The following is a 51,956-nucleotide window of genomic DNA, read 5'->3' as shown; positions in this document are numbered from 1 at the left end:
CTAAGCCGTAAGGTGCGGATTGCGCACCCTACTGATACCATTTTTCTTTCTCCGCTGCATGGAATAGATCCTTTACCGGAAAGGATTTGAGGCGAACCATTGAAGAGGGCGAAGCATGACCGCATATAAGTTATTAGTTATCATCCCATATTGACTGCGGTCTTGCTTCGCCCCTACGGATATATTTGCCAAAGATGCACCCGCTGCGGATCCATCAAATTGTCGATGGGATGTGAGGTATTTTCAATGGATCCGCACCCTACGACCAGGGCAAACGCATCTAAATTATGTAAGCCTTACGTAGCGGGAGTTTCAGATTTTAGTTACAAAACCAAATAATGGCTAGAACCTTTGCCCCGTAGGCATTGTAAAAATAAAGGACTAAGGACTAAGGACTAAGGACTAAGGACTAAGGACTAAGGACTAAGGACTAAGGACTAAGGACTAAGGACTAAGGACTAAGGACTAAGGACTAATGACTAATGACTAAGGACTAAGGACTAATGACTAATGACTAATGACTAATGACTAATGACTAATGACTAATGACTAATGACTAATGACTAATGACTAATGACTAATGACTAAACCCCAGCAGCCGTAAAAGCTGCCCAGTGATAGGGATTGGCAAAAGGACAGGGTTTGCGGTTGCGAATTTGCTGCAAAGATGCTTCAGCAATTAGGCGAGAACTTTGTGAAAGCCGATCGAACGTTTGCGAAATTTGAGGCTGAAAATCAGCCAGCAATACCTCCAATTCCTCGCCTGTCAAATCCCGCAGCCACCTTTGAGCCTCCGCAAGCGATCGCGCCACATCTCCCACTTGCAATCGAGGAAACCGCCCGAGATTTTCATAAAACTTGCTCGTCAGCAGCAGCGTGGAAACATCATTCACCTTCCAGAGACTGCTGACAACACTAGATGTGCCAGCATACAACAAACCCGCGGACAAACCGACAAAATCTTCAGTACCGCTGACTGAGCCTGCTGCAATTTCGCAAGCGGATAAAGTAACTAAAAAGTATTGCCGACAATCGAAATTAAAAATTTCCTCCAAAGTCATAGTATCATTTCTCACAAATACGCCTGATTTGAGCGGGAAAGCGAAATCAAGCACGCTCAAACAAGCAAAGTGAGCGCATTTTTTCTGCTGCACCTGCCCTATTTTCGCGGATGAATTCCCGTCATTTACAGACATCGATCGAGAAAAAGCCTCTTTAATTGCTGGCTTCTGCCGCAAAATTTCTGTACTGGAAAAACACTGGGAAATATTGCCGATTTCCAGGTTGCTGTAAAGCGCATCTCTGCTGAAAGTGGGAACGGCCAACAGGTGCTGCAAATTCGGTCTGTAGCGGCCGATAGCTGCGCTGCGCGCGATTTGTCTCAACCGCAATAGCTGGCAGCTAGGAGCATAGCGAATTCCTCCGGCAAATCGATCGATCAAATAAGCAGCAGGAGGTGAAATCTCCCCAAAGGACGAACTGTGAGAAAAATCAGAACCGTTGTGCGTATCCAACAGATCGAAACCGCTGCGATCGCCCCAATGAGGTCTGAAAATTGCCCCGGTGTCCTCCAACCCCTCTCTCACCCCCAAAGGCAAAGCATGGAGCGGCAAAGCGTGCAAAAATCGGTGCGGCACCACAATTAGCCGATCGCAATTTTCCGGAATCAGCGCCACCACTCGATCGATTTCCAGCAGTTCGGCCAAGCGTTTGAGGCGAGCCGGGAGATGATTGATCCAGCGACCTTTTTGCTCGGAATAAGCGCTAAGGTACTCTCCGGCCCAAGTTTCGGCAGCCAAAGCATTTCCCGGCGCACAGAGGTGAACGGCGGGATATTCCGCACTCTTCACCACCACAAAAGCCACTAGCAAATCCTCCAAACTCGCCCACACCAAAGCAGCACAATTGGCATCAGGTAACAATTGACGAATTTGCTCGAAAGTAATGGGTTCAACTTTGCGAGCTAAGCTGAAGAAAGGGTCGTTCGCCTGCACCTCGCGCGCAATCAACCCATCAAACTGCCGCCACAATTGATTTAAGTGCATAAAATCGGAGTTCGGCATCAGAGAACCGCTGTTCAAACCTTGGGTATCGCCCTCAGAAATCAAGGTAGTGCTGGGTTCGGGTTGTCGCTGTTGTTGCTGTCGCTGTTCCCTGGCTATTTCCAGTTGCAATGACTCCAACTCGCTGCGTACCGCTGCCGGAATGTCGCCTTTGGGAGTCAGGGGGGATTTAACCAGCAGTTCTACCAAATTGCGATTTTTGTGGCGTTCGGCGTATTCGAGAGCTCTAGCGTAATATTCCGGATGGCCCGGGCCCAATTCTAGGCAAACTTGTACGAGGGATTTATAGAGTCCTCTCCAGGTGCTGGCTAATTTGGCTTTTGAGTTACTCCCCCGATCGCCCAAATCGGCCGCATCAACCCCAACTTCGCAGCGCAAGAATTCCACAGTATCGACAGCAGCAGTAAAAACCCCGCAGGCGCGCAGCAACTCGCCTCGAACTCGGTAAGCTTCACCCAAATAAAATAAAATTTGCGCCCAACGGTGGGGATAGGTTTCGCGAGTGTAGATTTGGCCGGCACTGTGATAGCAGACGATCGCGCTTTCGATGCGAGACGAGTTTTCCGTCTGCGTCAGTTCCGAAAAAGCTCGGCCCAGATAAATTTGCAGCATTGCCCAGCGGTGGGGAGCAGCCTGCTTGCTGTAGACTTGGACTGCATTTTGATAACAGGCGATCGCGCTTTTGAGATTGCGGTTTTTTTCGCCTTTCACGTGTTGGCTGAAAGCGCGTCCGAGGTAGGCCCAGAGCATTGCCCAGCGTTCGGGAGTTTTTTGGCGGTTGCAAAAGAGCAAAGCATTTTGATAGCAGGCGATCGCCATTTCGATATTTTCGGCTTTTTCCCCTTTCACCCGCAGGCTGTAGATCCTGCCGAGGTAAGTTTGGATCGAACCCCAGGCTTCGGGAAATTTGATGCGAGTGTAGACTTGCAAAGCATTTTGAAAACAGGTGAGTGCCATTTCCAGATTTTCCACCGGATCGCCTTTGATGCGATCGATAAACACCCGGCCCAAATTCCTTTGAGTCGTCGCCCATTGCAGCGGAAAAGCTTCCTTAGTCCGCACTTGCAAAGCTCTCTGGTAGCAGTTGACAGCGTATTCGAGATTTTCTGCCCGATTCCCCCGCAGGAACTCACAGTAAGCATTTGCCAAATTATTTTGAGTCGTCGCCCAGCGCCGGGGAAACATCTTGCGGTTGTAGACTTGCAAGGCATTGTGGTAGCAAACGACTGCCTGTTCGAGATTTTGGGCTTTGTCGCCCCGCAGTCGGCGGCTGTAAGCGCGGCCGAGATTGTTTTGAGTGCTTGCCCAATCTCCTCCAAAACCCTCGCGGTTGCGAACTTGTAGGGCGTTTTGATAGCAGGCGATCGCAATTTCGAGATTTTCGGCCCCATCTCCCCTGAGGCGTTCGCTATAGGCGTTTCCCAGATTGTTTTGCAGCGTCGCCCATTGTTCCGGGTACTGTTGGCGAGTTCGCACTTGCAGGGCATTGGCAAAGCAAGCGATCGCCTGTTCGATATTTTGAGCCTTATCACCTTTGGGGCGATCGGTATAAGCATTGCCCAGATTATTTTGCATGACTGCCCACTCTTGGGGAAAGTCTTTGCGGGTAAATACCTTAGCCACCGTTTCGTAACCGGCGATTTCGATTTCCAAATTATTGGCCTTGCTACCGAGGGGAAACCGCCCAATTTTGTTGCTCAGATTGCCGATTAGAGCTGCAATGCGCCTAACCTCTGATTCTTGGGCGGTGGGGAGTACCAAATTTGCCCAGCGGCGCAGCAGATCTGCGAAATTCTGGTCGAGTTTGTCTAAATTGTTTCTCAGCAGCGCGTACAGGTGCTGCGAATCAGCGCTGCGCGCCACTGCTTGCAATACTTCTGCTAAAAAAGCCAGATATGCTGCGCCGGTTCCGGGCAATTTAGCATTGCCCTTGGCAGATTCTAAGGGTGCGATCGTCCTTTGAAAGAATTTTGCAGCTTTGAGCAAGCTGTCTCGCGTCAGTGCCGGCTCTTCCAAGTACAGCATTTGCACGAACCCAAAGTCGATCGACTTTGAGTCAGTCCTCAAAATCAAATCTATTCCTGAGTCCACAGGATTTTCCAGCAGCGCTCGGAGCATATTAACATCAGTTTCGCGACGCTGTTCGTCCATCGTGCATTCCGCCGAACTATTAACGAGAGGATTGCTGCTTCCGTGCAGCCAATGAAATCAGGAACTGTTTAAATTTCGATCCCGAACCGGAGGTACGAGTCTGGGACGGATTATAGAGCTTAAACGCTGAAATCAGTTAAACCAGGATTCACAAATCGCAACAGACAGGCAGATAGCGAGATTAGCACCTACTATCACTAATAGTATTATTGTGCCCGTTGCTCTTTGACCAAATTCCGGTGTAATGCGCCGTCAGTGTTTCGGGGCGGGTTTCACAGACAATATTCGAGTGGATGATAAAAATCAATTTTATCCTGATATATTTTTTGTGTCGATCGACATTAAAAAGCGGTTAAAAATTCCCAACCGGGAGTCTATTAACTTTAAGACTTAGGTAGAAGAATTAAAGAAACCGGGTTTTTCCAGGATACACATCCGCATAACGCAGTGCCTTTGCCTAAAAAAACAGGTTTCCACGCAAGTCCTAAACTATATAAACCCGCCCCGACATACTTGCAGCGGGGCGGGTTTACATTTATCCCGAATCGATTGCGATCGCAAAAAAAGGTTCGTAGTGCGGACTTCAGTCCGCTCAGTCCGCAAAAATCAATCCAGCAGATTTTTAGTGTACCGCTTGAGAGCGCAACGCTTCCTCAACTGCAAGCAAAGCCCGATCGACTTCAGCAGCAGAAACAATCAGAGGCGGGACAAACCTCAAAACCTTCGGCCCGGCGGGAACCAACAGCACACCAGCCGCGATCGCAGATTTAACAATATCGGCCGATGTCAGTGCAATATCAGCCTGCAATTCCAACCCGACAATCAAGCCCCAGCCGCGCACCTCAGCAATCAAATGCGGATATGCGGCCGCCAGCTTGTGGAGCCCTGCTTTCAACTGTTCTCCGCGCTGCTGGACGTTTTCCAGAAGGTTTTCCCGTTCCAAAGTTTGGCACACGCGCAAAGCTACAGCGCAAGCAAAAGGATTGCCGCCAAAAGTGCTAGCGTGACTTCCCGGTTCAAATACATCGCAGTTCGACTTGCACAGCATAGCGCCGATCGGGATACCGCCGCCCAACCCCTTCGCAGAGGTAAAGATATCCGGTTCAATCCCGAGGTTTTCGTAACCCCAGTATTTACCGCTGCGCCCCATTCCGACTTGCACTTCATCGAGAATCAGCAAAATGCCTTTTTCGTCGCAAATTTCCCGAATCCGCTGGAAATAGGCCACATCTCCCGGGCGAACTCCCCCTTCACCTTGCAGCGCTTCCAGCATAATTGCAGCGACTTGGCGTTCGTCTTTGTCGAGTTCGTCGATCGCTTGTTCGATCGCGCTAATGTCATTGTAAGGAACATAGTGAAATCCCGGAACCAACGGACTAAAACCCTTCTGATATTTAGGCTGTCCCGTCGCCGTAATCGTCGCCAAAGTCCGCCCGTGGAAACTAGCAACAGCAGTAATGACTGTCGGATTCGAGATATTTAATTTTTCGTGGGCGTACTTGCGCGCCAGTTTAATCGCCGCTTCATTAGCTTCCGCGCCAGAGTTGCAAAAGAAAGCTCTGTCCGCGCAAGAATGGTCTACAAGCCACTTCGCCAGCTCGCCCTGTACGGGGATGTAGTAAAGATTAGAAACGTGGTGCAGCGTCTGAATTTGCTGAGTTACCGCTGCAATCATGGCTGGGTGGGCGTGTCCCAGAGTGCAGGTAGCAATACCCGCCACAAAATCGAGATATTCGCGGCCCTCGGTATCCCAAACGCGACAGCCGAGGCCGCGTTCCAGGGCGATCGCAAAACGCCCGTAAGTAGTCATTACATAACTGTCGAAGCCCTCAGAACTGAAGGGACTGGCTTCGGCTTGCACGATCGGTTCTTTTAGTAAAGTTTCTGGACTCACGAATCGCTCCTTAACAACAGATAATATCTAGACCTCGATTGTACGGTAAAAATCCAGCTTCGCGGTGTATGCTGTTAGTTTTGTCATAAAATTGTAACAGTAACAGCAATAGATCCCTCACAAATCTACCGATGAGTTATTACATTTCTCCTAACTTTCTCGATAAAGTTGCGGTGCACGTCACCAAGAATTTTTTAAATTTACCGGGCGTAAGAGTTCCGCTAATTTTGGGAATTCACGGCCGCAAAGGAGAAGGCAAAACATTTCAATGCGAACTGGTTTTTCGGCGGATGGGCTTTGAACCGGTGATGATATCTGGCGGAGAATTAGAAAGTCCCGATGCGGGAGATCCGGCGCGTTTAATTCGCTTGCGCTACCGCGAAGCTGCGGAGCAAATTCGGGTGCGGGGCGAGATGTGCGCCATTTTTATTAACGATTTGGATGCCGGAGCTGGCAGGTTCGATACTACTACTCAATATACCGTGAATACTCAGATGGTCAATGCCACTCTGATGAATATTGCGGACAATCCAACTAACGTGCAGTTACCGGGAAGTTATGACAGCACGCCGCTGCACCGAGTGCCGATTATTGTCACCGGAAATGACTTTGCTACCCTGTACGCGCCGCTGATTCGCGACGGGCGGATGGAAAAGTTTTATTGGGAACCGAGCCGGGATGATAAAATTGGGATTGTCGGCGGAATTTTTGAGTCGGACAATTTGTCAAAAACCGAGATCGTCGGTTTGGTTGATAATTTTGCCGATCAGGCGATCGACTTTTTTAGCGCTTTGCGATCGCGCATTTACGACGAACAAATCCGCGAATTCATCCACAAAATAGGAATCGAGCGAGTTTCCAAGCGTTTGGTAAACACTCTCGAAGCACCGCCAGATTTCCCGAACCCTAATTTCAGCCTCGCTCATTTATTAGAAATGGGCAGTTTGATGGTTGGTCAACAAAAGCGGGTGCAGGAAATGCGCTTAGTAGATGAATACAACCAATCGCGGCTGTTCAACGTTCCCGGAACCGTCAATGTCCCGGCGGCTGCGCCAACGCAGAACCAACAAAACGACCCATCCTCGAAATATTATAAAGCTTACGTCGAGCCAAGTTCTGAAGTTAGTAACGGTCAAGCTGTACGGCTGAGTGGCGAGGTATTGGAACAAGTGCAGCAGTTGTTAGCAAGGGGCTGCAAAATTGGCATGGAATATGCAGACAATCGCCGATTTAAAACGGGTTCTTGGCAAAGTTGTGCGACAATTAAAACTGCACAGGAAAAAGATGTGGTTGCATCTTTAGAAACTTGCTTAGCCGAACACGGCGGCGAATACGTGCGGCTGATTGGTATCGATCCAAAAGTTAAGCGCCGGGTAGTTGAAACAATTATTCAGCGGCCATGAAAGTAGACAAGTAGGGTGGGCAATGCACACCTGAAAAATTACAAATTAAACTAATGCGCGCTTTACAAGTTAAAGTAGGGTGCGCAATGCGCACCTTACTACAAGTTAAAGTAGGGTGCGCAATGCGCACCTTACTACAAGTTAAAGTAGTGTGCGCATTGCGCACCTAAACTAATGCGCGCTTTACAAGTTAAAGTAGGGTGCGCAATGCGCACCTTACTACAAGTTAAAGTAGTGTGCGCATTGCGCACCTTACTACAAGTTAAAGTAGTGTGCGCATTGCACACCTTACAAATTACTAAAATAGGGTGTGCAATTCGCACTTGAAAAATTCAAACTAAATTATGCTGCAAAAAATTATCAAAAGTTGTGCGATCGGGCATAGCAACCTGAGCACCCACCTTAGTTGCACACAGAGCACCCGCTGCACAGCCCCACACCACCGCCTCTGACAGCGATCGCCCGCCATCTAAGGCCGCAGCCAACCCCCCGTTAAAAGCATCGCCAGCAGCCACAGTGTCGATCGCCTCCACAGCAAAAGCCGGCACAAAAAAGCTCTCATCCGCAGTGACAGCAACAGCCCCGCGATCGCCCAATTTGACAATAACATTCTTGACACCGCGCTCCTGCAACTGTTTGGCAGCCATCATCGCCGTTTCAGTATCATTCACCCGAAAACCGGCTAACTGGCCCGCTTCCACTTCATTCGGCGTGATAATGTCAATTAGGGGGTAAAGTGCGATCGGCAAATCCGCCACAGCCGGGGCTGGATCGAGAATCACTCGCACCCCCAATTCACGGGCGACTTTGGCCGCTTTTAGGACAACTTCCAGGGGAATTTCTAACTGTAACAGCAAAGATGTAGCTGACGGCAACACTTTTTTGAGACCTTCGATATCTGCATCACCAACATTGTTATTCGCGCCCGGAATCACAATAATATTATTTTGACCTGTCTCGTCTACAGCAATAATTGCCACACCTGAATGAGTGCTTTTATCTATTAAAATATTTTCTGTACTCAAACCATAGGATTGTAAACTTGTCAATAATTCTTCAGCAAAATTATCGTTGCCCACACGCCCGATCAGGTGAGTCGAAGTTCCGAGACGCGCCGCTGCTACGGCTTGATTTGCTCCTTTGCCGCCGCCTGCCGTGAAAAAATTGCTACCGATGATAGTTTCCCCCGGTTGCGGCAATCTGGGAGTTTTTGCTGCGAGGTCAATGTTGATACTGCCAAATACGATGATGCTCATAGATTGTTGAATTGCGTAATTGGTAATTAGGTTTGTAGTGAGGACTTCAGTCCTCAGATTTTAATATTGAATTTGGTCATTGGGAATTGGTCATTGGGAATCGGTCATTGGTCATTGGTCATTGGTCATTGGTCATTGGTCATTGGCTTATCTTGCTTATTTCTTGATTTTTCCATCTAACTAATGACTGATAACGTTCGCGAGCTCTTAAGATCGCACTAATGATTAATGACTGATGACTAATGACTGATGACTGATGACTAATGACAACTGTCAACTGACAACTGACAACTGTCCCTAGATACGTGCTAGAACAGTTATGGTCTTCACCGGTCAATTCAATGGCTGCAATTACTCTCGATCGCAATCCCTGTGTCCTGCTAGTAGAAACAGACGAAGTTCTCGCCGGACACTTAAGTCTAGACTTAAAATCCTCCGGCTACGAACCGGTAATAGCTTCTAGTATCGCCACAGGCCAACATTTAGCCCGACAATTGCAGCCAGCTTTGATTGTAATCGATCGCATACTCGGCCCTGAATCGGGGCTTTCCCTGTGTTCTCACCTCCGAAGTAGCGGCAATCGGGCGCCAGTGCTATTATTGATCGGTCGCGATACAGTGGACGATCGCGTGGCTTGTCTGGAAGCTGGCGCAGATGATTATTTTCTCAAACCTTACCGTAGTGAGGAGTTTATGCAGTTGGTGCGCTTGTATTTGCAGCCGGATAACACCAGCAGCGAACAACTGAGGTTTGGTGATTTAGTTTTGGATTTGGCGTCTAGGCGAGCTCTACGCAACGGACGGGCGATCGACCTGACAATGAAGGAATTTGAACTGCTAAAGTATTTGATGGAACATCCCCGCGATGTTTTGACTCGCGAACAAATTCTAGAAAATGTTTGGGGTTACGACTTTTTGGGCGAGTCGAATGTGATTGAGGTTTACATCCGCTACCTGCGCCTCAAGATTGAAGATGAGGGCGAAAAGCGCTTGATTCAGACTGTGCGCGGTGTTGGCTACGTGATGCGCGAAGCTTGAAGAAGTCATTAGTCATTAGTCATTAGTCATTAGTCATTGGTCATTAGTCAGTTGTCAGTTGGTAGGGGCGGTGGATGGTGCGTGCCCGCCCTCAGTTGTCAGTTGTCAGTTGACATTTGTTAAAAATTCCCATACCCATTACCAATTACCCATTACCAATTACCCATTACCAATTCCCCATTCCCAATCTAAAATCATTATGAGTTATTTGGTTAATTTCCTAAATATTGGGGTAATTATATTTTTGCTTGGATGTTCGCCGGCTTTACCTGTCGCAAATTCTGGTGTTACTGGTACTTTGGCGTCGCAGTCTCCGACGGCGACAACATCCGGTCAAGTTTTGCCTGTTTCTGCTAGAGCTCGGATAGCCGATCGCCCGATCGAACTTGAAGTCGCCAAAACACCGGAACAACAGGCTATGGGTTTAATGTACAGAACTTCTTTGGCTGATGACAGAGGAATGCTGTTTGAGTTTAAACCCGCGCGCGGGGTCAATTTTTGGATGAAAAATTGCAAGATTTCTCTGGATATGATTTTTCTGCGGGATGGAGTAGTGACAGCCATCGCAGCAGAGGCACCTCCTTGTACCGCCGATCCTTGTCCCACCTACGGCCCCGATACTCCTGTCGATCGAGTAATCGAGCTCCGGGGCGGGCGCGCTGCTGAACTTGGTGTCAAAGTGGGCGATCGGATTGAAATCGAGTTTTTCCAGTAACACTTCGGGCATTTTCAGGGCTGGCCCATGGAACTAGAAACCCGGTTTCTTCTCATATTTCTCGTCAATAAACCTAAAATTTCCTAGAAACCGGGTTTCTGAGGTCACTCCTCCTGTTCAGAACTGGCTGAGTTCGGCTTCCGCAAATCCGGCAAAAATTTAGAAACTTTACAAAACTTGATAAAATCTGTTAAAGTATTAATGTAAGATGCAGCACAAAGACAAAAAGATTTGCTACTATGTCAATCTCAGCCAGTCTGGGCTTGAGCTTGTTTGCAGAAGCTGTAAATTGTTGGTCGCAGGTATCAGAGGAGTCAGCGACTCGTTACCAATCCTGAGAGACGATGCTCAGCCGATCGGGATTCTGGCACGAAAAGAAATTCTCTGGAACTTCTGGCGCTAAACCTGAATCTACTAAACCTGTCGGAAGTAAGATGCTACAAGCCAAATTAAGTGGCAAAGTTAACTTAAGGTAGCAAGTTCGGGTGCGATCGACATATCTGACAAATATTGCCGAAGTAGATTTGCGGATTCTGCACTTTCGCAGATGAAGTTAAGCTCTGAACAACAGTTCAGAACAACAGTGCAATTAGTTTAGGTAGCAGAATTTATTCAGATTCGCGCTGCATAATACCGAGGTATTCAGTTTAAGTTCGATCGCGCTCAACAGGCGATCGGGCTGACAGCAGCAAAAGTGCAAAACCTTTCACTTTTTGGGAAAGGTTGGCTTTAGAGTCGCACTCAGCAGTAAATTTGGGATTTTCCAGAACCCATAATACTGTTTTAACAGCGATCGACAGTTAAGAGACAGATTTAAAACTGGCTTATTACTAATCAAAAACATCAGGTTCGCATCAGAAAATGGTGTCCTATACATGGAGAAAAAATTACATGGCACCCGCAACATACACTAGATTAATTCGATTTTTACAAGAAGATTTGGCAATCTCTCCGGCATCTATCGCTGTCGCCGAACGTGTCGGCGGTGACGAAAAACGGCAGCGCGATCGAGACCCTAATTCCTTGCCGATGGTACTGTGGCAGTACGGTTTAGTCACTCTCGAACAGTTGGATAAAATCTTTGATTGGTTGTCTCAAGCATATTAAAAGGATTTTAGATTTGAGAGAAAATCCCAAATCCAAAATCCTTTAATAACTGAGATTAAGATCCAGCTAAATGTTTCGCAGCAGCGGCGACACCGGCACCAGGAAGGCAGCCTTCATGACCTAATTCTTGCAACACGACTTCCAAGGCGGAAATTGCTGCTAGAATATCGCGATCGCACACAAAGCCCAAATGACCGATGCGGAAGATTTTACCTTTCAAATGGTCTTGTCCGTCTGCCAGAGCAATATCAAACTTCTTTCTCATCAAAGTCCGCACTTTTTGAGCATCTACAGACTCCGGCGGCATCACCGAAGTAATGGCAGGACTGGCGGCATCATCAGCAGCAAACAACGGCAAACCCAAAGCTTTTACAGCGGCGCGAGTAGTTGTCATCAAGCGCTTGTGTCTGGAGAAAACATTTTCCAACCCTTCAGCTTTCATCATCTGCAGCGATGCTTGCAGGGCAAAAAACATATTGACTGGCGGAGTAAAAGGAGTCGTATTTTTGGCAGCGTCTTTGCTATATTTACCCAAATCTAAATAATAGCGGGGTAGTGTGGCAGTTTTATAAGCTTTCCAAGCCTTAGGACTAACGGCTACAAAACCCAAACCAGGGGGAATCATGTAAGCTTTCTGAGAACCAGAAGCAATCACATCTATGCCCCAAGCTTCCATCGGCACGCTGACAGCACCTAAACTGGTGACAGCATCAACCATAATTAAAGCTTCACCGTGGGCTTTGACGTGGCGGTTGATGGTTTCGAGGTCGTTCAGGACACCCGTAGAGGTTTCTGAGTGAGTGACGATGACAGCTTTGATTTGCTTCTCGGTATCTGCTTCGAGTTTTTCGCGGAAGTCTTCGGGGTTTAAAGGTTGGCCCCACTCTGCTTTGACGATTTCGGCGTTTAAACCGTAAGCTTGTGCAACTTCAGCCCAGCGTTCGCCAAATTTGCCGTTGCATCCGACTAAAACTCGATCGCCCGCACTCAAGAAATTAATTATCCCAGCTTCCATCGCGCCGGTACCGGAAACAGTCAAACTCAGTACATCGCCGCTGGTTTGGTGCAGCCATTTCAGGTTTTCGGTACATTCGGCAAAAATCGCGTCAAATTCCTTGCTGCGGTGGCCCATCGGGTGTTTTGCCATCGCCAGCAAAGCCGCTTCCGGCACCGGCGTCGGGCCGGGAATCATCAGCATTAACTTGTTGTCCATGATGTCGTCCTAACTTTTTCGGTGGGAGTTATACAGAATAAATCAAATACGATACGTCACGTCGGTACTCTAAGTTTTTTAACTTTTAACGCCGCTGTGGTTAGTTTCATTTAGAGACCAGCGGTGTTCTACCGCTAAGTTCGATCGCTCGCAGCTTTGTTCTAATTGCTTTTGAATGGCAAGGGCTTTGCGGAGGGTAATAATAAGTTGGTGAACTTGTTGCTGCTGGGGCGATTGTGGACTGACAGCAAACATCGTTTTCCGTTCTAACAATTGAAGTAGCAATTCATAATGAATGTACGAAGGAAGGGGAATTGGCTCCATGAAAGCTTACATACCTCAGCGAACGGACACCCCATTGCAATTGCATGGGGCATGACAGGTGAACATTAGATGCCCGACTTCTTATTTGTTTTCTAGCCGTACAAAACCCCTGCTTTGCCGATCGAATATTCGGGGCAGGGTGCGTTGGTAACGCTAAATTGTGCGATCGACTGGCGAGAGCGAATAGATTTAATTGCTTTCTGGCAAAATATTTCTACGCAATATGCCTTTGAGTGCTATTTTTTTTCAGTTAAGCGCTTGAGCCGATGCAGGCTAGAAATGCTGATTATTTACCTACTCAATCAATTCTTATCAGAATTCGGGGGTGTTTGTCAAGCAGTCTCGCCTTTGGTGGTGTGCGGGTGCGCCTCGGCAAGGGCGGCTAAAGCCACACCCGGATCTGGCTGTTTGACTAGGGATTCGCCGATGAGGACGGCTTGGACTCCGGCGCTGGCGACTTGGGTGAGGTCGTCGGCTGTATGGATTCCTGACTCGCTGACGGTGAGGATGCTTTTTGCTTGAATTTCCGTTTGACGCGAGGCTAATAGTTGGCTGGTGGTTTCTAGACTGACGGAAAAGTCTTCTAGGTTGCGGTTGTTGATGCCGATCAGGTTTACTCCTTCTAGGGTTAATACTCGATCGAGTTCTTCTTGAGTGTGAACTTCGATTAAAGCTGTCATGCCCAAAGTCTTGACAATTTTCACAAAGTATTGTAAGTCTTTGTCAGATAAGATAGCTGCGATTAACAATACAGCATCGGCGCCACTAATCCGAGCGAGATAGATTTGGTAGGGATAGATAATAAACTCTTTGCAAAGCAGCGGCAAATCAACGGCAGAACGAATCTTGCTGAGGTTGTCGAAACTGCCTTGAAAGAACTTTTCGTCGGTGAGTACGGAGATGCAACTGGCGCCGTTTTGTTGGTATGCGATTGCGATCGCCACGGGGTCGAAATCTTCGCGAATTACGCCTTTGCTGGGGGAAGCTTTTTTGACTTCGGCGATGATTGCTGGTGCAGTTTTACCCTTTTTAAGCGCGCCGAGGAAGTCGCGTATCGGCGGTGCGAAGGGGAGTCTTTTGTGAAGTTCGGCTAAGGGCGTGCGATCGCGCTTTTGGGCTACTTCAACCTCTTTTTGCCAGACGATTTCTTCGAGGATGTGCCGCGGCTTGGAGTCGGGTACGGCGATTTCGTAGCTGAGGTAGAGCACGGAGACTGAGGTGCTGGGCGGACGGCGGCGGATTTGAAGCATAGTAGGGGGGATAAACAGTTGACAGTTGACAGTTGACAGTTGACAGCGAGGTTTTTAGGCTGGGGATTTATACCTTACCGCGATCGCGACAAATTTCAATCTATTATATAATAGAAGTCTCTATTAGGATTAATTGAACAGAAACAAACTCGGATTGACATGAAAAAACTTTCCCAAATCCTCAGCTTGTTTTTTTGTAATTTCTAGCTGGTTATTAATGATTTGATTTACTATCTCAATTGTATCCATAATTTCCACTAAATCTGCTGGCTCTAAATTTCTAGCATCCATCAAATGAAGAAGTCTTGAGTGGGGAGTTGAAGCATTTATTTGATAATGTGTTTCTTCAAAATCCTCAATTAATTTGACTAAGAGTTCTATGAGAGTGTCTTCTTCGGGAGTTAGATTGTTCCGAGAAAGCAAACTTTCAACTATTTCTAAAAATATCTCGTTTTCATCTTTATTTTTGATAATGCGCGGTTGATATTGAGATAGCAGGCTGCTGTACCTGTCGGCGTCAAACATTTAGCGATCGTTCAGATGTTTTGCAGATACCTAATTTTATCAAATTTAAGGGCGATTTAGCAAAAACCCAAAATCTAAGAAACCGGGTTTTTTGCTAAATCACCGACTGTAACGAAAGATTCTCGAAAAAACCCGGTTTCTGGCCACCCGCGCGATCTAAGAAACCGGGTTTTTTGCTAAATCACCGACTGTAACGAAAGATTCTCGAAAAAACCCGGTTTCTGGCCACCCGCGCGTCCGTGACTACGCCAGAAACCAAAGAAACCGGGTTTTTCGTAGTTTTTAGGCGGTGTAACGATATTCTCGGAAAAAACCCGGTTTCTGACCACAATAAACAAAGGTCGATCGCACATTTCCAAATTCCAGATAATTCAGTGTAGGGAAACGGCAATGCCGTGTCCTTAGCGGGATTTGCTATATAATTTTTACTACTCACAGATTGGGCGGGAATAGTTAGTTTTGACATACTCTTTTAGTACGGGCCCAAGGGTGAAAAATGTGCGTGAAGCGTAGCTATCCCATAGGGAATCGCCCTCCTGGATTTTTTCAATTAATGAACGCCGTCCCAAGGATTGCATGATTTTCAATAATTGCGATCGGGATAATTGCAGATTCTCTGGCACTTTTGAGAGGGAAACTGGCGCGGTTTCACTTGCTAGCCATGACATTACCTGTTTTTCTGACTCGGATAAGCGATTAAAGGGCTGATGCAGTAAAGATTCTAAATCTCCTAAAAATAGTGTATCATCAGAGAACATTTCAGAGATGTTACCGCTAAATAAATCTTGAATCATTGTCGCCACTATTTTTAACCACAAGGGATTACCGCTGTATTGTTCAATTAATTCTGACCATTTTTCATCTTCAGCTAAACCTTTTTCTCTGAGAATTTCCCCGGCTTCACCACCTAAACCATTCAGTTGTAACGATCGCACTGGCTGGTTTTTGCCTTCTAATGCGGCGATTTCTCTGGGTTTTTCCCAACTGAGCAACACTAAGCAACTGTTGTGAGATAATTCTCCTACTTGTCTGAATAGCGTGCCGTAATCTTCGTATCCAGGTTGGTAATTACCAGCGAGTTGTCCGCTGCTATTTATCATTTGTACGTCATCGAGTATCAGCAGACAGCGGTATTTTTGCAAGTATTCTAGTAGGGGCAATCCCCCCGTGGTTGCCCCATCTTCAGGGGCGGGCACGGGGGCACCGCCCCTACAGAAGAATTGAATTATATTTTTTTGAAGTATTGGCAGGGGTGGAGATGTGGCGAGACTTCGCCAGATGACGAAATCAAATTCATCTTTGATTTGTTGGACAAGTTGTGCAGCGATCGCGGTTTTGCCAATGCCGACTATGCCGTGTATGGCGAGTAGGCGGGTGTTTTCGTGTAGAATCCACTGTTTGAGGGTGGTAAGAGAGGTGGTGCGATCGAATAAAACTCCAGATTTAGGCATTTCATCTAAATATTCGCACACTTTGAGTTTCGTGTTGCCTTTATTTAGAGTTACTTTCTCGGTTGGTGGGTTGGTGACTTTTGGGGAAGGTGAGGAATCTCCACAAAAATTGATTTCATCAATTTGTACAATATCTTTATTGAAGTTCCTGAGATGTGAGAATTTTAATCGTTCTAAAGTGACTCTAATATTTGATTTATTGACTTCTTCACCTGATACTTCTGATAGTAGCTTCCATAATTCAGATGCAATATCCTTGACGTGGCCTTCAGTACAGTGAGATTCATCGGCTATTTTTGAGTATTTCAGACCTTGCAAAGTTCCCCGCAGTATCACCTCTTGCAGATTGTCTAAGTGTTTTCCCGTATTGATAAAAACTAGGTCGTCGGCAAGTTTTAAGACTTCTTGAACGTCCATAGGTTGCGTTGTTATTAGAGTTTCACTGATTGTATCCTATTTTTTCCTATTTTTTCCTACTTTTTCCTACTCGACTCGGTTGTTGAAGTCCCGACTTTTTCCGACTTGCAAAAAGTAAGTTTTTGCAGATGATGTTTACATAAAGATTTCTACTCAACAGGTATGAAAAGTATGAAACGAATTTTCGGTGTTTTTTTCGTTCTAGGTTTAACTATTTCGACCCTTGCTTCTAACCTCCCAACAAAGGCCCAAAGCAATCTAAACAGTGGAAAGACTGGTAAGTCTAGTAATATTGCTGCTACTGATGTCCGTGTTTTTCGCAATCCAACGGAAGGAGAGAATATTCCAGTTGATGTAGTAATAAAAGGCGCTAGTGGACTAAGTGATAAAGCACGTCAGCAAGGCGCTAATGCTTTTTGCAAGGCAAATCAATATACCGAAGCCGTAAGTTTTGATTACGAACGTGATGGTAGCGTCGGCACTATGCAGTGGAATCCAAAAAGTGAGCAATGGGAATTTTGTCAAAAGTGTACAATGTACCTCACTAAAGTAACTTGTAAGTAAGCCGATTATCAAGCTAGCGAATCTATAACTAAGTACCGTTATTACATAATACTTAGTTGTAGATTCGCTAGCTTTCTATTTCCCCGGACTGAAATCAGAAAAAAGGTAAGCTGCTCCCGGCGATCGCCCTTCTATTATTGAGGTGCGATCGCTCTTTTTTTGAGTATTACTAATTCTGTTTCTCCAACACTATATGGAATTTTTACCGCTTTGACAAGCATTCATAAGACAAGCTATAGTGAGTAGGGGAAAATCGGAGTGCGATATTTGGTATAATGAAAGAATCCCGAGCGCAAACAACCCAATGGAATCTTTACCCAATAATTGGGCGGATATTCAGCCTGACATCATATATCAAACGCTGGCTGATATGCTAGTATCTTTTAGCAAAAAGCAAATACGCCTCGGCCAAAGATACGATGGAACCAATAAACATCTCAAAGCTATTCAAAATGGTAGAGTACCGCCCGATGGTAATATAGGTCTTGTTTCTTCGGAAGAAGAAGGATACGATCTCAAATCTAAGGTGTTAGGAGCTGGTGGAGATTATCGCTATCATGGAAAGTTTATTGAGGGAGTTTTACACTTTCCAGGTGTCAAAACAAGTCATTAACGGAGAATTAAGCTGATGAGTGCAGTAACTTTGACAAATCATCAAATTTGGGATGAACTTGCTAAAATATTAGCACCTATTGATGTAAGTCTTCTGGCAACGCAACATTTAGAATCCTGCAATTACAAAATAAAAGGTTACTGGGATAGCAACAATAAGTTTTATGAAGAAATCACTTTTATTCATCCTATCTGTGCAGAGTTAATCGGGCGATCGCTCGGCACAAATATCACCAACAACCATCCGACTTCTAACTGGATTAAGCTGAATTTTTTACTCAAAGCCGATTTATCTGCTAACAAAAACAACTTAGTTAGCGATGAGGGAGATGATGAAATTGGCGAACTGACTCTAATTTTAGATGCTAATCTCAAAGTTATTGATGAAAACTGGCTGATTGATATCGAATCTCCTTTTGTTGTTGCCAAAAGTCAGCCGGATTTGCAGCATTCTGCTTAAAGTACCCGCGAGCGCAGCTATCCCGAGCGTGAATCGCCCTTCAACCCTCCATCACAAATATGAACATCAACGATCGACTAAAAACCATCCTAACTGACTTACGATCGCACTTCGAGCAAATCTACGACAGCCGCCTTGTCACAATGGTGCTCTACGGTTCCCAAGCGCGAGGCGACGAACGCCCAGACTCTGACATTGATGTTTTAGTCGTTCTCAAAGGACAAGTCAATCCCGGTGAAGAAATTAAAAGAACCAGTCACATTCGAGCCGATTTGTCGCTCCAAAATGATGAAGTCATTAGCTGTCTATTTATGGATGAACAGCGATTCATGCACTACAACGGGCCTTTATTGAGGAATATTCGTAAAGAGGGAATAGCTTTATGAAACCTGAACAATTAGAATACCTAGATACCCGACTTATTGAAAAAATCGGGGATCTAAAAATAGTCCTGGACGCGCGGGGCCTGAAACCGGGTTTTTTACGAAAATATTTCGTTCCAACCCACAGATTAGGTAAAAAACCCGGTTTCTTTGGGCGCAGTGCATAAGTCCTGTCAAACAAGAACTCCGCCCCTACAAATTAATGACCGCCCGCCGCTCCAGCCGCCCGTTTGAAAGCCTCATCCAACACTTCCGAAAGCGTCGGGTGCGTGTGAACTCGGAATGCTAAAGTGTTCACAGAATCCCGCTGGGCGATCGCATTTGCCGCCTCTTGAATCAAATCCGAAGCGTGCAAACCAAAAATGTGAACTCCCAACAATTCCCCAGTATCTTTCCGGTAAATCACCTTAGCCATACCGTCGGTTTCACCCTCCGCAATAGCCTTAGAATTTCCCTTAAAATAACTCTTGACAGAAGCAACCTCAAACCCTTCGGTTTTTCCTAACTCCTTCGCCGCAGGTTCCGTCATTCCCACATAACTAATTTCTGGGTGAGTAAAAGCCGCCGCCGGGATGCTCAAATAGTCAACTTCGCGAGTGCGACCGCAAATATTTTCGACTGCCGCAATTCCTTGGGCAGATGCAGCGTGCGCTAACATCATTTTGCCGTTAACATCGCCGATCGCCCACAAATTCGCGATCGGTTCTCCCGCCGCCAAAACCTGCATCTTATCGTTAACTGGGATATAACCGCGCATCGTTTCCACGCCAACTGTTTCTAACCCCAAATTCTTGCTGACGGGAACTCGGCCAGTTGCTACCAAACAAGCGTCAACTTCCATAATTTCGACAACTTCCTTAGTTTTGAAATCAGCTAATTCAATAATTACGGGCGAACCGGGAATAATCTTTTTAGCCAACAAACCAACTTTTGTTTCAATATCGCGGGGTGCAATTAACACTCGTTCTGCTAACTTAGCAATATCCGAGTCAAAAGTCGGCATCAATTGATCTAGAGCTTCAATCATCGTAATTTCGCAGCCCAAGGCCGTGTAAATATCCGAAAACTCTAAACCGATATAACCGCTGCCAATAATTGCAATCCACTTCGGTAGCGATTCCAATCTGACAGCATCGTCGCTAGTAAATACTGTTTTGCCGTCAATTTCTATCCCCGGGGGGACGAAGGGAATTGAACCGGGAGCGAGAATAATATCCTTGGCGGTAATAGTTTTATCGCCTTTATCGGTTTCGACTGTAATTTTTTGAGCAGCGGCAATTTTGCCCCAACCTTGGATGACATCGACGTTCAAACGTTTGAGGCTGTTTGTTAAGTCGCCGCGCAGTTTGCTAACAATAGTATTAGCGTGATTGGCGATCGCCCCGCGATCGAAATCCACGTTTCCCAACTGAATCCCCAAAGTCTTGAGGTGGTGTGCATTCCGCAAATCCCGCACCCGCCCGGAAGCCGCCAGCAGCGCCTTGGAGGGAATGCAGCCGCGGTTGACGCAAGTCCCGCCCATGTCGCCCGCTTCGATAATTGCCACTTTCAGCCCGCAGCTAACCGCGTGTATGGCGGCGCCGTGTCCGCCCACGCCGGCGCCGATAATTGCTAAATCGTAATCAAATCCTTGAGTCACTTTACAATCTCCTAATGCCTTTGAAATCTTGGGACTCAAGCAAAAAACACCGTCTGTCCGTCCTTTGGAGGTGGTGCGTTGCGATCGCAACCCGACCAACAGCGGTAATAGTTGCATAAGTCCTGTGTCCTTATTCTCGACTAGACTAGGGTTAATTAGACAGTAACTGAGATTTTTTTAGGGTCGATTATGTTGAGCTGGCTGTGCGCCAAGTCTCAAATCACCCTGTCGGCGGGTGTAAAGTTAAGTACAGATTGATGGCTGACAATGCGTAAGCCGTGTCAACTGAAAGTCAAATGCAGTGTCGGTGTAGTGTTTGACGATAGGGCCCAGATCCCCCCTAGCCCCCCTTCAGAAGGGGGGAACCGGAAGCGGTCAAAGTCAACCCCTACTTCCCTTCTTAAGCCCGATCCCCCCTAGCCCCCCTTCAGTAGGGGGGAACCGGAAGTGGTCAAAGTCCCCCTTCTTAAGGGGGATTTAGGGGGATCTCGCAAGAGGATAAAAGCGAAATTTATCAAGGGTTTGAGTTGATTGGGATTTTGATGTCTAATATCTGCACGTGCGGGCGATCGCGAGTTTTTCGGCAAGTTTTGAAGTCTATGGAGTAGCTTATGATGGATGAGGATGATTTGAAAGATTCACGCCGGGCCTCGGCTCAAGCTTTTTTTCAGTCCCTGGATGAATTGTTTGATTATATAGAAGCTTCCAACCCTGATATGGCACAGCCTCAGTCTCCGTCGCCTCAAGCTAAGTCTGCGAGTCAGCCTTCGAGTCCGCCGAAGAAGGCTAAACCTGCGAAAATTAATTTGTCGGATTTTGAAGATGCGATCGCGGATTTGGAACAGTTTATTCAGAACAAGCGCCAGAATCGCCCGGAATCTAATCAGTAGTGCGACACATTTTAATCAATCATGTCCGGCAAATGACGGATAGTATAAGCTGGCGGGCGATCGCCCTGGCCCGATTTTGCCTGAGAGTGCGATCGCCCCAGCGGCTATACTGTGGTTAGTCTTGGTCTTGGGATAGGTGATTTAGGCGATCGATGTTTTGTCGATCGAGCTTGACGAGCACAAAGAGGATTTTGAGTGTTAACTCGCTGGCGGTGTTAATTGTTCCTTCTGGGACTTTGCCAGCAACAAAGGAGCCGATACCTACAAGATAGAACAAAACACTGGTGATGATGAATCCACGTATTGCCAGAGAATAGGAATGAGCTTGATGCAAAATTTCTTGTTGAGGAGTGCGATCGATTTTGCCAGAATTATTAGAGGGCGATAGTTGGTTTTCCTTGAATTTTTTGTTAGTCATTTGTTTTATTGGAACTCTACAATCCTTATTAGAAAGCATCGAAAGTTGAGTTCAAGGTTGAGATAAGTTGACTTTTGGTTGACTTGTAGCTGAGATTGGATTTATAATCTAAGGATTAATTTTCTCTGGAGGCATCATGGGGCGATCGCTCAGAGTTTCTCCAGGGTGCATCGAACAAGTAAAATCGGCTGTAAGGCGCAACGGCTTTCCGAGTCAGAGTGCTTTTGCTCAAGAAGTGGGATTATCCCCATCGACTGTCAAAAGCTTTTTGAGGGGAAATCCTGTTGATTATATAAATTTTGTTGAAATTAGCGAAAAATTGGGGTTAGATTGGCAAACCATTGCATATATAGAACAAACAGACTCCCAGTCACCTCAGCCTAATCCACCACAAACCTGTGACGAAACTTCACCCTTCATCACCGGCAATCCCATCACCAATCCGCGCTGCTTCTTTGGGCGCGAGAAGGAACTCAAACGCCTATTCAATTTGATCAAAAGACAGCCATTGCAAAATGCCGCCATTATCGGCAAAAAGCGCAGTGGCAAAACTTCTCTGCTACAATACTTAAAAAACATTACCACGACCCCAATAGAAAAGTTGCGCCCCAGTCAAAAATCTGACTGGTTGCCCCATCCAGAAAACTATCGCTGGATATTCGTAGATTTTCAAGATTCGCGACTTCAGAATCGGGAAGGGCTGCTGCGCTACATTTTAGAATCCCTCAAAATGATCGTGCCTAATCCTTGCGGCTTGGATAGATTTATGGATGTCGTTAGTTATAATTTACATCAACCCACAGTCATATTACTAGACGAAATTGGTGTGGGTTTACAACGCTGTCCCGAATTAGATGATGGGTTTTGGGAGAGTTTGCGATCTTTGGCGACTAACCAAACCAATGGGAATTTAGGCTTTGTCTTGGCAACTCCAGAATCGCCGATCGAATTAGCGACTAGCACGGGACATAGTTCGCCTTTTTTCAATATTTTTGGATATACTACAACTCTGGGAGCTATGACGGAAGCTGAGGCGCGGGAGTTGATAGGCAGTTCGCCCATACCTTTTGCTGATGAGGATATCGAGTGGATTTTGACTCAAAGTAAATGCTGGCCTCTGCTGCTGCAAATCCTTTGTCGAGAACGATTATTTAGTCTGGAAGATGGGGTAATCGGGGATGATTGGCATGAAGAAGGGTTAGAGCAACTAAAACCCTTTGCTGAGTTACAATCTATATAAAATGAAACTAACATTTTTAGAGCGATACTATGACAACTAATTTACCGATAAATTTGGAGCGTTTACCCAAAACTTTGCCAAGAGAAGGAGCTGTTAGGGTGGAGTTAGCACAAGGAGTGCTGGTATTTCGCGCTTCTAGGTTTTTCCTGGAGCGAATTGGAATATTAACGGCTAAAAGAAATGTAGCTGAACTCACTTCCGAAGAATTACAAGAATTGCAAGATTATGAAGAATTAAATAATTATCTTAGTTGGGTTAATCAGACAATTATCCATACTTTGCATTATCCCTTGCAGGGGACGGTCAATTACTACGATGACCCCTTTGAACCTGCTTTACCTCTGGAAGAATGGGAAGTGCTGCAATGATCGTACTGGATACCCATGCTGAGAAAACTGACAAAATAGGACTTACGCACGGGTAGTCAGAAACCGGGTTTTTTTACGAAAATTGTTCATCGTAGCCCGGAGATTAGGTAAAAAACCCGGTTTCTTTGGTCTTGACGTGTAAGCCCTGAAAAATTCCCAACCAAAATGACATCGCCAAATGTTCCGCGCAACGCCTACACCGATGCACCAGAACAGCACCCCAACCTAATTCTGGGTAACCTACAATTGCTCTGGTGGATGATATTTAATCCCTCAGCTTTCCGTAACCATTTAACCAGCATAGACCCTGCTCTAGAAATCGAATCTAAAAGCAAAATAGGTTTACGATTACGAAACCCAGCTTTGTGGAAGTTACTAATACAAGCATTCCTAGTCTTGCCTGTCATAACTAATTCAATTGTTGTTGCCTTCGTACTTTGGCTATTAGGTGCCCCAGTAGATAAGATCGTGTCTGGCGTGATGTTGGGCGTGGCGTTGGGTCTGGGGTCGGGCGTGGGGTTTGGCGTAGCGTGGGGCCTGGGGTTTGGCGTGGCGTTGGGCGTGGTGTTGGGCGTGGCGTGGATCGTGGCGTTGGGTTTGGCGTGGGGCGTAGCGTGGGGCGTGATGTTGGGCGTGGCGTTGGGCGTGGCGTGGGGCGTGGCGCGGGGTGTAGGGTCGGGCGTGGGGTTGTCAATAGCGTGGATGGTGGCGTCGGGCGTGGCGTCGGGCGTGGAGTCGGCCGTGGGGTCGGGCGTGGGGTCGGGCGTGGCGTTGGGCGTGGCGTTGGGCGTGGCGTTGGGCGTGGCGTTGCGCGAGGAATCGGGCGACGCGTTGCGCGACGCGTTGCGCGACGCGTTGGACGTGTTGTTGGTCGTGGGAGTCATTATAAACTTATGGCTGCTAGTGGTAGTGTATCCCTTCCAAACATTATCGAATATCCTGCTCTACCAACTAGACAAACGACGGATAGCTAATAAACCCAGTTTGCTGTGTTTGCATTCCGCTTTTTGGGATGAGCGGCAACGCCTTCCTCTGTTTGGCTTAAACCAGCACATTCTCTTAGTAATAAAGCAAAATCCAGAAGAAGGCAAAGCTGCACTCAACTATTTAAGTACAAGCCGCCAGCGTTGGGCAGCACAAGCGGTACAAATAGAACTAGATGCCAGGGAATTAGAAAACTGTACAGATGTAAAAGCCATCAGTAACGCTCACCGCAGTATACCCATTGGCGAACTAAACAGTCAAGTCAGCTTCCTACTCAGTAGCTTTAGTCGCATCAGCCAAGACGTAGATGCAGCCCTCAACCAGAAAAGTCCTTACAACCAGCGTTTAGCCCTCAGTGCAGTAGCAGAAAAATTAAACAGTTTAATACGAGAATTCAACCGCAGCAGCGATAAATATTCTGTTCGTTTTCGCCCCATTGCTACCCGTTGGTATGAAATTGTCACCAACTATGTGCAAGAACTAGCGAAAGCAGTCGAACTTCGCCAAGAAATTGACAGCCCTTATATCATCGGCGTACCTCTGACAGAACAGCAGGAAATCTTCACCGGGCGTACTGATATCGGCACGCGCATCGAGCAATTACTCCTAGACCGCCGCCGCCCTCCTTTGTTACTCTACGGTCAACGGCGCATGGGCAAAACTTCCCTACTCAACAACCTGGGACGCTTGCTACCTAACAGAATTATTCCCATGTTTGTAGACTTGCAAGGCCCAGTTTCATCAGCAAGTGATTCTGCTGGGTTTCTCTACAATATCGCTAGGAGTATGACAAACTCAGCGAAGCGCCAAAGCGCGTTAACTCTCCCATCTCTCGATCGCGAAACACTGCAAGATGACCCTTTTACCTACTTTGATGAATGGCTGGACAAAGTAGAAGCAGCGCTACAACAAAATATTGCCCTGCTTGCCTTAGATGAATTCGAGGCGCTAGATGATGCCATCAGAAAAGGAGGTTTTGACGAGCAAGATGTTCTGGGAATGTTGCGCCACCTCATTCAACATCGTCCCCGCTTCAAAGTAATGCTAGCTGGTAGTCATACCATAGAAGAATTTCAGCGTTGGTCTAGCTATTTAATCAATGTCCAAGTCGTTCATATCAGCTATCTAAAAAAATCAGAAGCGCGTCAACTAATTGAGCAACCCGTCCAAGATTTTACCCTGCGCTACGAACCCGGTGCAGTCGATCGAGTTTTGCAACTCACGCGCTATCACCCTTTCCTCATACAACTCCTCTGCGCTGAAATTGTCGCCCTCAAAAACGAGCAAATCCCCTCTAGGCGCCGGCTGGCAACTTTAGCCGATGTCGAAGCAGCAATCCCAGAGGCTTTAAGTGTTGGCAGTTTCTTCTTTGCAGATATTCAAAGCAATCAAGTAGATGCGGCAGGATTAGCTATTTTGCAGTTTTTGGCAGCAGAAGGGGAAGGGAAAATCGTGAGCGGGAAAACTATTTTGCAAGAGTTTCCTGATGGTTGTGATGCTATTGGTTTGCTTCTGCAACGGGAGTTGATTGAGGAAGTTGGTGATGGTTATTGTTTCCAAGTAGAGTTGATGCGGCGCTGGTTTGCACGGGGTGTCAGATAGGGGATTTTAGGGATTAGTAACCTATTTCGGTCATTGCGAGGAATGTGAGTTTTTGCGAACCGTTCCTCTCTTCGGAGAACTTTTAACCCAAGCGTATTGCTTTTAATAGCAATTTTCAAAAGTCTTGCTACCAAACAATTTTTGGGTTGGTTGGCTCAAATATTGTCGCGGCTGTGCGGATCTGTGAGATTTTCGATATTTTTTGGGTACTATCTTTACTTTGACGCACACTACAAATAATTTGTTCCTCGCAATGACAAAAAACTTTAACCCAACGGTATTGACCTTGAGGGTGCAGAGAGAACACGGCTGCCGTCCAACTACAGCTTCACATATTTTGATAATTATTATACGTAAATTTACGTATCTTGACAATTATTTAAATTCTCCTCTACGTATGTGGAAAACCCGCTATTTGCAGGGCTGAAAAATTTATCTGAAATTTGTCCGGATCGCAGCAATTGACTATGAAACACTGCTTATCGTGACCGATAACTATCAAAAAAGCCTAACCCTGTGGTTTTCTGTCACTTCTAATCGTTAATTACTATCAAAAGACAAGCTATGCCTACTCCATTGAATGGTTCTTTGGGTCAAACCACTAATTTCACCAGCGTCAATGACCTGATTACAAAATGGCCGACTGCTGCCCAGAATCAAGGTATCAAACTGTCTGGGATAGCTTTTGATGGCGTGGAAACTGATTACCTTAATCCTCAAGCGATCGCCAACCTCACTTTACCAACTAATGAAAATCCTAAAAGCTGGTTGAGTTATGGCAGTAGCCCTGGTATTGGTGTCCCATCCTCCTATGATGGTTGGTTCACCGACACCACTAAAATTAGAGCGGAAATCAACTATAATCCCAACACAAATCAATCTCAAGCGCTGAAGCTGAAATGGGCAGATAACCAAGACATCACTAGCGCGACGATCGACCTCAGTGCATTGATTCCCAAAACCAGCCCAGGAGTCGGCGATCAAGGTAATGAAGTTGGTTTGCTACAAATCTTTAATAATGGGACTCTGGTACCCGCCAGCAATTTTACGATCACTCGTCTCAACGCTCCGATCGCAGCAAAACCGATTACCGCCGGTGTAGATGGAGTAACTTTCATTGGCGATCGCACCGACGGCAGTTTCCAATTCAAGATACAATCTCCCACCAACACTGCTTTTGACGAACTGCGGTTCTCCGCCAAAGCCTACGATAGCCCCACCGCTGCCTACACCGCCACCGCATTCAAAGACGATAGTTCCGACTACCTGGTGCGGAAGATTGACTATCAAGGGACTTCAAATCCGCCTAGCCTTCAGTTTAGTGCTCCAACCTTCAGCGTCAACGAAAACGGGACAGCGGTTGCAGCCGTAACCGTGACGCGCACGGGTGGCAGCGAGGGCGCAGTCTCAGCTACAGTCAACTTGACCAATGGTACTGCAACAGCGCCTGGTGATTATAACGGTACTGCAATCCCTGTTAGTTTTGCCGCTGGGGACACAGCACCCAAGACTATTACCATTCCCATTGTCGATGACACTTTGGTGGAAGGTACCGAAACTGTCAACTTAACTTTGGCAAACCCGACAGGTGGTGCAACGATTGGGACGCAAGGTACTGCCACTTTGAGCATAGTGGACAATGACACTCTTCCTCCCAGCAGCCTGCAATTTAGCGCTCCTACCTTCAGTGTGAACGAAGATGGGACGACGAGTGCAGCCGTGACAGTCACTCGTACTGGCAGCAGTACCGCAGCAGTTTCAGCTACTGTGAACTTGGCAAATGGTAGTGCTACAGCCCCTGCTGATTACAACAACAGTCCCATCCTGGTCAATTTTGGCGCTGGCGATTCTGCACCCAAGACGATCAATATTCCGATCGTCAACGACACTTTGGTAGAGGGTACCGAAACTGTCAACTTAAGTTTGGTTAACCCGACAGGCGGTGCGACGATTGGAACCCAAGGTACCGCCAGTTTGAACATTGTAGACAATGACAGCAGCCTGCAATTCAGTGGCTCCAGCTTCAGTGTCAACGAAGATGGCACCCCCATCACAACCGTAACAGTAACTCGCACTGGCAGTACGGCTGGTGCTGTGTCAGCCACCGTCAGCTTGGCCGATGGAACTGCGATCGCCCCTGGTGACTACGCCAATACTCCGATCGCTGTCAATTTTGCCGCTGGAGACAACACACCCAAAACGGTCAATATTCCGATCGTCAACGACACTTTGGTAGAAGGTAACGAAACTGTCAGATTAACCTTGGGTAGCCCGACAGGCAATACCACCATTGGCACCCAAAGTACCGCCACCGTCAACATCGTAGACAATGACAGCAGCCTGCAATTTAGTTCCCCTACCTTTGGCGTCAACGAAGATGGAACGCCCGTTGCAGCCGTGACAGTCATTCGTAATGGCAGTAGTGCTGGTGCAGTCTCAGCCAACGTGAACCTGACTAACGGTACTGCGATCGCCCCTGGTGACTACACCGGTACTCCGATTCCTGTCAATTTTGCCGATGGGGACACCGCAGCCAAAGTCGTCACCATTCCGATCGTCAACGACACCTTGATAGAGCCTACCGAAACTGTCAATTTAAGTTTGGTTGGCCCGACAGGAAATGCCACTATTGGCACCCAAAGTACCGCCACTTTGAACATCTTAGACAATGACAGCACCCTGCAATTTAGTGCTCCTGTCTTCAGGGTGAACGAAGATGGAACAACCTTTTCAGCGGTGACAGTCACTCGCACTGGCAGCACTCTCGGCGCAGTCTCAGCAAATATCAACTTGACCAATGGCACTGCTACAGCCCCTGGTGACTACAACCCTGCTCCGATTCCTGTCAATTTTGCCGCTGGAGACAACACACCCAAAGTCCTCAATATTCCGATCGTCAACGACACCTTGGTAGAGCCTACCGAAAGTATCAATTTAACTTTGGTTAACCCGACAGGAAATGCCACGATTGGAACGCAAGGTACCGCGCGTTTGGACATCTTAGACAATGACAGCACCCTGCAATTTAGTGCTCCTACTTTTAGCGCCAACGAAGACGGAACTCCGATCGCAGCCGTGACAGTCACTCGCACTGGTAACGCTATCGGTGCTGTGTCAGGCACCATCAGCTTGGCCGATGGAACTGCGATCGCCCCTGGTGACTACGCCAATACTCCGATCCTTGTCAATTTTGCCGATGGGGACACCGCAGCCAAGACGATCAATATTCCGATCGTCAACGACACTTTGCTCGAACCTACTGAAAATCTGAGCTTAACTTTGGGCAGCCCCACAGGCAATGCCTCCATTGGCACCCAAAGTACCGCCACTTTCGACATCATAGACAATGACAGCACCCTGCAATTTAGTTCTGGTACTTTCAGGATCCGAGAAAATGGCGTAGCGGTGTTACCCGTCACAGTCACTCGCACTGGCAGTAGTGCTGGCGCAGTTTCAGCTACCGTGAACCTAGCCAATGGAACTGCGATCGCCCCTGGTGACTACGCCAATACTCCGCTCCTTGTCAATTTTGCTGCTGGGGATTCCGCACCCAAGATCGTCAATATTCCCATTATCGATGACACTTTGGTGGAGGGTAACGAAAATCTCAACTTAAGTTTGGTTAACCCGACAGGCAATGCGACGATTGGAGCGCAAAGCACCGCCGTTACGACGATCGTAGACAATGACAGCACCCTGCAATTCAGCGCCCCTTTCTTCAGTGTCAACGAAGATGGAACGCCCGTTTTAGCAGTGACTGTCACTCGTACTGGCAGTGCTCTCGGTGCAGCCTCAGCTTTCATCAACTCGTCCGACGGTACTGCTACAGCCCCTGCTGATTACACCAATGGTTTGATCGCTGTCAATTTTGCCGCTGGGGATTCTGCACCCAAAACCATCACTATTCCCATTATCGATGACTCTTTCCCGGATGGTGCTTTATCTTTCCTGACTGGCACTATCCTTCCGCTTAACGAAACTGTCAATTTAACTTTGGTTAACCCGACAGGCGCCACGATTGGCACCCAAAGTACGGCCGTTTTGACGATCGTCGATAATGACCCAGAATTTAACCCTGGGATGAGAATGGCAAGTAGTCTCACTTTGACAAACGACGAGCTACTCGACGGTGGCCTGCGAAAGACTTCCAGCTTGCCTGGGGCTGGGGTTCGGGGAACAGCAGATTTGGTGAACAAATCTATCGCCGACGAGCTACTGGGTGGCGGAATCGCAGCCTCTAACGTCGGGATTAATTCCAACTCAGTCTCCAACTTCGGTGTCGCCGCTAGCTGGTTGAATTCACTCACAGATCCGAAGCTTAATCCTGGTTTGGTTGCCTTGAACAACCAATTTGCTAAGTAGGTTTTTTGACTGGCAATTGGCGTTAGTGGGTTTTAATCATTGGTGACAACTTTCTGGCATTGTCACCAATGTCAAGTGGGATAGGCAGACAGATGTCTATGCTGCCTCATCCTCGCTTGATGCTGATACTTGGATTACAGATTAAATACCTATTGCATAAATCTTTGATTTACAGAAAAACCCCATATCAATGCTTCTAAAAGCAGACATATTCGAGATTTGTTTTCAATAATAAAAAAGCGATTCAAGTCTAATTTAATCCCATAAATTATTAGTTGAATTTACTATTAATAGCTTTGTTTTTCGGATTTGACTGCTGCGGTAATTGCTTCGATCGCACTTCGATCGCCCCATCGCTCACACTACTCAAAGGCAACTCCCACTCATCAACATCATTCCGGTACTTCACCGCAATATCAGCACCATTAATAATCGCCCCCAACAGCCGCGGCCCCGATTTGTGCGAATCATCATCATCAGATTCCACTAACTGATCCGCAGCCTCCGACAACATACTCGCCAGCGTATAACCAGCCCGCGCTACCAAAATTATACCGTCCGTATACGGTTCCAGCGTCAGCGCGTCGTTGCACTCGCTCAGCGCCGGAGAATCCACCACTACAAAATCAAAGCGGTTGCGAACATCCTCAAACAACCTCCGTATTTCGCTCGATTCCAGTACCGCCGAAGCCTGCCGCAAACTGCCCGGACTCGGCACGACATATAGGTTCTCTACTTCTGGAACCAACAAAACGCACTCGCTCATATTGCCGTAATAGTGCAAAGGTTCCACCGCCGCCAGAGGATCGGCAGCGATTTTCAAAGATTCCACATTAGAACCCGATCGCAAATCTGCTTCAATTAACAAAGTCCGTTTGCCCGATCGAGCCGACGCAATTGCCAAATTGTAAGCACTAAAACTCTTTCCCTCCAAAGGCGCCGCCGAAGTCAGCAACACCACCTTCACAGGTTTTTCGCCAATTCGGCGCAAATTTGTCCGCAACCGCTCGTAAAACTCCAAATAAGGCGAATTGGGTTCCAAAGCCAGCGGCATCTCCTCCCCATAGGAATCAAACACAATCACTTCAGGCAAAACAGCCAGTATTGGCACTTCTTTTTCCACCAAAGCCGCCCGCACTTCTTCCCAACTGTAAAACTTCCCGTTGAGCATCCCCAACAAAAATATGAACCCGCCGCCCAGCAGCAATCCCACAAATCCTCCCACCGCCAGCATCACCGGCAAACCTCTCTTGTTTGAGGGAACGTCATCAGTTTTGGGAAACTGGGCGATTGTCAAACTCCCCGTTGTCTCAGCTCTCGCCGCCTCAGCATCTACCAAAGCCGACTGCATCTTATCGTAGAGAGCTTTTTTCAGCGCCACTTGCTGGGCTAAACGCGCTTGTTCTAACTGCTTGTTGGGGATTTTCGCGTATTCCTGGCGCAATTGTCGTTCAGTGTTCTCTACTCCTTTGAGTTGCTCTTGCGCCACATCCCGCTGCGTTTGCAAAGCAATCAAATTTTGAGCTAGCTGCTGTCTCGCCGGGTCTAAAGAAGAGTCTACCCGAATTCGATCGGCACTTCTGAGCGGAGCCGCTACCCCGTTACCCCCGAGCACCTCAGATTGTCGCTGCTGCAACTGCTGCTCAAAAGCTTGTTTTTGTTTGAGCAATTCCACAATTTTCGGGTGTTCCTCCTGCAAGTCGCTACGTAGAATTTTGAGCTGAGATTCGAGCGAAAACAGTTGCACTCGCAGTTGTGCAATAATTGGATCGGCAGAAAGTGCTTGAGCTACGTAAGCTTGCTCTCCATTCAATCCCAACCGCTCCTGCAAGCTTTTAATTTGAGCTTCTATTGCTCCCAACTGCACCCGGAGTTGCCGCTGCTGCTGTTCGCTGGCGATAATCGCTTGCGGCAAAGTACCGCTCTGAACTGCTAAAATTGAAGTCTCTTCTCGTTTTTCGTAGGATTCAAGTTTTGCTTCCGCCTCCCTGAGTTCCTGAGTTACTTTCGGCAAGCGTTGGTTAATTTGGGCGATCGTTTTTCGGACGCTGGAAGTATTAAAATTTTCGCTATAAATCACCATTTCCTTCATCAACGCCTCTGCTACCTTTTCTGCTTTTTGGCGATCGGCATTTTTGTACGATACTTGAATCAAAGCGCTGGGGTCATTACTCTTGCTCGGCATCTTGATCTCCACGTCATCTTTCAGCTTTTTAGCAGACACATTTACTTTTTTAGCTGCTGGTTCAACCACCTTTTGATCCAATAGCATATCTTTAGTTATTTCTTGTCCTTCCTGTTGAATCTTAGTAGTAGTCGATGAAAAAATAACACTCGGTCTGCGGTATGACAGCGTACCTTTAGCAACGTAAACCGGCGCCTGAGTTGGCTGCACTGCCACTACTCCCGACACGCCCACAGTCACCGCCAGAGTTGCCAGCCCCACCCACTTGTATTGGTCGAAAGCAATTAAATAACGTTTGACAACTGATAAAGTCATAAGGATTTTAGATTTTAGATTTTAGATTTTGCATTTACAGTGTTCCCCCACCCAAAAAAAGGAATGCACGTGCGGACTTCAGTCCGCTCTTTAAAAATGCTTCTTGCAAAACTGAGATGCTCCCATCCTCACTAAGCAGGTAAGGCCAAAAAACATAGTATTTTGTAGGGCTGGTTTAGCTAACAATCTTTGATACAACTGAGTTTACGATTACAGAACCCTCCCTCCCCATAAGCGTGTTTATTCGCAACAACATACTGAAGGACTGATCGCGAATGACTGATGTTTGCGAGCGGGTACAGCGCTAATGATGACTAATGACTGCTGACTGCGGACTAATGACGAATGACGAATGACGAATGACGAATGAATGCTGACTACCTATTATTGTTATTAGATGGCCCAAACAGATTGTTTACCCCATTTCTCAACTGCTCAAAGAACAAAATAAATCCCAAAGTATCGCGAAATGGTCGAGTAAAAGTATTGAGAACATAACCAATACGCTCTACCAGATTCCGACCAATCACAATCACATCATTATCTTCCAGCATCGGGTTCTGAGAAACATTGCCCTCCAAAGCAGCTTTTGCATCTATCTTGCGGTTGATTGCTCTACCTTGCTTTTGGTCGAACCGAATCAAAGCCATTTTCCGCAAATCAGCTAGATTCACAGGCAAGTTGTTGATAGCATCCAAAAACTTGCTGCCATTTTCTAGGTAGAACGAGGTTAAACCACCACTAGCGTAACTCAAAACTCGAACGTAGATCCTGGGCTTAATCAAGGTAGAGCGCGCCACCAAAGCTTTGTCGTAGTCTAGGTTTTTGATACTAGGATCCAATTGGGGGATGACAATCACATCTCCCGAGGCCAAAGGAAAATCGAACAAATCGTTAGCCTTTGCTAGGGGAGTGTAGAGGTCGATGGGTTGCTCCACCGAGGAGCCATCTACCAGCGTCCGCCGCACTCGTACCGCCCGCAAATCGGCTTTTGCGGTGACTCCCCCCGCAGTGGTCAAAGCGGCGGAAATTCGACCTGAACCCGCCCCAAGCGTGTAAAAACCGGGTTTGCTGACTTCTCCGGTGACAGTGATTTGGACGGGGACAGCGGCAGCGGCTAGGCTGTATCTGGATGCTAAATCTCGATCGGACTTGCGATCGGCTGTAACCTCTTTGTACGGTACGACGATCGCATCTCCATCTTCCAAACGCAAATCCGGCCCAGCAATACCAGTTTGCAGCGGCGTCAAAATATCAACAACTTGCTCAGCCACAGCACCACCCGGCAAAGTCCGCCGCACCCGCACCGCCCGCAGTTGGGCCGTCGGAGTAGTCCCAGCAGCAGCAGCCAAAGCCGCCGGAAGCTGCGGAGTTTGCAGCGGATAAAAACCAGGCCTAGCCACTTCCCCCGTCACCGTCACCACCACCGGGCGCTGAACCAGCAAAGCAGCCGAGACTTGAGGATTTTTGATAAATTGCGTGAACCTCTCCCGGAGGCGCTGCTGTGCTTCTTCGACAGTAAGGCCGCGCACATTTACTGTCCCGATTAGCGGCAGTACAATTACCCCTTCAGGGCTGATTGCACCCGTAAAATTTAGCTCTGGGAAGCGCTGAACTTGAACGGAAATCTGGTCTCCCGGGCCCAGCCGGTACGGCCGATTCCGAAAAGCTGGGTTAATTTCGCTGTTGAAATTGGCAGGTGGCGGTGGCGGTACGCGCAGTGGCGGTGGCGGCAAGAACTGTTCAGAACTAGGAACCACAGATTGGGCTAAAGCCGTTTCCGCAAAAACTTTGCCGTTAAAGCCCCACAATACAGCAGCAAAAGATACAGTCCAAGCAGTTGAATACAGGCCTGCTAAGGAAAAAGCAACGCGATTTCTAATTATGAATTTATCCGGCATTTTGAGGATATAAAAAAGGGGAAGATTGTGAATATTTCGCTGTTGCTTGAGTGTCATTTCCGCTATTCTCAACTATCAATATTTACTCTTGATACCAAATCATACCATTTTAGATTTTAGATTTTAGATTTTAGATTTTAGATTTTAGATTTTAAATTGAATAATTGGGAATAACTGACGACATAAAGGTTTAGAACACTGGCTTATATAGCCGTTATTACCGACATGAGGTATTCCAGATTGTCCGACGAATATCAGGTTTTCGCACGCAAGCCTCTGTATCTCCAAAAATCTCCTACTCAGATTTAGGCACAAGCGATTACCAATTCCCAATTCCCTGCGCGGGCCAATTCCCAATTACCAATTCCCAATTCCCTGCGCGGGCCAATTACCAATTCCCAATTACCAATTCCCTGCGCGGGCCAATTACCCATTACCCATTACCCATTACCCATTACCCCTTATCTGAAAATTTCTGCCATTAATTGAGTCTGAACACTTTTGCCCAGAGATTCCAGCAGCGGTTCAACTATCTTAATATCGCCCTGCGGTTGGATGGGAAGGATGATACTGACAGCAACCCAAGAGGCGCGACGGTTCCACAGTCTCGCAATGCTGTCTTCCCAAAACCAGCGGCTAGTTGCTGGAGAACCTCCATTAGGCCAAGCGTACCACTGCACGACAGCAAAAGTTTGTTGGGAAGTCCAGCTTCGGAAAAACCTTGTCTCGATAGTAGGTGAGGGCTTGTCGGATGTTGGCGCTAATTTAACTGTAAACCTCAAAGTGCGATGAGAATCTGTTTGCCACCGGTGAAATCCATCAATATCTAGCCATTCTACTTGCGGCTGGTTTTTGGGGGAATTTTGAGGCATTAGCAATAAAATGGCAATTGTTTGATGATTTTTAATTTCTTCAACTAACCATCTGTGCCCGCCAATTTGAACGTTATTCTGGACGCGGATTACCTCCCAGTCAGGAAGTGTGATGCCGTGTTGGCGCAAACTTTTTAACTGCTTGAGGTTTGTAACTGTTGGCGGATTTGTCCAAGGCCACCTTCCCGTCGCGTAGCCGGGAATTGCTACTGTCGCAACCAGTACCAGCAAAAACACCAGTACCACAATTTTAGATAATTGGTACCGCCGCAGTAGTTTCCGTGCTGAAATCATTTGTTTCATTAATGGGCAGACTGGCTTGGGAAATACTTTTCCATCCCGTTGATGAGAAGTACCAATAAGCCTAGTATACAAGCAGAATACAAGTCTCCCCCCCATCCGGCGTGCAGCCAAGTAAAAAACGTCTCTCTGTCGGTTCCGTGAAAGTAAGTCAGCAAAGTGTTGCGGAGAATGTTGGAAGTGATGCTAATGATAGATGCAGCCACTAAAAAGAAAATGCTTCTTTTGTGGGAATTCCCAACTCCCGTCCAATCCAGTAGAATTAAGCTGACGTAAAGACTGGTAAACAGCATTTTTAAGCCTGCACAGTGGGGGGCAACTTCGACAATGCGATCGTTTACGTAGAGATAAATTTCTTCCACTCTCACGTTGAGACCAACCTTAATTAAGATCCAGCCTGATGTTTTAGCAATGAAGTCCTGCAACGGCAAGGCGTAGGGTTCTATGAGGTAAGGAATGTGATTTGGCGAGGCTAAAAATACGAATAAAAGCGGCATTGCTTGCAATTTTAAGCCGGGAAATCCTTTTAAAGATAAGCAAATGCCAGCCAGCATTAGTGGCAGGGATAAATTCACTAAATCGCTTAAGCGACTCAGATAAAAAAGCGTTGCTAGTACCAGCAAAAAGCTTCCCAAAGGATGCGGCGAGTTGGGCAAGCGCAGCCAGCAGTTTCGGTTTGTCCAAGCAATATAAGCGGCGTAGGGCAAACCAATTATTCCGTGGCTGAAATATTCGTGTTCGATGCTGATGTTTTTGTTGAACCAGCCGTCGTACCAGTGTACTAGCAGGGGGGCGTAAAGCAGCACTAAGAGTACCGTGATACCTTCCCCCATGAGGTATCGCTTGAGAAGAATGCGAATTCTGCGCTGGATTTGCATGGTTTGAGAAGTTTTGAGATAGCCGCGCTGGATTCGCAACGCGAAAGCGATTTTGAACGGTGAGTTAAAGATTTGTTAATTCCCAATTCCAACGCTTTGAGATCTCCACCCTATGGCTTGCAACATCCTCAGCATAACTTTTATAAACAATTAAGTATAGCCTTTCTCAGAAAGATGAGGTACGACTGGGAATAGGGAATAGGGCATTAGGGCATACCTCACTTTTTTGAGAACCGCTATAAATCCACTTAATTAAAGGTAAAATACCGATCGCTAAACAGTTTACTGTGTATGTCTTTTTCCATCTAGAGTATTGCGTCTTCCTTCAGTATTGCGTCTTCCTTTAGTATTGCGTCTTTCTTCTGTCAACTTTTCCTTCTGTCAACTGTCAACTTTTCCTTCTGTCAACTGTCAACTGTCAACTGTCAACTGTCAACTGATCGCCCTTACAACCTGCTCGATCTGAGTATTGCTCAATCCGGGATACATTGGCAAGGATAAAATCTGTTCGCACAGGGTTTCTGTGTGGGGGAAGTCGCCCGGATTGCCTAAGTTTTGGTAGGCTGGTTGCAGGTGGCAAGGTACAGGATAGTGGATGCCTGTTTGGATGCCTTCTTTGGTGAGTTTTTCTTGAAGCTGGTTGCGGTTAATAGAGCTTTTGTCAGTAATCTGGATTACGTAGAGGTGATAAATGTGACCGCTGCTGCTGTGATTGGCGATCGGTACAATGCCTTTGGGTTTCAGGGGTTCTAGTAGAGTATTGTAGTATTGAGCGGCGTCGGTGCGATCGCGATTCCATTTTTCCAAGTAAGGCAATTTCAAATTGAGCACGGCGGCTTGCAAATTGTCGAGGCGGCTGTTGCTGCCAATTTCTGCGTGCAAATATTTGCTTGGTGCTCCGTAATTGCGGAGAGTTCGCATTTTTTGTGCGATTTCTGCATCGTTAGTAATTAACATCCCGCCGTCGCCAAAACAGCCGAGATTTTTGCTGGGATAAAAGCTGAATGCTGCTGCTTTTCCAAAAGAACCCGCGCGGTATCCTTCTCTTTCGGCTAAGTGCGCTTGGGCGGCATCTTCAAATACGATCAAATCGTGGCGGTTCGCAAAATCTAAAAGCTGACTGGGCGATACCATTTGACCGTAGAGGTGTACGGGGATAATTGCTTTAGTTTTCGAGGTAATCGCTGTTTCGGCTGCTGTGAGGTCAATCAGGGCGGTTTCTGGGTCGCAATCCACCAGAATAGGTACTGCTTTGGCTTCGAGGACGGCGATCGCGGTGGCGATAAAAGTGTTGGCGGGTATGAGAATTTCGTCGCCCGGATTAATGCCGCAAGCTTGGAGTCCGAGGGCGATCGCATCAGTTCCACAAGCCACTCCTACGCCGTATTTTACTCCAGAAGCTGCTGCAAATGCTGTTTCAAATTCTGTCAGTGCTTCACCTAAAATAAAGTCTCCGTGCTGGATAATTTTTTCAAGTGTTGCTGCTATTTGAGATTCGATTGGTTGGTGTTGCAGGTAAAGGTTTACAAAGGGAACTTTTGTGGGAATACTACTCATGTAAAATTGGGATAGCAATTATTTATATTAACATTAAAGTTTCACAATGTAGGGTGCGCAATGCGCACCTTACTGGGATAGCAATTATTTATATTAACATTAAAGTTTCACAATGTAGGGTGCGCAATGCGCACCTTACCAATTATAAAATCTCACAATATAGGGTGCGCAATGCGCACCTTGCCAATTATAAAATTTCACAATGTAGGGTGCGCAATGCGCACCTTACCAATTATAAAATCTCACAATATAGGGTGCGCAATGCGCACCTTACCAATTATAAAATTTCACAATGTAGGGTGCGGATTGCGCACCTTACCAATTATAAAATTTCACAATGTAGGGTGCGGATTGCGCACCTTACCAATTATAATAAACTTCACAATGTAGGGTGCGGATTGCGTACCTTACCAATTATAAACAAAGTCGCTGTTTTTCGGTAAAATAGAATCTGATATTTGTCAGGCAATCGAAATAATGGAATACAAAAAACTCGGCAACAGCGACTTATCAGTATCTGAAATCTGTTTGGGTACGATGACTTACGGCCAGCAGAATACGGTTGCAGAAGCGGCTGAACAGCTCGATTTTGCCATTGATAAAGGCATCAACTTTATCGATACGGCAGAAATGTATCCGGTGCCGGGAAAACCCGAAACTCAGGGAAAAACCGAGGAATATATCGGCGAATGGTTGGCGCGACAGCAGCGGGATAAAGTCATTATAGCAACTAAAGTGGCGGGGAGAAGCACTCGATTAAAGTGGATTCGGGAAGGGAAAAATCAGATCGATCGCCCAAATGTCGAAAAAGCCCTGAACGACAGCCTGAAGCGCCTGCAAACAGACTACATCGACCTCTATCAGATCCACTGGCCCGATCGCTACGTGCCCCTATTTGGCGCGCCGGACTACGACATCGCCCAAGAACACGAAACTGTACCAATTTTAGAACAGTTAGAGGTATTTGCTGACTTAATTAAAGCTGGCAAAATCCGCTATTTGGGTTTGAGCAACGAAACGCCTTGGGGAGTTTGCGAGTTTTGCGAATTAGCCGAAAAACACGATTTGCCGAAGGTTATTTCGATTCAGAATGCTTTCAGTTTGAGCAATCGGACTTTTCACATGAATTTGGCAGAGACTTGCCGCTTTAAAAATGTGGGATTGATGGCTTACAGTCCTTTAGGATTCGGACTTTTAACGGGTAAATACTTAAATGGAATACCGGAAAATTCGCGGCTGGCTTTGTTCGCAGGATTCGGTCAGCGTTACGATAAAACTAATCTGAATGATGCGGTGAAAGCGTATGTTGAGATTGCTCAAAAACACAATTTGAGTCCGGCGCAGATGGCTTTGGCTTATGTGCGATCGCGGTGGTTTGTGACTAGCACAATTATCGGTGGAACAAGTCTCGAACAGTTGGAGGAAAATCTCGGTAGTTTGGAGGTGGAATTGGATAAGGAGATTGTAGCGGAAATTAATGCGGTGCACGCTAAGTATCCGAATCCGACACCGTAAGTTTATTAGTAGGTTGGGTGGAAGTAACGAAACCCAACTTACCACTTTTTTAATATCATGTATGTTGTACAAATCAAAAATATAGAGAAGTGGCAGAAATTGTTCAACAGGATATAATAGATTTAAGCGTAGAAGTTGGCAGCGGTTGTAAATGGACAGGTAGCGGAAGCGAACCGCAATGGAACAATCCTAAATCAACTAAAGCCTACGATCATATAGAGAGTTATCACGGGCCAAAACGTAAAGCCAACAGATTTGTCGGCAGAGCAGCAAGCACTAATGATGACCAAGGACAGTGGCTAAATGCAGAGGACTGGATAATGGCTGAGCAATTAGTACCAAAATATTCAGGTAAGTACATAATTGATTTTCAGCGTCCTATTGGTAGAGTTTATCATCCAGACGGAACAATTACTGAAAATGTCTCTCGCGCTTTTATTCAAAGGGATGTTGATGGAACGCTGAATTCCGGTTATCCGGTAGTAAATAGCCGCACTTTATCGCGATTTAACGGGAGTAATGGCAATGAATAATAGTTATAAACTTGAGATCGGATTAGAAAAGCTCAGTTTTGATATCTACGCTGAACCTCCCGAAGATCCATTGGGAGAATTTTCTGACTTTGAAATGGGATTAAGGCGTTTCTTTTTTGAATACAATCATGTGGTTGTATGGAAAATAGGCTCAGAAAAAATCCAAGTTTTTTTGGAGCCGGATATATGTTTAATTTGGGATAGACTACCATTCCAAATTGCCGAGCTATCGCAAGGTAAAAAAATTGAAATTACGTTTGCTGAAAGTTGCTGCATAACTATCAAATTAGTACCCGCTGGCAATAAAATTAACTGCACTTTGATTAAGTTTGGATCTTCATACTGGGAAAAGCAGTTTGAGTGCGATCGCGCTCAAGTATTAGATGCGCTCAGAGGATTTCTGACTGAAGTGATGCAGCTAGCTGTAGACAAGGGTTTCATCACAGCCTCCGAGAAGGATGAGTTTATTAGTCCGGCTTTTGCTAGCAGTACGGATGCTGCGGTATTGAGTAAGTAGTTTGTTTGGGTGGTGTTTTGGGCGATCGGCGAGGGCGATGGGTTCGGTTAAACTCACTGCATCGAATAACTGAAATTTGCTCATTGCTGTCTCCCAAATCGCTTGTTCACTTGGATACTGTCGATCGGTAGGGGCGATCGTAAATAAAACTAACTTTTTTTAGTATTTTAAATATCAATCCTATTTTAGTATTTTAAATATCAATCATTTTAGTAAACATCTCAATTTAGTTTAGTAAACATCTCAATTTAGTTTAGCAAATATCTCAATTTAGTTTAGTAAATATCTCAATTTAGTTTAGTAAATATCTCAATTTAGTTTAGTAAATATCTCAATTTAAATCCCTTATTCTCAAAACAAAAATTCCCGACCCGGTTGACTTTCTAGAGTCAATCTGTTAGAAATAAAGTAGTGAAAACGAAAAAGGCTGCCTGAACTACAAATTCAGACAGAACCCTCGTTTTGGCTAGAAAACTCCAGATGATTTGACCTCTTGACTTTCAAACCACCAACAGCAAACCTAACCACAAATAATATGTCCCAAAATTTTAGCACAGAAGATGGACAATTGTATCCTAACCCTTTAGGCTGGCAAGTCCGTACCATGCTGATTGCGATAGCCCAACTGGTAGTCAAAGGCAGGGGCATAGTTAACCCGCCAGACTTTGGCCGCCTGAGTAATGACGAAATTTACCATTTCATAGCTAAGTTTGGACAAGCTCAATAGCTATCTAACCTTTCTGATGATTAGCGCTCAGACAAAAACTTATCCGATCGCGAATCAGCCCAAAGGTTAGGAATCTGGTAAAAAGTGCGATCGCCCTTCCCATCCAAAAAATAGGATAATGGTAAAGGGCGATCGCACTTTAGCCTAAAAATTTTTACTCACAAAACCTATGAGTACAATTCGTTTGCAACTAGCTGAATACCTCAAGAGTCGAGGTTTCACCCCTGACAGCTTGCTAGAATTAATCCCCGAAACAGTCAATCCTGAAACCATCTACCAACTGATCGAAAAAGCCGAAAATCTGCACCAGATAGACTTATCCCTTCTAGCTACCGTAATCGATGGCTTGAGCAAACTCAATGGTTTTCCTGTCGGTATTGGAGAAGTGCTCATACTTTTCCCTGATATTTCTGACGAAGAATTGGAAAACTCAACTTGGCGCGAACTTTACCTAGAAGGTGAAATTCCACCCTATGATTGGGGAGATGTAGACCCCATGACACTTGGTAAAGCCGTGCGGTATCTACCTGGGGTAGGTTGCGTTATTGTTGAAGAAGAAGGGGTCGAAAAATCCAGTGTCTAATATAACCCTCCGGGATATTGTACTGGTTGATTTCGCCCCTCAAATACCTCCATTTCACGAACAGCAAGGAAAACGTCCTGCTTTAGTAGTCGGGATACCCAGTCAAACAGGTGCGATACGTTTTCCGCTGTTAATTGTTGTGCCGATAACCAGACAATCAGGAAATTGGGCTGCACAAAATCCCATCTTATACCCAAGTCTTCCGGCAGGAGTGGGAAATCTCATTTCCGACTCGACAGTGTTGCTGGATCAAATACGTGCTGTAGATATGCGACGAGTATCGCGCTATCTTGGCACTTTAACCCCTGAAGAGTATCAGCCGATCGCAGATGGACTGAAAGCTCTATTCAATTTTTCAATTTTGCCTTAATGACCTAACAGCTTATCGCGCAAGTGCTTAATGCGATCGCACAATCTCCGCCCATTCTTCAACCCGCGCCGGCGGGTTTTGCTTGTATAGACGCGATTTCAACCGCCGGGTTTAATGCCCCAATAACTTATCGCGCAAATGCTTGATGCGATCGCGCAACTTACCAGCCTCCTCAAACTCCAACTTCTTAGCCGCCGCCTTCATCTGCGTCTCCAAGCGCCCGATTAACTGAGGAATCTCGTCTAAAGATAACTCATCCACCTGCTCGTAAACCTCCTCCAACTGCTGCGAGTTCAGCTTGCGCGACACGTCCAGAAATGCCAAAATTGCATTAGTCGATCGCTTTTTCGCGATCGGCTGCGGAGTAATCCCGTGCATCTTATTGTACGCTAGCTGAATCCCCCGGCGCCGATCCGTTTCGTCGATCGCCTTAACCATGCTATCAGTCAAATTATCCGCATACAAAATAGCCTGTCCCTGCACGTGGCGCGCCGCCCGCCCAATCGTTTGAATTAAAGAACGTTCCGATCGCAAAAACCCCTCCTTATCCGCATCCAAAATCACCACCAGCGACACTTCCGGCAAATCCAAACCTTCCCGCAGCAAGTTAACGCCAATCAACACATCAAACTTACCATCCTGCAAATCTTGGATAATTTCGATGCGTTGAATCGACTGAATTTCCGAGTGCAAATACCGGACTCTAATCGCCCTTTCTTGCAAATATTCGGTTAAATCTTCCGCCATCCGCTTCGTCAAAGTCGTCACCAAAACGCGCTCGTCCCGAGTAACTCTCTCCTTAATTTCCCCCAACAAATCGTCAATTTGTCCCTCCGTCGGGCGCACGAAAATTGTCGGATCGACTACTCCCGTAGGGCGAATTACTTGCTCGGCAACTCTTCCTTCCGATACTTCTATTTCCCAATTACCAGGCGTAGCAGAAACAAAGATGCACTGATTCTCTTTTGCCCAGAATTCCTCTGCTTTCAAAGGGCGGTTGTCCGCAGCGCTGGGCAAGCGAAAACCGTGTTCTATCAACACTTTTTTGCGCGCTTGGTCGCCGTTGTACATTCCCCGAATTTGCGGCACTGTGACGTGGGATTCATCTACTACCAACATCCAATCTTTCGGGAAATAATCAATCAAACATTCGGGCGGTTCTCCGGCATTTCGACCTGCTAAATGCCGCGAATAATTTTCTACTCCGTTGCAGTATCCTACCTCGCGCAGCATTTCCAAATCGTAGCGGGTGCGCTGTTCTAGCCGCTGAGATTCTAAGAGTTTCCCTTCTTTTTCAAATTCTGCCAGTCGGTCTTCTAATTCGAGTTCTATGCCTTGGCAAGCTGCCTCTAATTTATCATCAGCCGTCACAAAGTGGCGCGCTGGATAAATATTTAAAGCGGTGGTACTTTGGATGATTTTACCTGTTACGGGGTCAACGTAGCGAATGGCATCAATTTGGTCGCCGAAGAATTCGACGCGAATAATTCGATCTTCGTAGGCGGGGCCGATTTCCACGACATCGCCTTTGACGCGAAATTTGCCTCTGCCTAAATCTAGGTCGTTGCGGCTGTATTGGACGTTGACTAAATCTCGCAAAACTTGCCGCTGGTTGACTTCCATTCCTACTTGCAAAGGAATAGAAGCTTTCAGGTATTCTGCGGGCATTCCCAAGCCGTAGATGCAGCTAATTGATGCTACGACAATTACGTCGCGGCGTTCAAAGAGCGATCGCGTGGCGGAGTGCCGCAGCATATCGATCTCGTCGTTAATTGCGGCCGTCTTTTCAATGAAAGTATCGCTGACGGCGATGTATGCTTCAGGTTGGTAGTAGTCGTAATAACTGACAAAGTATTCGACTGCATTGTTGGGAAAAAAATTTCGCAGCTCGTTGCACAGTTGAGCGGCCAGGGTTTTGTTGTGTGCTAAGACTAAGGTAGGTCTGCCGATTTGTTCGATCGCCGAGGCAATGGTGAAGGTTTTGCCTGTACCTGTGGCACCGAGTAAGGTTTGAAATCGATCGCCCGCTTGGATGCCTTTGACGAGTTGGGCGATCGCTAGCGGTTGGTCGCCCGTGGGATCGAAGGGCGCTTGCAATTGAAAAGATGCTGCCGCAGTTACCATAGGAAAATGTCGCTATTACCGATAAATTTTAACAAAAATTCAGAGATTCTGCAATTTCGTTAAGAAAATAGTTAAACTTTATAATATTATTTTAATTATCGGTTCAAATAGAAAGCAGAAAGCCCAGAAAAGCAGTTGTCCGAACCCAGTAATCAGCAAGGAAAAAAAATTATGGCTCTCACACCCAAAGATAAAGTCAAAGCGAGCCCCCGCGGCGGCAAAGGCACTACCAAGGCCCTACCACCCGCCAGCGAAGCCAAATCAGCGGGCATTCAACTTTATCAGCCACCAGTCCTACATGACAACCGCCCCGTCGGCCCAAACGATTTTACCATCAGCGAGACCGTCTCGATCTCGGGGAATCGCCCGATCGGCACCAGCACCCTGCAGATCAGCGAAACCTACGGCACTGTAGGCAATCGCCCGATCGAAGCCAGCGACTTTGAAGTGGTGGCTACACTCGGCAGACGCCCGATCGGTTCCAGCGCGATCCAAGTCAGCGAAATGTTCAGTATGTCCGGTGCGCGCCCTATTGCGATGAGCACTCTGCACATTGACGAAGTTTACTCCACAATGGGAGGAAACCGCCCGATTGCCTCAAACGAGATTGACGACAGCTCGACCTTAATGGGATTTTTAGATTAATTATTCATTGGTCATTAGTTATTAGTCATTAGTTATTAGTCATTAGTCATTAGTCATTAGTCATTAGTCATTAGTCATTAATGTCTCAATGTTAGCTAATGACTAATGAAACAATGGTATCCAAATTAATCGCGATCGCAATTAAGTATTTAATCATCTAAATTGATTGATTTAATCCTATTAAATATCTCAAAATATTGAACATCTTGCAATCTAATATATTGCCGTGTGACAGTTCTGACATCGAATGTTTCGGTTAACCATTCGCCAAACTCGGAGGCAATTGAGCATTCAACCAGAAAATCATACTGCTATCCTGGGGAAATCAATGCTGAGAGATGCAAAGAGCAGACACGCTTGAATGTCTTCGGGCTCCAAATCGGGAAAGTCAGCTAGAATGTCGCTAGCGGTTACATTGTCTGTCAGGGTTTCCAAAATATCGCTAACACGAATTCTCATGCCGCGAATACAGGGGCGGCCACCACATTTACCAGGTGTTTGAGTAATTCTGGTGAGCAAGGCACTTCTATCTGTCATGTCTTAAATTCCAATTTTTCACATATTATAGTAATTCTAAATCCATACAGTTGCGATCGGACAGTCCGGCCGGCAAAACGAGACTGAAAAACAGATACTTCGATTGCTTTTTTCATCGCTGCTGACAACCGCTAACAATCGTGTATTTAATTCTAAATTACTAACAACTAATGACCCTAATATCATGTCCGAGCGCATGACCATACTAAGATTGGTTTGTAGTGAGGACTTCAGTCCTCAGATGGATGCGGACTAAAGTCCTCACTACAAACCTTTTTTATTCCCGTAATTGAAGGGATAGGAGATAATGACAACTGTCAACTGTCAACTGACTACTTCTGCGGACGCTGATATTTACTCAGTAAATCAGCAAAGCGCTTGTAATCCAAAGGCTTCCTCAAATACTCCGCCGCTCCCAATTCCAAACCTTGATTTTGATCGTCCAAAAAAGTCAACATAATCACCGGAATATTAGCTAAATCGGGATCGGCTTTTAAAGCAGACAGCACCGCCCAGCCGTCCATACTCGGCATCATCACGTCCAAAGTAATTGCATCCGGTAGCGACTCCTTAGCTAACTCAAGCCCTGCTTCGCCGCTAGCTGACGAGAGCACCCGAAATCCCTGTTTTGACAAGCAGCGAGCGATTAAATCCCGCGAGTCCGGATCGTCGTCAATTACCAGCACAGTCGCTGCATCGGGAAGTTCCAGCGGTTGCGATCGCACTTCTTGCGAACCTGTTTCTTCCTGCGATCGATCGCCCTTGACTGCTTTTTCCCTTTTCATCATCATCGGTAACCGAATCGTAAAACTAGAACCGCAATCAAACTGGCTCTCAACATGAATATCTCCCCCCATCATCTGGCAAAACTTCCGGCTAATTGTCAGCCCCAAACCGGTGCCGCCGTACCTGCGGGTAGTCGAATCGTCTGCTTGCGCGAAAGCTCCGAACAGCCTCGACACCTGATCGTCTGTCATTCCGATACCCGTATCGGTTACTTGGAAAACGATCGCAGCATTGGAGCCTCTAGGGGGAGTTGCCGAGATCTCCTCGGCATTCCCCACGAGCAAAACTTCCCCTTCTTCCTTCCAAACATTAATCGTAATTTTGCCTCGATCGGTAAACTTAGCAGCATTGCTCGCCAAATTCAACAGCGCTTGTCGCAGCTTCGCCGAATCAGCGTAAATCGTGCCGATATCGCGATCGCAATTGACGCTCAAAGTGTTGCCATTTTTCCCCACCAGCGGTTGAACTGTAGTCACAACCTGATCGACCAAATTCAACACCTCGAAAGTCTCCAGGAAAAGAGTCATCTTTCCTGCTTCAATTTTAGAAATATCCAGGATGTCACTAATAATGTTCAGCAACTGCTTGCCGGCCATATTAATGCTCGCCAAATCCATCACAAACTCTTCTTCGCCGAGTTCGATCGCCTCTTCTTGCAGCAGCTCGCTGTAGCCAATAATCGCATTCAAGGGCGTCCGCAATTCGTGAGTCATATTTGCCAAAAAAGTGCTTTTCGCCCTGTTAGCAGCTTCCGCAGCGTTCTTAGCAACTTCCAATTCGCGCGATCGCTCCTCTAGCTGTTGTTGCCGCACCTCCAAACCTTTGAGCAAACTGCTAATTTGCTGAGCCATTGTATTGAGAGTAGAAGATAGCACCCCGATCGCATCATTAGACACCACAGGCGATCGAGCCGTCAAATCACCGCTCGCCATCATTTGGGCAGTTTCCCGGAGCAAACCCAAATTGCGAATAATCGCCGACACCGACACACAAGCGACTATACCTGCGATCGAACTCAAAACCACAGCCCCCACCAGCCAACTCTGAGTGCGGCTCGCCACAGCCCGAGTTCGATCGGCCAGCACCGCCATTGTTGCCTCCGGAACCCCCCCCGGAGCTGAGGCAGCCTGCATCGCCAGCAAATAGTTCTTCATCTCCACAGCACCCATCCACCCGACTGCCGCCGCCATCCAAGCGATCAGTACCATGATGACAAACAGCCCGATCAAAGAAGCCCGAGTTCCCACAGAAATCTGCTTCGGAGCAAGCGCCGCCGCCCAAGGATAGGTTTTGAGAAAAGGATCTGGCTGCACCGGCGCGCCCGAATTCCAAATCTCCTCAATTTGACCGTCCGATCGCACCTGACCAATCCGCACTGTTTTCCAGGTATGCTGGGTTTGAGCATCTATTTTTACCGTGCCCGAGGGAGCTGCAAACTCAATATTTTTAGCAGCCATCCTGACTTTAACCACATCTGTCGAACCAGCTTTTTCTACTGCTTCCTTCCACAGATAAACCCCCAAATAAGCCGCTTCGATTGGGTCATCCGTGACACGATTTTCCCCGTATCTCGCTTTATAATCCTTGACAAATTTCTGATTTTCCGCTGTATCAACAGTTTGAAAATAGTTCCAAACCACCAAATGTCCGGCAATATTGGACGGCCCGATCGCCCGTATTTCCTCTTCTGCTACGCTAACCGACATCACCGGCAAATCCTCCGGTTTCAAACCCGCTTCCCGCAGGTGATGGAAAAAAGCCACATTGCTGTCGCCATTAAGAGTGTTGAGAATCGCATCCGGTTTCACTGCTAAAATATGTGCGATCGCCTCGTCCACTTCCCTAGAACCCAGCGGCAGATACACTTCCCCCGCCAACTCTCCTCCGAGTGCCGCCAGTTGAGCTTTCACAATCATATTTGCTGTTCTGGGAAAAATATAATCAGAACCCAACAGGAAAATTTTCCGCTTCCCCTGAGCCAGCAAGTAATTCACCCCAGGTACAATCTGTTGGTTAGGAGCCGCACCAGTGTAGAAAATATTCGGACTTTGTTCTAGCCCTTCATACTGCACCGGATAAAACAGCAACCCGTTAGAGTGCTCGAAAACCGGCAGTACCGCCTTGCGACTAGCCGAAGTCCAACAACCAAATACCACCGCCACCTGCGATTCTTGGAGCAATTGCTTAGCTTTTTGAGCAAAAGTCTGCAAATCGCTGGCTCCATCTGCTATCACCGCTTCCAAGGGGCGTCCCAGTACCCCTCCAGCCGCATTAATTTCCTCAACAGCCAACAGCGTCGCATCTTTTACAGAAATTTCGCTGATGGACATCGTTCCCGTCAGCGAATGCAACACGCCTATTTCGATCGGCTCACAAGTTGGGCCGTCTGCTTCGAGGGGGTTACTGCTCCTTGCTCCCATAGGGTTTTAGATACTTTTTACTAATAACAGAAATTTTAGTTCAATCCTGCGGTTCGTTAGCCCGGAAGGTAACTCTGGTGAAAGCAGATTATTTCAGTCGATCGCCACAAAACTTGGCAATTTCTGCACCCTGTTGATTTTAACGGTCAAACGTCCCTGCATTGACTTAATTCTGCACTAACCTGTCACCGATTTTTCTCTCAATCTGTGACGGAGGTTCAAGCAGCCTCATCAAACAAACGGCAGAACCCACTTGTGCGATCGTGCTGCAGAAAAATTCTCCCCTCCCCCGCTCTTCTGGCACGCTCTCCTCCCTGCCTCTGGCTAACGCCTTCACCGCCTAGCCTTGCGAGTCACCAAGCAATCTCACGCACTCAGGCACTCTTCCCCTTGGCCTATCTCCCATCCGGCAGAGGGAACTCTCCGTAATTTCTCTTAGTATAATACTCAAAACCCAAAACTCACGCACTCTTCCCAGCCCCTATCTCCCTTCAGGCAGAAGCCACTCTCCGTGATATCCCTTAGGATCGAGCTAAGGTCAACTTTAAAGTAGCCTTGTTGAAAATATTTTTGGCATAAATTAGGGTGAAAACTAATGAATATTGAAGAAAACCCGATCCACACTGTAAGTGGCAGCGAAGTCACGTTACCAAAATCAAGGGAAAAATTGCTTCCCGAGGAAACAGAAAAAGCCCTCGACCAGCAGAAACAAGAAAAGGCTCAAACTATGCGCGCTGTGGAACAGTTGAAAGAAGAACTTCAGCACAAAATAGATGAAAAATGTCATCACAAGTCAGATTAAAACTAATAACGTTTTTTTGAGGTGTGGGTAAGATGAGGTCTTGCCCACACTCTTTTTTTGAAGTCATTAGTCATTAGTCATTAGTCATTAGTCATTAGTCATTAGTCATTAGTCATTAGTCATTAGTCATTAGTCATTAGTCATCAGTCATTAGTCGTTAGTCGTTAGTCGTTAATTATTACTCATCAGGAATAATAAGAAAAAGAAAGAAGGAAGAATTAAACATAAATTTATAATTTTAAATTCTTTTTGGTTGAAAAAAGCAGTCCTGGGCGCACGGGTGGCTGTACACCGAGTTTTTTCTGCCAAACACTTCGTTGCAGCTAGCAGCTTAGGTCAAAAAACGGTCAGCATGAAAGTCCCAGTCTATCCTCGACTCAACAATAAATTTTCCTTATTCCCTATTCCTAACCTCGGTTAAATTAGTCAAACCTCTTCCCTTAGACTTCTTCCTTGTTTCTTCCTACAGGCAGAGTGCAAGCCAGCTCATTGTTACCTATGATGAATTTAAGTAAAAAGCGTCAAATTAGATACAAAAAGGGAGAAAGCCATGAGCACAGAAGATAGAGCCAAAGCAACTGGCAAAAACATCGAAGGCGCTGCTCAAGAAGCCCTCGGCAATGTTACTGGCGACCCCAAGGATAAAGCTGAAGGCAAAATGAAGCAAAAACAAGCTGAAGCTAGCCACGCGATCGAAGATGTAAAAGATGAGATCAAAAAGAAAATAGACTGAGCCTAATACTAATGGAGAGGGTCTAGAAACGTGACCCTCTCCATTAGTGAAAATTAGTCAAGATGTTTTCACCACGGAGGAAAAAAAGTGAGTTTATTGCAGCAGAGTCGCAAAATGATTGCGGGCTTACTCTTGGTTTTAATGCTGGCTGTTACTACTGCCTGCGCCCCCAGCATTTCCGCCCAAAAACCGACTAACGTACCTGTAGCAATTGGTGGCAGTCAGGGCTATTACGCGCAGCTAGAACGCGGCAATACCGCCGCAGGTCAAGATTTTGGTCAATGGGTAACAAAGACGGCTAAGGGCCTGGTTCAGGATGCTTACGTGCGCGACAATAACAAGTTGGGAGTTGTAATCACCCCGCAAGTCCGCCCTACTGAAGTAAAAGATTTGGCGAAATCTTTAGCCCAAGGTTTTCACCGCAATTTCCCAAATCAGGATTTAAGTGTTTTGGTTTATGCTCCTGACAAAAAACTGATTTTGACGGCTAAGTACGACCAGCAATCAAATCAGATTGAATACAAGTCTTGACAGGTTAAAAAGCGGGATTTATAGCAGCGCGACGCTTTAATCTTCCGCAGTTTTTTGAAGGCGAAGCAATCTCACTTTGAGACTGAACTGTTGTTTAGTTGGAAAAATAATTACCATGAGTAGCAGCGATAATTACAAGCGTCAAATCATGAGCGATTTGGCTCAGGGCGATCGAGAAATGATGCCTGAGACAACCGGTGAAGAGTACGAAAATTTTGACGATTTTGCTCAGAGAACTTCTCCGGATCGGCGCAAACAATTATTCGGGCGTTCTTTGAATCACGAGTCTCTCCCGCCGGCACAGTTGGAACCGGAATTGCTTGATGCGATCGCCCAAATTAAGCCGAACGAACGGGACGATGTGGCCCGGGAGTTCTTCAAGCAGTTGGACAAGAGAGGATTGAACGATCGCCAGTTGGAAAAGCAGCTAGGACTTTCTACTCACCACGCCAGCCGCATGACTGCTGATGATGTTACCAAGCTGGCTTCGTTTACCTATCAAAATCACCCGGATATTTTCCGAGAAGTGCTGGCAGAACAGCCTAGTTTGATGAAGTTTTTGGGCAATCCAGTAGTTGCAGGTATTTTGGGGATAGTTGCTGCTAAATGGCTTAACAGTCGCAAATAATTTCGGAAGGACTGAAGTCCTCACTACAAACCTCTTTCATGGGTTTGTAGTGAGGACTTTAGTCCTAAAATTTTTGGTAGTGCCCTGAAGGAAAGGATCGAGAGAATAAAACTCACGTCAAAGAAAAGTAGGCATTTAGAGTTGTAAATTAGCATTGTAATGATGCACA

Annotated in this window: 44 protein-coding genes; 25 read left to right on the top strand and 19 right to left on the bottom strand. The window is 46.6% G+C overall.

The features are described 5' to 3' along the window. Positions 1–584: 584 nt before the first annotated feature. Positions 585–4,214, bottom strand: coding sequence for a CHAT domain-containing tetratricopeptide repeat protein (locus JGK39_RS04890; RefSeq protein WP_293252181.1), 3,630 nt, complete (start codon positions 4,212–4,214; stop codon positions 585–587). 622 nt (positions 4,215–4,836) lie between these two features. Next, the gene (locus tag JGK39_RS04885; protein WP_293295939.1) at positions 4,837–6,108 is read right to left on the bottom strand and encodes an aspartate aminotransferase family protein; all 1,272 of its coding nucleotides are present in this window, start codon (positions 6,106–6,108) and stop codon (positions 4,837–4,839) included. 131 nt (positions 6,109–6,239) lie between these two features. Between JGK39_RS04885 and JGK39_RS04880 the strand changes: the two genes are divergently transcribed. Then, positions 6,240–7,511 carry a ribulose bisphosphate carboxylase small subunit gene (locus tag JGK39_RS04880; protein WP_293252185.1) on the top strand — a complete coding sequence of 424 codons (1,272 nt, stop codon included), beginning with the start codon at positions 6,240–6,242 and terminating at the stop codon, positions 7,509–7,511. Between the two features lie 332 nt (positions 7,512–7,843). On the opposite strand, the gene rbsK is transcribed toward JGK39_RS04880, so the two are convergent. After that, the gene (gene rbsK, locus JGK39_RS04875; protein WP_293295941.1) at positions 7,844–8,767 is read right to left on the bottom strand and encodes a ribokinase; all 924 of its coding nucleotides are present in this window, start codon (positions 8,765–8,767) and stop codon (positions 7,844–7,846) included. Positions 8,768–9,108: 341 nt separating this feature from the next. Between rbsK and nblR the strand changes: the two genes are divergently transcribed. The 3 genes from nblR to JGK39_RS04860 all read left to right on the top strand — a co-directional run bounded on the left by nblR (position 9,109) and on the right by JGK39_RS04860 (position 11,626). Further along, positions 9,109–9,804: a response regulator transcription factor NblR gene (gene nblR, locus JGK39_RS04870; protein ID WP_293252189.1), complete on the top strand. Its 696-nt coding sequence runs from the start codon at positions 9,109–9,111 to the stop codon at positions 9,802–9,804. 199 nt (positions 9,805–10,003) lie between these two features. After that, complete coding sequence (locus JGK39_RS04865; RefSeq protein ID WP_293252191.1) at positions 10,004–10,519, top strand: DUF192 domain-containing protein; 516 nt, start codon at positions 10,004–10,006, stop codon at positions 10,517–10,519. Positions 10,520–11,410: 891 nt separating this feature from the next. Beyond that, positions 11,411–11,626 (top strand): DUF2949 domain-containing protein, encoded by a 216-nt coding sequence (locus JGK39_RS04860; RefSeq protein ID WP_293144219.1) that lies wholly within the window; start codon positions 11,411–11,413, stop codon positions 11,624–11,626. 55 nt (positions 11,627–11,681) lie between these two features. On the opposite strand, the gene JGK39_RS04855 is transcribed toward JGK39_RS04860, so the two are convergent. The 5 genes from JGK39_RS04855 to JGK39_RS04835 form a co-directional block, all read right to left on the bottom strand. After that, on the bottom strand, positions 11,682–12,839 hold the full coding sequence (locus JGK39_RS04855) for an alanine--glyoxylate aminotransferase family protein (RefSeq protein WP_293252193.1): 1,158 nt from the start codon (positions 12,837–12,839) through the stop codon (positions 11,682–11,684). 78 nt (positions 12,840–12,917) lie between these two features. Next, positions 12,918–13,163, bottom strand: coding sequence for a DUF5340 domain-containing protein (locus JGK39_RS04850; protein WP_293252195.1), 246 nt, complete (start codon positions 13,161–13,163; stop codon positions 12,918–12,920). A 332-nt stretch (positions 13,164–13,495) separates the two neighbouring features. Beyond that, positions 13,496–14,413 (bottom strand): indole-3-glycerol phosphate synthase TrpC, encoded by a 918-nt coding sequence (trpC, locus tag JGK39_RS04845; RefSeq protein ID WP_293252197.1) that lies wholly within the window; start codon positions 14,411–14,413, stop codon positions 13,496–13,498. Between the two features lie 129 nt (positions 14,414–14,542). Beyond that, complete coding sequence (locus JGK39_RS04840; protein ID WP_293252199.1) at positions 14,543–14,938, bottom strand: transcriptional regulator; 396 nt, start codon at positions 14,936–14,938, stop codon at positions 14,543–14,545. Positions 14,939–15,366: 428 nt separating this feature from the next. Then, a complete protein-coding gene (locus JGK39_RS04835) occupies positions 15,367–16,806 on the bottom strand; it encodes an NB-ARC domain-containing protein (protein WP_293252201.1) in 1,440 nt (479 codons plus the stop codon). A 171-nt stretch (positions 16,807–16,977) separates the two neighbouring features. On the opposite strand from JGK39_RS04835, the gene JGK39_RS04830 reads away from it, so the two are divergent. The 5 genes from JGK39_RS04830 to JGK39_RS04810 all read left to right on the top strand — a co-directional run bounded on the left by JGK39_RS04830 (position 16,978) and on the right by JGK39_RS04810 (position 18,992). Next, the gene (locus tag JGK39_RS04830) at positions 16,978–17,370 is read left to right on the top strand and encodes a hypothetical protein (RefSeq protein ID WP_293252203.1); all 393 of its coding nucleotides are present in this window, start codon (positions 16,978–16,980) and stop codon (positions 17,368–17,370) included. A 304-nt stretch (positions 17,371–17,674) separates the two neighbouring features. Continuing rightward, complete coding sequence (locus JGK39_RS04825) at positions 17,675–17,983, top strand: hypothetical protein (protein ID WP_293252205.1); 309 nt, start codon at positions 17,675–17,677, stop codon at positions 17,981–17,983. A gap of 15 nt (positions 17,984–17,998) precedes the next feature. Next, a complete protein-coding gene (locus JGK39_RS04820) occupies positions 17,999–18,442 on the top strand; it encodes a hypothetical protein (RefSeq protein ID WP_293252207.1) in 444 nt (147 codons plus the stop codon). A 59-nt stretch (positions 18,443–18,501) separates the two neighbouring features. Further along, positions 18,502–18,828, top strand: a complete 327-nt coding sequence (locus JGK39_RS04815) for a nucleotidyltransferase domain-containing protein (RefSeq protein ID WP_293252209.1) — start codon at positions 18,502–18,504, stop codon at positions 18,826–18,828. Beyond that, positions 18,825–18,992 (top strand): hypothetical protein, encoded by a 168-nt coding sequence (locus JGK39_RS04810; RefSeq protein WP_293302218.1) that lies wholly within the window; start codon positions 18,825–18,827, stop codon positions 18,990–18,992. Before JGK39_RS04815 ends, JGK39_RS04810 begins: the two co-directional genes overlap by 4 nt. Before the next feature lie 32 nt (positions 18,993–19,024). Here JGK39_RS04810 and lpdA read toward each other — a convergent pair whose 3' ends face one another. Continuing rightward, positions 19,025–20,464: a dihydrolipoyl dehydrogenase gene (gene lpdA, locus JGK39_RS04805; protein ID WP_293252211.1), complete on the bottom strand. Its 1,440-nt coding sequence runs from the start codon at positions 20,462–20,464 to the stop codon at positions 19,025–19,027. A 611-nt stretch (positions 20,465–21,075) separates the two neighbouring features. Between lpdA and JGK39_RS04800 the strand changes: the two genes are divergently transcribed. Further along, entirely contained in the window at positions 21,076–21,354 is a 279-nt protein-coding gene (locus JGK39_RS04800; protein WP_293295943.1) for a hypothetical protein, read from the top strand. Between the two features lie 115 nt (positions 21,355–21,469). Here JGK39_RS04800 and JGK39_RS04795 read toward each other — a convergent pair whose 3' ends face one another. Next, entirely contained in the window at positions 21,470–21,772 is a 303-nt protein-coding gene (locus tag JGK39_RS04795; protein ID WP_293295945.1) for a hypothetical protein, read from the bottom strand. A 136-nt stretch (positions 21,773–21,908) separates the two neighbouring features. Between JGK39_RS04795 and JGK39_RS04790 the strand changes: the two genes are divergently transcribed. From JGK39_RS04790 to JGK39_RS04775, 4 genes are all read left to right on the top strand, one after another. Then, positions 21,909–23,012 carry an ATP-binding protein gene (locus JGK39_RS04790; RefSeq protein WP_293295947.1) on the top strand — a complete coding sequence of 368 codons (1,104 nt, stop codon included), beginning with the start codon at positions 21,909–21,911 and terminating at the stop codon, positions 23,010–23,012. Positions 23,013–23,041: 29 nt separating this feature from the next. Continuing rightward, on the top strand, positions 23,042–23,380 hold the full coding sequence (locus tag JGK39_RS04785; RefSeq protein ID WP_293295949.1) for a hypothetical protein: 339 nt from the start codon (positions 23,042–23,044) through the stop codon (positions 23,378–23,380). 165 nt (positions 23,381–23,545) lie between these two features. Beyond that, the gene (locus tag JGK39_RS04780; protein WP_293295950.1) at positions 23,546–25,966 is read left to right on the top strand and encodes an AAA family ATPase; all 2,421 of its coding nucleotides are present in this window, start codon (positions 23,546–23,548) and stop codon (positions 25,964–25,966) included. Positions 25,967–26,530: 564 nt separating this feature from the next. Next, positions 26,531–30,328 (top strand): Calx-beta domain-containing protein, encoded by a 3,798-nt coding sequence (locus tag JGK39_RS04775; protein WP_293295952.1) that lies wholly within the window; start codon positions 26,531–26,533, stop codon positions 30,326–30,328. A 271-nt stretch (positions 30,329–30,599) separates the two neighbouring features. On the opposite strand, the gene JGK39_RS04770 is transcribed toward JGK39_RS04775, so the two are convergent. The 6 genes from JGK39_RS04770 to JGK39_RS04745 form a co-directional block, all read right to left on the bottom strand. Next, on the bottom strand, positions 30,600–32,828 hold the full coding sequence (locus tag JGK39_RS04770; RefSeq protein WP_293252223.1) for a tyrosine-protein kinase domain-containing protein: 2,229 nt from the start codon (positions 32,826–32,828) through the stop codon (positions 30,600–30,602). 377 nt (positions 32,829–33,205) lie between these two features. After that, entirely contained in the window at positions 33,206–34,786 is a 1,581-nt protein-coding gene (locus JGK39_RS04765) for a polysaccharide biosynthesis/export family protein (protein ID WP_293252225.1), read from the bottom strand. Positions 34,787–35,034: 248 nt separating this feature from the next. Next, positions 35,035–35,163, bottom strand: coding sequence for a hypothetical protein (locus JGK39_RS04760; protein ID WP_293252227.1), 129 nt, complete (start codon positions 35,161–35,163; stop codon positions 35,035–35,037). A gap of 27 nt (positions 35,164–35,190) precedes the next feature. Continuing rightward, entirely contained in the window at positions 35,191–35,904 is a 714-nt protein-coding gene (locus JGK39_RS04755; protein WP_293252229.1) for a cyanoexosortase B system-associated protein, read from the bottom strand. Continuing rightward, the gene (gene crtB, locus JGK39_RS04750) at positions 35,904–36,779 is read right to left on the bottom strand and encodes a cyanoexosortase B (RefSeq protein ID WP_293252312.1); all 876 of its coding nucleotides are present in this window, start codon (positions 36,777–36,779) and stop codon (positions 35,904–35,906) included. Before crtB ends, JGK39_RS04755 begins: the two co-directional genes overlap by 1 nt. A 432-nt stretch (positions 36,780–37,211) precedes the next feature. After that, positions 37,212–38,336 (bottom strand): DegT/DnrJ/EryC1/StrS family aminotransferase, encoded by a 1,125-nt coding sequence (locus tag JGK39_RS04745; protein WP_293252231.1) that lies wholly within the window; start codon positions 38,334–38,336, stop codon positions 37,212–37,214. Positions 38,337–38,813: 477 nt separating this feature from the next. Between JGK39_RS04745 and JGK39_RS04740 the strand changes: the two genes are divergently transcribed. The 6 genes from JGK39_RS04740 to JGK39_RS04715 all read left to right on the top strand — a co-directional run bounded on the left by JGK39_RS04740 (position 38,814) and on the right by JGK39_RS04715 (position 42,581). Then, complete coding sequence (locus JGK39_RS04740; RefSeq protein WP_293252233.1) at positions 38,814–39,851, top strand: NADP(H)-dependent aldo-keto reductase; 1,038 nt, start codon at positions 38,814–38,816, stop codon at positions 39,849–39,851. Between the two features lie 89 nt (positions 39,852–39,940). Then, positions 39,941–40,384, top strand: a complete 444-nt coding sequence (locus JGK39_RS04735) for a hypothetical protein (RefSeq protein ID WP_293252235.1) — start codon at positions 39,941–39,943, stop codon at positions 40,382–40,384. After that, on the top strand, positions 40,377–40,901 hold the full coding sequence (locus tag JGK39_RS04730; RefSeq protein WP_293252237.1) for a hypothetical protein: 525 nt from the start codon (positions 40,377–40,379) through the stop codon (positions 40,899–40,901). Before JGK39_RS04735 ends, JGK39_RS04730 begins: the two co-directional genes overlap by 8 nt. Before the next feature lie 535 nt (positions 40,902–41,436). Next, positions 41,437–41,628, top strand: coding sequence for a hypothetical protein (locus JGK39_RS04725; RefSeq protein WP_190744611.1), 192 nt, complete (start codon positions 41,437–41,439; stop codon positions 41,626–41,628). Positions 41,629–41,797: 169 nt separating this feature from the next. Further along, on the top strand, positions 41,798–42,211 hold the full coding sequence (locus JGK39_RS04720) for a hypothetical protein (protein ID WP_293252242.1): 414 nt from the start codon (positions 41,798–41,800) through the stop codon (positions 42,209–42,211). Beyond that, positions 42,204–42,581, top strand: coding sequence for a type II toxin-antitoxin system PemK/MazF family toxin (locus JGK39_RS04715; RefSeq protein WP_293252244.1), 378 nt, complete (start codon positions 42,204–42,206; stop codon positions 42,579–42,581). Before JGK39_RS04720 ends, JGK39_RS04715 begins: the two co-directional genes overlap by 8 nt. A 111-nt stretch (positions 42,582–42,692) precedes the next feature. Here the strand turns inward: JGK39_RS04715 and uvrB are convergent, their stop codons facing one another. After that, on the bottom strand, positions 42,693–44,705 hold the full coding sequence (gene uvrB, locus JGK39_RS04710) for an excinuclease ABC subunit UvrB (protein WP_293252246.1): 2,013 nt from the start codon (positions 44,703–44,705) through the stop codon (positions 42,693–42,695). A 171-nt stretch (positions 44,706–44,876) separates the two neighbouring features. Between uvrB and JGK39_RS04705 the strand changes: the two genes are divergently transcribed. After that, complete coding sequence (locus tag JGK39_RS04705; protein WP_293252248.1) at positions 44,877–45,350, top strand: hypothetical protein; 474 nt, start codon at positions 44,877–44,879, stop codon at positions 45,348–45,350. Between the two features lie 303 nt (positions 45,351–45,653). Here JGK39_RS04705 and JGK39_RS04700 read toward each other — a convergent pair whose 3' ends face one another. Together JGK39_RS04700 and urtA are read right to left on the bottom strand one after the other, a co-directional pair. Further along, positions 45,654–45,887, bottom strand: a complete 234-nt coding sequence (locus JGK39_RS04700) for a DUF433 domain-containing protein (protein ID WP_293252250.1) — start codon at positions 45,885–45,887, stop codon at positions 45,654–45,656. Between the two features lie 332 nt (positions 45,888–46,219). Then, positions 46,220–49,093 (bottom strand): urea ABC transporter substrate-binding protein, encoded by a 2,874-nt coding sequence (gene urtA / locus JGK39_RS04695; RefSeq protein WP_293252252.1) that lies wholly within the window; start codon positions 49,091–49,093, stop codon positions 46,220–46,222. Positions 49,094–49,688: 595 nt separating this feature from the next. On the opposite strand from urtA, the gene JGK39_RS04690 reads away from it, so the two are divergent. From JGK39_RS04690 to JGK39_RS04675, 4 genes are all read left to right on the top strand, one after another. Further along, positions 49,689–49,895 (top strand): hypothetical protein, encoded by a 207-nt coding sequence (locus tag JGK39_RS04690; protein ID WP_293252254.1) that lies wholly within the window; start codon positions 49,689–49,691, stop codon positions 49,893–49,895. A 550-nt stretch (positions 49,896–50,445) separates the two neighbouring features. Then, on the top strand, positions 50,446–50,628 hold the full coding sequence (locus JGK39_RS04685) for a CsbD family protein (RefSeq protein ID WP_293252256.1): 183 nt from the start codon (positions 50,446–50,448) through the stop codon (positions 50,626–50,628). 114 nt (positions 50,629–50,742) lie between these two features. After that, positions 50,743–51,159: a hypothetical protein gene (locus JGK39_RS04680; protein ID WP_366048767.1), complete on the top strand. Its 417-nt coding sequence runs from the start codon at positions 50,743–50,745 to the stop codon at positions 51,157–51,159. Positions 51,160–51,274: 115 nt separating this feature from the next. Next, positions 51,275–51,787 (top strand): hypothetical protein, encoded by a 513-nt coding sequence (locus tag JGK39_RS04675; RefSeq protein ID WP_293252260.1) that lies wholly within the window; start codon positions 51,275–51,277, stop codon positions 51,785–51,787. Positions 51,788–51,956 lie beyond the last annotated feature (169 nt).

It is taken from the genome of Microcoleus sp. PH2017_12_PCY_D_A (assembly GCF_020738565.1).
Lineage (GTDB): Bacteria > Cyanobacteriota > Cyanobacteriia > Cyanobacteriales > Microcoleaceae > Microcoleus.
This window is presented reverse-complemented; position numbering and strand designations above follow the sequence as displayed.

Coding starts and splice junctions, on each gene's coding strand:
- JGK39_RS04890 (WP_293252181.1), bottom strand. CDS start 4,214: ATGGACGAACAGCGTCGCGAAACTGATGTTAATATGCTCCGAGCGCTG.
- JGK39_RS04880 (WP_293252185.1), top strand. CDS start 6,240: ATGAGTTATTACATTTCTCCTAACTTTCTCGATAAAGTTGCGGTGCAC.
- rbsK (WP_293295941.1), bottom strand. CDS start 8,767: ATGAGCATCATCGTATTTGGCAGTATCAACATTGACCTCGCAGCAAAA.
- nblR (WP_293252189.1), top strand. CDS start 9,109: ATGGCTGCAATTACTCTCGATCGCAATCCCTGTGTCCTGCTAGTAGAA.
- JGK39_RS04865 (WP_293252191.1), top strand. CDS start 10,004: ATGAGTTATTTGGTTAATTTCCTAAATATTGGGGTAATTATATTTTTG.
- JGK39_RS04860 (WP_293144219.1), top strand. CDS start 11,411: ATGGCACCCGCAACATACACTAGATTAATTCGATTTTTACAAGAAGAT.
- JGK39_RS04855 (WP_293252193.1), bottom strand. CDS start 12,839: ATGGACAACAAGTTAATGCTGATGATTCCCGGCCCGACGCCGGTGCCG.
- JGK39_RS04850 (WP_293252195.1), bottom strand. CDS start 13,163: ATGGAGCCAATTCCCCTTCCTTCGTACATTCATTATGAATTGCTACTT.
- trpC (WP_293252197.1), bottom strand. CDS start 14,413: ATGCTTCAAATCCGCCGCCGTCCGCCCAGCACCTCAGTCTCCGTGCTC.
- JGK39_RS04840 (WP_293252199.1), bottom strand. CDS start 14,938: ATGTTTGACGCCGACAGGTACAGCAGCCTGCTATCTCAATATCAACCG.
- JGK39_RS04835 (WP_293252201.1), bottom strand. CDS start 16,806: ATGGACGTTCAAGAAGTCTTAAAACTTGCCGACGACCTAGTTTTTATC.
- JGK39_RS04830 (WP_293252203.1), top strand. CDS start 16,978: ATGAAACGAATTTTCGGTGTTTTTTTCGTTCTAGGTTTAACTATTTCG.
- JGK39_RS04825 (WP_293252205.1), top strand. CDS start 17,675: ATGGAATCTTTACCCAATAATTGGGCGGATATTCAGCCTGACATCATA.
- JGK39_RS04820 (WP_293252207.1), top strand. CDS start 17,999: ATGAGTGCAGTAACTTTGACAAATCATCAAATTTGGGATGAACTTGCT.
- JGK39_RS04815 (WP_293252209.1), top strand. CDS start 18,502: ATGAACATCAACGATCGACTAAAAACCATCCTAACTGACTTACGATCG.
- JGK39_RS04810 (WP_293302218.1), top strand. CDS start 18,825: ATGAAACCTGAACAATTAGAATACCTAGATACCCGACTTATTGAAAAA.
- JGK39_RS04800 (WP_293295943.1), top strand. CDS start 21,076: ATGATGGATGAGGATGATTTGAAAGATTCACGCCGGGCCTCGGCTCAA.
- JGK39_RS04795 (WP_293295945.1), bottom strand. CDS start 21,772: ATGACTAACAAAAAATTCAAGGAAAACCAACTATCGCCCTCTAATAAT.
- JGK39_RS04790 (WP_293295947.1), top strand. CDS start 21,909: ATGGGGCGATCGCTCAGAGTTTCTCCAGGGTGCATCGAACAAGTAAAA.
- JGK39_RS04785 (WP_293295949.1), top strand. CDS start 23,042: ATGACAACTAATTTACCGATAAATTTGGAGCGTTTACCCAAAACTTTG.
- JGK39_RS04780 (WP_293295950.1), top strand. CDS start 23,546: ATGACATCGCCAAATGTTCCGCGCAACGCCTACACCGATGCACCAGAA.
- JGK39_RS04775 (WP_293295952.1), top strand. CDS start 26,531: ATGCCTACTCCATTGAATGGTTCTTTGGGTCAAACCACTAATTTCACC.
- JGK39_RS04770 (WP_293252223.1), bottom strand. CDS start 32,828: ATGACTTTATCAGTTGTCAAACGTTATTTAATTGCTTTCGACCAATAC.
- JGK39_RS04765 (WP_293252225.1), bottom strand. CDS start 34,786: ATGACACTCAAGCAACAGCGAAATATTCACAATCTTCCCCTTTTTTAT.
- JGK39_RS04760 (WP_293252227.1), bottom strand. CDS start 35,163: ATGGGTAATTGGCCCGCGCAGGGAATTGGTAATTGGGAATTGGTAATT.
- JGK39_RS04755 (WP_293252229.1), bottom strand. CDS start 35,904: ATGAAACAAATGATTTCAGCACGGAAACTACTGCGGCGGTACCAATTA.
- crtB (WP_293252312.1), bottom strand. CDS start 36,779: ATGCAAATCCAGCGCAGAATTCGCATTCTTCTCAAGCGATACCTCATG.
- JGK39_RS04745 (WP_293252231.1), bottom strand. CDS start 38,336: ATGAGTAGTATTCCCACAAAAGTTCCCTTTGTAAACCTTTACCTGCAA.
- JGK39_RS04740 (WP_293252233.1), top strand. CDS start 38,814: ATGGAATACAAAAAACTCGGCAACAGCGACTTATCAGTATCTGAAATC.
- JGK39_RS04730 (WP_293252237.1), top strand. CDS start 40,377: ATGAATAATAGTTATAAACTTGAGATCGGATTAGAAAAGCTCAGTTTT.
- JGK39_RS04725 (WP_190744611.1), top strand. CDS start 41,437: ATGTCCCAAAATTTTAGCACAGAAGATGGACAATTGTATCCTAACCCT.
- JGK39_RS04720 (WP_293252242.1), top strand. CDS start 41,798: ATGAGTACAATTCGTTTGCAACTAGCTGAATACCTCAAGAGTCGAGGT.
- uvrB (WP_293252246.1), bottom strand. CDS start 44,705: ATGGTAACTGCGGCAGCATCTTTTCAATTGCAAGCGCCCTTCGATCCC.
- JGK39_RS04705 (WP_293252248.1), top strand. CDS start 44,877: ATGGCTCTCACACCCAAAGATAAAGTCAAAGCGAGCCCCCGCGGCGGC.
- JGK39_RS04700 (WP_293252250.1), bottom strand. CDS start 45,887: ATGACAGATAGAAGTGCCTTGCTCACCAGAATTACTCAAACACCTGGT.
- urtA (WP_293252252.1), bottom strand. CDS start 49,093: ATGGGAGCAAGGAGCAGTAACCCCCTCGAAGCAGACGGCCCAACTTGT.
- JGK39_RS04690 (WP_293252254.1), top strand. CDS start 49,689: ATGAATATTGAAGAAAACCCGATCCACACTGTAAGTGGCAGCGAAGTC.
- JGK39_RS04685 (WP_293252256.1), top strand. CDS start 50,446: ATGAGCACAGAAGATAGAGCCAAAGCAACTGGCAAAAACATCGAAGGC.
- JGK39_RS04680 (WP_366048767.1), top strand. CDS start 50,743: ATGATTGCGGGCTTACTCTTGGTTTTAATGCTGGCTGTTACTACTGCC.
- JGK39_RS04675 (WP_293252260.1), top strand. CDS start 51,275: ATGAGTAGCAGCGATAATTACAAGCGTCAAATCATGAGCGATTTGGCT.